The organism is Nevskia sp. (assembly GCF_051860985.1).
GTDB lineage: Bacteria > Pseudomonadota > Gammaproteobacteria > Nevskiales > Nevskiaceae > Nevskia.
The window spans coordinates 170,477-227,849 of the sequence record NZ_JBIMKV010000003.1 but is presented as its reverse complement, the minus strand read 5'-3'; the positions used below and the strand labels follow the sequence as shown (position 1 = coordinate 227,849).

Genomic DNA, 57,373 nt, shown 5'->3' with positions numbered 1-57,373 from the left:
CCAGCGTGTCGCGGCCGGGCAGCATAGACCTGCTGGCCCGCGACCAGGCCGGCACCCTGCGCTACGGCGCGGTCGGCATCGGCGCCGGCGCGCTGACGGCGATCCTGCCGGATGACGCCACCGCCGCTACCGACACCACCAACTCCACCGACAGCGCCGACGCGCTGTTCCGGCCGCTCGGCATCACCATCGGCGGCGCGGCGATCACGCTGGCTTCCGGCGCCTTGCTGGAAGCGCCGGGCCACAAGGTCAGCCTGACCGCCGTGGCCGAGAACGACGCGGCGGTATCGGCCGCCGGCCTGCGCGATGGCGAGATCGCCGGCCGCGTCTATCTGGACCGCGATGCGGTGATCGACGTCGCCGGCCTGTCCGACGTGCGGGTGCCGCTCGCCAACGTGCTGGTGCGCGTGCCGCGTCTGGGCCTCAACGAACTGGCCGATTCGCCGCTGCAGCGCAACGGCCTGCTGTTCGGCAGCGCCGTGGTCATCGACAGCCGGCTGTCCGGCGTCCGCGACGATGGCGTTGCCTGGGTCGGCACGCCGCTGGCGAACGTCGCCGGCTATGTCGAGCAGATCTCGCGCAGCGTTCGCGAGCTGCTCTCGGATGCCGGCGACATCAGCCTGATCGGCGGCGAAGTGATCGGCCGCGAGAACTCGGTGCTGAACCTCAGCGGCGGCTACATCCACTACCTCGGCGGCCGCCTCGACAGCACCCGGCTGGTCACCGCCAGCGGCTCGGTGGTCGACATCGGCAACGCCGATCCGAACGTTCGCTATGTCGGTTTCGCCGGCCAGACCGTCGAGGCGCATCCGCGCTGGAATCTCGACCGCCGCTTCGTCAATCCGCTGCTCAGCGCCGTGCTCGGCAGCCGCTACGAGGCCGACGACATCTGGGGCGGCGATGCCGGCGTGCTGACCATCGCCAGCCAGCGCGGCAGCCTGCTCGGCTCGACGGTCGAAGGTCGTGCGCTGGCCGGTCGCCAGCAGGTGCTGAGCCGGCAGCAGCCGCTCGGCGGCGGTGTGACCTTCGGCGGCAACATCGGCAGCCAGATCTATCCGGGCAGCAGCCCGGCGACGGCGGGGCTGAGCTACCGGCTGGCCGAGCGGCTGCCGGGCGATCCGTTTGGCGCCGGCTTCACCGCCGGCACTGCGCTGGCGCCGCGCGGCGCCGATGCCGGCAACCGCGACGACAGCGGCTGGTGGGTGACGGTGCCGGTCGCGACTTTGCGCGACGGCGGCATCAGCCGGCTCAAGGTGCTGGCCGACCTGCCGGAAGCCGTCGACCTCGGCGGCGAGATCGTCGTCGAAGCCGGCACCCGCGTCGCCGTGCCGGCCGGCGGCAGCATCGAGCTGAGCGGTTCGCGGCTGCGTGTGGAAGGCGAGCTGACTGCCCATGGCGGCAGCATCACCTTGCAGGCCACCGGCCGCAGCTACAACGCCGGCAGCACCACCGCCGCGCAGACCGCCGCCGACCAGGAATCGGCGCGCGGCGACATCGTGATCGCCGACGGCGCGACGCTCGACGTCTCCGGCCTCTACGTCAACGATGCCGGTGCGGCCGCCGACGCCGTGCACGGCGATGCCTGGATCAACGGCGGCAGCATCCGCCTGACCACCTTGCAAAGCTCGCAGCCGTCTCGGCTCGGCACCGACCGCAATGGCGACGAGCAGATCGATGTCATCGACCTGACCGGCAGCATCCGCCTCGCAGCCGGCTCGACGCTCGACGCCCGCTCCGGCGTCTGGCTGCGGCCGGACGGGCTGCTGCAGCGGGATGTCAACGAGGTCGCGCTCGGCAACGGCGGCAGCATCGCGTTGCGGACCTACGTGGCGCCGCAGGTGCCGTTCGGCCGCGATCCGCTGCTGGCGCTGCCGACCGTGCTGCCCTCGGCCGCCGGCGGCCTGCTGCTCGACGGCCGGCTGCTCGGCTTCGGCTTCAACCACGGCGCCAGCCTGCTGCTGCGTGCCGCCGAGTTCCAGATCGGCGGCACCTTGGCGGCCGATCGGACCTGGGCGACCGCGCTGGCGCCGTCGCTGTTCACCGACAACGGCTTCGGCCGCATCGAGCTGCAGGCGCTCTACGACGCCCGCGTCGCCGACAACACCGTGCTGCAGCTGCAGCAGCGCAACCTGCTGCCGGTGGCGGGCGGCGACGGCCGTCTGGCGCTGTTCAAGCTGCCGACCGGCACGGCGCTGGATGCGCTGCAGGCACGCGGCGCGATCTCCACCGGCCTGCTCGATGACTTCCGCCGGCGGCCGGTGGATCTGGTCATGAACGCGGGCGAGTACCTGAGCTGGGGTCAGCGTGATCCGCTGGACCCGAACCGCATCAGCGCGCCGGACCTGAGCGCGGCCGGCATCACCGGCACATTGAGCATCGGCCTCGGCGCCCGCGTGCTCGGCGATCCGGGTGCGAACATGAGCTTCGGCTCGCTGAACCAGCTGACCGTGCTCGGCAGCCTGGTCGCACACGGCGGCAAGATCAGCTTGAGCATCGACACCGCGCGCGGCGGCTATGCGCAGAACCCCGGCTTCGTCTCGGACGGCAACGCCTACAGCACCGCCGGCAAGTCGATCTGGCTCGGGCCGGACAGCCTGATCGATGTCTCCGGCATCGCCGTGATCGATCGCAGCAGCGCGGCTGCGCTGGCCGGCACCGATGTCGCCGGCCGCGTGCTCGGCGGCGGCGAGGTCACGCTGAGTGCCGACAGCGGCATGGTCATCGCGGTCAGCTGCACCGATCTGGCCGACTGCCCCGGCAGCGGGCCGGCGCTGGCCGGCGGATCGTCGAAGCCAACCGCCAGCGACCAGCCGACCGGGCCGATGCCGTCGTTCGGCGACAACAGTGGCGGCGGCACTGGCGGCGGCGGAGGCGGCTCCGGCGGCACCGACCCGCAGTTCCCGGTGGTCCGCCAGGCGACGATCAACCTGTCCGGCACCGAGGCCACGGTCGGCGTGCTGTTCCCGTGCACGCGATTGCCGCTCGGCACGGCGTTGTTCAGCGATGGCGGCAGCCTGCGCATCGGCGCCGGCACCGGCCTGTACTTCGATGCCCGGCTGCTGGCCGATGGCGGCAGCCCGCAGGCACGCGGCGGCACTCTGGCGGTGACGCCGCTGATCGGCCGGCTTGGCAGCAGCAACGGCTTCGATGGCGCCACGCGGCTGCAGTTGTCGGCGCGGCCGGCCGCACTGCCGGCGGCACTGAAGCTGCCCGGCCAGCCGCTGAACAGCGATCCGGCGGCGCAGCCGGAGGGCGTGATCCGCTTCGGCGTCTCGGTGCTCGATGGCGCCGGCTTCGACAACCTGATTCTCGGCAGCGATCCGCTGCTGATCGCCGACAACGATCCGGTGCCGATCGACATCATCGACAGCCTGAACATCACCGTCGGCCGCTCGATCAGCATCAACACCTTGCACCTGAACGCCCGGCCGCTGAACGCCGATGGCAGCGCCAGCGACGCCGGGCTGGAGATCGGCCTGAACGCGCCGTATGTGTCGCTGCACGGTTACCGGCAGGGCGGCATCTACGAGGAAACCGCGAACTGGCAGCCAGCCAAGGGCGATGCGCGGCTGAACATCAACGCCACGGCGATCGACATCGGCGGCCATCTGGCGCTGGACGGCTATCGCAAGGTCGACCTGTTCGCCCGCGAGGACATCCGCTTCGTCACGCCGCCGGCCTACAGCAACATCCTCGGCAACAGCCTGCGCTACGAAACGGTGCCGGCCGTGCTGCAGGTGTCGGCCGACATCGAGCTGTCCGCCGGCCGCCTGTATCCGGCCACCGGCAACAGCGCCTACATCATCGCCAACAACGCTTCGCTGTTCGGCACCGGCCGCTCCACCGCCAGCGTCAGCTTCAAGCTGGCGGCCGGCGCGCGGGCCACGCCGCTGTCGGTCGGCGGCCGGCTGGTGGTGATGGCCGACGAGATCCGCCAGGACGGCGCGCTGTACGCGCCGGGCGGACAGATCTACCTCGGCGTCGCCAAGGACGCCGACGACTTCAGCAACTTCGCGCTGCTGCAGTACCCGACCGGCGGTGGCGACACCGGCTTCCTGCTGCCGGTGCCGACCCGCAAGGTGACGCTGTCGGACGGCAGCATCACCTCGGTGTCGCTCGATCGCCTGACCGTGCCCTACGGCCGCACGCTGGACGGCCAGAACCTGTTCTTCAACGGCACCGGCAACCGCGATGCCCGCGTCGACGAGCTGCTGCAGTCGCCGGAAAAGGTCATCGGCATCACCGGTGCCGATGTCCGCGTCAACGATCTCGCCCAGATCAACCTGCGCGGCGGCGGCGATCTGATCGCCTCCGAATGGGTGGCCGGCACCGGCGGCTCCCGCGATCTGCTGTCGAGCGAGAACCTCCGCTTCGTCAACGGCGTTGCCACCCCGGTGCCGCTGTATGCCGACGGCCGCCCGGTCTACGCGATCGTGCCGGGTTACGCCGGCCTGGCGCCGTTCGATCCGCAGTTCCTGTCTGATCCGCTGATCGGCCAGTCGGTGCATCTCAATGGCGCGGCGGGCCTGCCGGCCGGCGACTACGTGCTGCTGCCGGCCGCCTACGCCCTGCTGCCGGGCGCCTATCGCGTGGTGCAGGACACCCGGATCGAGGCGCTGGATGCCTTGTCCGACTTCACGCCGGGCCGGCTTGCCGATGGCAGCCTGCAGGCCACGGGCTATTTCCGCGACACGCTGACCGGCGCCCGCGATGCCCGCAGCACCGTGTTCCAGGTGCAGGCCGCGCCGGTCTGGCAGCAGTACTCCGAGTACGCGCTGACCAGCCTGAACACCTATTTCAGCGACCGCGCTGCCGCCGACAACACGCTGCTGCGCGCGCCGGGCGACGCCGGCAAGCTGTCGCTGCTGGCCGGCCAGTCGCTGGCGCTGAATGGCCGCATCGTCGCTGGTGCGCCGACCGGGCTGGCCGGCGCCGAGCTGCAGATTGCCGCGCCGCGCCTGCAGGTGATCAGCGGCAGCGCCACCGCCACCGATGGCTATGTGAGCTTGAGCGCCGAGCGCCTGAACGCGATCGGCGCCTCGCGCATCGTGCTCGGCGCCACCAGCATCGATTTCGCCGGCGTCATCGAAAGCTTCAACGTGATCGCCAACGATCTCGACATCGCCACACTCGGCACTGCGCTGCAGGCGGGCGAGATCGTGCTGGCCGCCAACCAGCCGGCTGCCGGCAACGGCATCACCGTGCGCGCCGGGGCCGGGCTGCAGGCGGTCGGCAACGCCACCGGCCGCGATGGCCGGCTGATCACCATCGGCACGCTGCCGAGCAGCTTCGACGAGGAAACCGGCGCGCCGCTCGATGCCGTCAGCGGCGATGGCGCCTTCCTGCAGGTGTCGGTCAACAACGCCAATGTGCCGAGCCGCGATTACGTGCCGGGGCAGACCTATGTCGATGTCGACGGCCTGCCGCGCACGGTGCCGGGCACCGCGATCGGCACGCTGCGGATCGGCGATGGCGCGCGGCTGATCGCGCCCGGTTCGCTGACCCTGGAAGCTGCCGGCCTCATCAACCTGGCCTCGACCACGGTGCTCGACAGCCCGGCGCTGACCGTGGCGCTGCCGCGCATCGTCATCGGCAATGCCACCGGCGCTGGCGTGGTCAGCGACGGCGCGTCGCTGCGGCTGGGCGGCGCGATCCTCGACGAGATCGCCGGCATCGCCTCGGTGAGCCTGATCGGCAGCCAGTCGATCCGCTTCGACGGCGACAGCCGGCTGCGCGCCGGCCGCGAGCTGGTGCTCGACACCGGCCTGCTGATCGGCGGCAGCGGCAGCGCGCGGCTGGAGGCCGGTGCGATCCGTTTCGTCAACACGGAAGATTCCGAAGCGCTGGCGACGGCCGCCCTCGGCAGCGGCACGCTGCTGGCCGTGGCCGATCGCGTGCTGTTCTCCAGCAGCCGCGATTTCGCCAGCCTGCAGCTGACCAGCAACCAGGTGTTCTCCGGCTTCGCGCGCATCGATCTCGACGCCCGCCAGGCGGTGATCGCCGATGGCGACGGCCGCATCGATTTCGGCAGCGCCGCCATCGGGCTGGACATGCCGCGCTTCGCCAGCCGCAGCAATGCCGACCTGCGGCTGACCACGCTCGGCACGCTGACCGCCCGCGACAGCCATGCTGCGTCGATGGCTGCGCCGGACCTCGGCCTCGGCGCGCGAGTCGCGATCGACGCCGCTGCGATTGACTGGAACACCGGCCTCGACGTGCGCAGCGGCCAGATCCGCCTGAGCGCGACGGCCGGCGATCTGCTGCTTGGCAACGCGGCGCGGCTCGATGCCTCCGGCAGCGTCCGCAGCCTGTTCGATGCCACGGTCGCCACCGGTGGCGGCAGCCTGCGGCTGGAAGCGGCCAGCGGTGACATCGGCGTGGCCAGCGGCGCAGTCCTGGATGTTTCGGCGCCGGTGATCCCGGCGGGTGCGACTGGCGCGGTGAAGGTCGACGCCGGCCAGATCGAACTGCTGGCGACGCAGGGCGAGATCGCCGTCGACGGCCGCCTGATCGGCCGCCAGAGCGGCAGCGGTGCGCATGCCGCGCTCGGACTCGACAGCGGCGGCGCGATCGATCTCGACCGCCTGGCCGCGCAGATGGCCGACGGCGGCATCGACGGCGCGCTGGACGCGCGCAGCCGCAGCGGCAACCTGCAGCTGTCGGCAGGACAGCAGCTGCGCGCGCAGGCCGTGCATCTGGTGGCCGACAGCACCGCCGACGGCGAAGGCCGGATCCGCATCGACGGCAGCATCGACGCGCGCGGCAGCGCCGGTGGCGAGATCCTGCTCGACGGCCAGCAAGGGGTGGCGATCGCCGGCAGCCTGCTGGCCAGCGGCAGCGCCGCCGACCAGCGCGGCGGCCGCATCGAACTGGCCGTGGGCAGCCGCAGCGATGGCGGCTTCGACAGCCGCTACGGCTACCAGACCGTGCTGCGCGACGGCGCCGCGACGATCTCGCTGGACCGCGACGCCGTGATCGACGTGCGCGGCGGCAGCGCCGGCGGCCACAGCGGCGGAACGCTGCTGCTGCGCCTGCCGCTGCTCGCCGACGGCGGCATCGGCCTGGACATTGCGCCGGGCGCGCAGCTGCTGGGCGCGGCGCAGCCGACCATCGAGGCCTATGCCCGCTGGGATGCGGCCGATGCGATCGGCAGCACGCCGCATTTCGACGGCGTGCTCGACCCGGCCGGCAGCAGTGGCGTCGCCGGCCGCGCCAGCTTCGTCACTGACACCTTGACGGCCTTCATCCGCGACCCCGGCTTCAGCTTCGGCACCGCAGCCTTGCCGGGCGCCGGCTGGCGTAGCCGGGTCGGCATCGACCTGATCAACAGCAGCAGCACGATCAACGGCGGCGGCATCACCGTTGCCAGCGCCTGGAATCTGGCGGCCGGCAGCCTCGACGCCGATGGCCGGCCGCAGCTGCTGCTGCGCACCGATGGCGTGGCACCGGCGATCAGCCTGCGCGCGCTCGGCGACGTGCGCATGGACGCCAGCCTGAGCGACGGCTTCTTCCAGTTCGTCAATCCGTTCCGGCCAGCGGCGGGGCTCGACAACCGGGTGTCGCCGGGCGGGCTCGCCGGCAATCCGCTGCCGCTGCACACGGCCTCGCTGCTCGGCCTGGTGGCGGGCGCCGATGGCGTGCTGCAGCCCTACGATTCGAGCAGCTTCCGGCTGGTGGCCGGCGCTGATCTCGACAGCGCCGATCCGCTGGCGCGGCTGGACCGCTTCCACTCCTCGGCCGATGTGCTGATCGCCGGCAACACGCGGGCGGCCTCGCCGGTACAGCCGGAACTGAGCTTCGTGATGCCGACCCTGCTGCGTACCGGCGTCGGCCGTATCGACATCGCCGCCACCGGCGACCTGCAACTGCTGGATGCCGACGCGCCGGGCGCGATCTACACGGCCGGCTATGCCGGCGTGCCGGTGGGCGGCCTGCCGGGCGCGGCCAGGCTGTTGACGGTGGCGGCCGGGCAGGCACCGGTGATCGACAGCGGCGTCGCGCAGCCGACCGGCGCCGGCGATCTGCGCATCCGCACCGGCGGCGACATCGCCGGCATCACCCGGGTCGTCGACACCGATGGCAGCCGTACCGGCAGCGCCGGCACCGACCTGAGCCAGTACTGGTGGCCGTGGCTGCAGGGCAGCTGTCTGGTGACCACCGAGGGTTGCAACGCGGCGGCGCGTTCGTCGCTGAACTTCGGCATGTTCGCGCAGGGCGTGATGAGCGTCGGCGGCAATGTCGACATCGTCGCTGGCGGCAGCATCCGCGAGCTGTCGGTGTCGCTGCCGACCACCTATCGCCTCGACCCGGACGCGGCCGATGGCTTCCAGCGCTTCGGCGGCGGCAAGCTCCGCCTTGAAGCGGGTGATGACTGGCTGGGCGGCTCTGCCTTCGTCGCCGCCGGCAGCGCCCATCTGAAGGCCGGCGGCCGTATCGGCGCCGGTGGCTTCGATGCGCCGGTGATCGGCCTGCAGGACGCGCAGGTGGATGTCGTGGCCGGCCGCGCGCTGGTGCTTGGCGGCGCGTTCAACCCGTCCTACCTGTTCCAGAACTTCGATTCGCAGGCCTACAGCACCGATTCCGCGCTGAACGTGCAGGCGGTCAGTGGCAACCTGAGCTTCGGCAGCCTGCAGACGACGCCGGGTGCGGCTTACGGCAGCAACCTCGACGCCGGCATCGGCGCGGTGGTGCAGGACGGTCTGCCATACCTGCTGCCGTCGACCGTGCGGCTGACGGCCGGGCAGGGCAGCCTGCGCGTGCTGCGTTCGGGCGAGCTGTTCCCGTCGCCACTCGGCCAGCTGAGTCTGCTGGCGCAGGGCGATGTGGTGCTGTCGGCGCCGGTCAACAATGCCTTCCTCGGCCTGATCGATGCGCCGCTGGCGGTGCTGCCGTCGGTGCTGAATCCGCTGACGATCGCCAGCGTGCAGCCGAGCTTCATCCGCTTCGGCCTGCAGTCCGACCTGCGCCTGCACAGCCCGGACGCGCTGCACGCACGCGATGCCGAGCCGCTGCGCATCTACAGCGAGCAGGGCGATCTGATCGACGGCGATGCGCGGCGCAACTACGGCGGCGCGCTGCGCGTGGCCAGCACCAAGGCCGCGCAGCTGCGCGCCGGTCGCGACATCGTCAACCTGCATTTCAGCGGCCAGAACCTGTATCGCAGCGATGTCACGCTGATCGCCGCCGGCCGTGATCTCTACGAGCCGCGCCTCGAACAGGGCCAGTCGATCCCGACCTTGGAACTGGGCGGCCCCGGCACGCTGACCCTGACCGCCGGCCGCGACATCGGCCCGCTGACCTCGGCCAACGATGCGCGGGCGCTGGGCTATCTGACCATCAACGGCCCGCAGTACCCCGGCATCCGCACGATCGGCAATCTGGCCAACGCCTACCTGCCGCGTGAAGGCGCCAGCATCGACATCCGCTACGGCATTGCCGGCGGTGTGAAGGTCGATGCCTTCGCCGAGGCCTACATCAACCCGGCGGTGCTGCACGATCCGCTGAACCCGGCCGATCGGCTGGGCACGCCGGACTACAGCGCCAAGCTGGTGGCCTTCGTGCGCCAGCTGCTGATCGACGATGCCGCGCGCAGCGGCCAGCCGCAGCCGGCAACGCTCGATGCGCTGACGCCGGAAGCTGCGTGGACGGCGTTCCAGGGCCTGGCGGCGGTGCAGCGCGAGCGCTTCGTCAGCGCCGTGTTCCTGGACCTGCTCGATCAGGTCGGCCTCGATTACAACGGCATCGGCCGCACCGTGGTCGACCGCGCGCATCCGGACGGCGTGCGCTATTCGGTCGACAACATCCGCTTCCTCGGTCAGTACGGCCGCGGCTACGAAGCGATCGAAACGTTGTTTCCGGCGGCGGCCGGCTACACCGAGAACGACCTCGGCGGCAGCCGCAACGGCGCGCTCCGCCAGCGCCGCACCGGCGAGCTGGACGTGCGCGGCAGCACGGTGCAGACGCAGTTCGGCGGCGATCTGTCGATCCTCGGCCCCGGCGGACGCATTCTGGTTGGCAGCGCCTCGGCACCGCCGTTCGCACCAGCCACGGCGACGACCGCTGCGGTCGGCCCGAACGCGCAGGGCCTGCTGACCTTGCAGGGCGGTTCGATCCGCGTGTTCGCCGATGACAGCGTGCTGCTGGCGCAGAGCCGCATCTTCACGCAGCAGGGCGGCGACATCCTGATCTGGAGTTCCAACGGCGACATCAATGCCGGCAAGGGCGCCAAGACCAGCTCCGAAATTCCGCCGCTGCAGACGCGCTGCAATGACGATCTGTTCTGCCTGATCGACGCCGGCTCGCAGGTCAGCGGCGCCGGCATCGCCGCGCTGCAGAGCAAGCCGGACGCGCCCGCCGGCTCGGCGAACCTGATCGCCCCGGTCGGCACCGTCGATGCCGGCGATGCCGGCATCCGGGTCAGCGGCAATCTGAACGTCGCCGCGCTGCAGGTCGCCAACGCCGACAACATCCAGGTCAGCGGCAGCAGTGTCGGCGTGCCGACCGCGCTGGTCGATACCGGCACCGCAGCGGCCGCCGCCGCTGGCGCCGCAGCGGCCAGCGCCACGGCTGCGCAGGTGGCCGATGCGGCACGCGGCAACAACGCGCCGGAGTACGAGTTGTTCGTCGAGGTGCTGGTGTCCGACGGGCCGTGATGCAGGACACGGCGCGCCAGCGGATTGGCGCGCCGTTATTTCGTCAAATTGCCACGGTGGTGAAACAGAGCGCGTTTACATTTCCTTCAACAGATCGGGTGGAGTGAAGCGCGCAGTGGATCGGCTCCCGTCACCGAAATGCATCGAGTAGAGCCATGAAGTGGGGATGGGGAATCGGGTTGGTGCTGGGCCTGTCGATGTCGAGGCCGTTGCGGGCTGCGGATATCGACATTCCGGGCCTGCTGCTGAACGAGACAAGAACGTTCGCCGGCAATCAGTTCTTCACCGCGTTCGCATCGGCCTGGCAGGCCTATGACCCGAATGGTGTCTACACGCTGGTGATGCGCGAGCGCCCGACCGGGCGCACGGTCAGCCAGATCTCGGTGCTGCGGAACGGCGTGGTGATGTTCCAGCGCTACATCGGCATCAACGCGCGTGCGGCCGAGCGGGCGGGGCGGGATGCCTCGGCAGCGGTGTTCCAGTCGCTGATGTCGGCCGAACTCGACCGGCAGCTGGTCGACCCTGATCTGGGCGCGGACGAATTCCGCTAGCGCCGGCAACCAACGATTCTGGATTGACGTGGACCTTGCATGAAGAAGCTGAGTGTCGTCGTGGTCATCGCAGCAAGCCTGGTGGCGGCGGGTGCCGCACTGGCCGGGCCGCTGGTCTACCAGCCGGTCAACCCATCGTTCGGCGGCAATCCTTTGAACGGCACCGTGCTGCTCAACGAGGCGCAGTCACAGAACAACTACACGGCTCCGGTGCGCAAGCTGAGCCCTGCCGACCGGCTGGCCAATTTTCAACAGAATCTACAGAACGCGATCCTGAGCAGAGTCCAGTCGGCGGTGCTATCCAAGATCGTCGGCGTCGACGGTGGACTGATACCCGGCACCGTCGAAACCCAGGACTACATCATCACCGTGGTGGACAACGGCGGCACCGTGACCGTCACCACCACTGATCGCACCACAGGTCAAACGAGCACGTTTGAAATCGGCAGCACCACCGATCCGTAAGCGACAACGAGCAGCACGACGTCATTGATCAGGTTTCATTCCGGGAGAACTCCATGTTGAAGAAGAATGCAATTGCGGTGGTGCTGGGCGCGATGTTCGCGGTGCCCGCGATCGCCGATGACACCGCTTCCGAAGCGGTCATCTACCAGTACGACCAAGCCGGCGCCACGGCGTCGATCAACCAGGTGCTGAACGAAGGCCTGCCGCAGGCGGCTGCCATCATCCAGAGCGACAGCAAGGACGGCGTCGACGACGCCAGCGATTCGCTGAACTACGCGGCCGTGATCCAGGGCGTGATCGAGACCGGCGACGGCGGCGTATCCGTCGACTCCACCGGCCTGGCGGCAACCAACGCCGGAACCGACATCCTCAGTGGCATCACCGGCGCCAACGATTTCCTCGATCCGGTGCTGGTCCAGCCGGACGACAACTTCACCGGCGCCACGCCGTACACCTACGAGCTGCTCGGTCAGGCCTCGAACAACTACGGCATCATCCTGCAGGACAGCCAGTCGGAGTCGCAGGCGATCATCGTGCAGTCGACCAGCGATGTCGCCGACTCGATCATCCCGAACCAGAACTCGCTGCTCAGCGACTCGGGCATCCCGGCCAACGACAGCGCCACCTACGTGGCGCCGACCGCCGATGGCGTGGTCGCCTCGACGTTCTATGACGCGGTGCTCGACACCGAAGTGCTCGCCACCTTCAGCGGCGGCGAACTGCTGGTCAGCGGCCTGACCGACGTCACCGTCGGCGATGGCCTGTTCGCCGAGCCGAGCACCAGCGAAGGCAATCTGGCGTTCATCCGCCAGGGCGCCCATCTGGAGTTCAGCAACCTGAACGCCGGCACCGGCGACATCGACGTCGATGACGATTTCGATGGCAGCGACGTGGCGCTGAACCTGGCGGCGATCATCCAGTCGGCCACCAATTCGTACGCGCAGATCGGCCAGCAGGGCCAGCGCAACAGCTCGGCGATCCTGCAGAACGACGGCAGCAGCGCGGTCGGCAACAACGCCGCCGAATCGTTCCAGTACACCGGCGACGAAGGCGCGCCGAGCGACGAGTTCTCGCTGATCGCGCAGGTCGGCGGCTTCAACGTCGCGCAGACCTACCAGGCCGGCAGCTTCAATACCTCGTACGTCTATCAGAACGGTGACGGCAACGTGTCGGTGGTCGACCAGTCGGGTCTGCTGGATGGCGCGACGCAGGCGGTGGCCTTCGTCTACCAGTCGAATGCCGGCGAAGGTGCCGACATCAACACCGGCAACTACGCCAGCGTCTATCAGCACCTCGTGCCGTAAGGCATCGCGTCAAGCTGTTCCTTGCAGCGCTCCCCCGGCGATGGCCGGGGGAGCCGCTTGTCGTTTTTCAGGTCTCTGCCCAGAAGCTTTCCATGCGCAATTCGGTACTCGCCGCTGTCCTCGCCTGCGTCTTTGTCAGCGCCTGCGGCCCGCTCGGCACGCGACCGGAAACCACGCTCCGTCGCGCCTCGCTCGAACCGGCGACCAACCTGACCGATGATCTGATCAGCCTGCCGCGGCCGAAGGGACGCATTCCGGCGGCCGTGTATGCGTTCCGCGACCAGACCGGCCAGTACAAGCAGGCGCCCGACAGTTCGCTGTCGACCGCCGTCAGCCAGGGCGGGGCGTCGATGCTGGTCAAGGCGATGAACGATTCCGGCTGGTTCACTGCGGTGGAGCGCGAAGGCCTCCAGGATCTGTTGACCGAGCGCAAGATCCTGCGCGCGATCGACCAGCCGGACGACAAGTCCGGTGCCAAGGGCAGTGTCGGGCCGGGCACCGGCGCAGAATTGCCGTCGCTGATGCCGGCCCGGGTGCTGCTGCAGGGCGCCATCGTCGGCTACGACTTCAACGTCTCCACCGGCGGTCTCGGCGTGAAGTACCTGGGGATCGGTGCGTCCGAGCAGTACCGCAAGGATCAGGTCACCGTGAACCTGCGCGCCATCGACACCAGCAATGGCCGCGTGCTGCACTCCATTTCGACGACCAAGACGGTCTACTCCACCCAGATTCAGCCGGGGGTCTATCGCTTCATCGGTTTCCGCGAACTGCTGGAGGCGGAGGCCGGCTACACCTACAACGAGCCGATCCAGCTGGCGATCCAGGAAGCGATCCAGCAGGCGCTGCTGTCGGTGATCGTCGAAGGTGTGGTTCGCCGCAGCTGGGATCTGGCCGACAACCGCGACCTCGCCAACCCGGTGATCCAGCGGACGCTGGCCGAGTTGAACGGCCGGCGGATCGAAGTCGCCGAACGCGCTCGTGCCGACAACGAACGCAAGCTGGCCCAGGCCGATGCGCAGGACGCTGCCCAGCGTCGCGCCCGCCGCGCGCAGGCCGATCAGGCGGTGACCGGCACCCGCGTTCCGGCCGCCGATGACACCGACGATCGTCGTCCGGCCGCGCCATCAGCCCCTGCAGCTGCACCGGCTCCCGCCGCGTCTACGCCTGAGTCGGTCGACAAGCCGGCGGCAGAGGCGGCATCCCGGTCCCGGCCGACGGCGGCCCGGCGCAGCGCCACGCCGGCGACGCCGCAGGAATCCTTCCATTCGGTGGATCGGGAGGATCGATGAAACGCGCGTGCCGCCTGCTTGATCGGTTTGGGCTGCTGCTGATCGCCGGCAGTCTCAGTGCGCCTGTCGCTGCGCTGCAGCCGGGCAGCATCAGCGAGGCGCAGTCCGCCCAGCATGACTGGATCACGACCAACAACGGCCGCGACGACCAGCAGCGCGATCTGGAAGCGCAGCTGGCTTATGTCGACCAGAACGTGAACTTCGCGATGATCGACCAGCTGGAAGGCGTGCGGAACCGCGCCGAACTGGAGCAGCGCGGCAGCGGCAACCTGGGCCTGATCGCGCAGGGTTTCGGTGACGACAACAGCGCCCGGCTGACGCAGGACGGCGACGACAACCACGCGGTGATCACCCAGGCCGGCCAGCGCAATTTCGTGACCGTGCTGAACCAGACCGGCAGCAGCAACTACGTGAACCTGGTGCAGCAGGGCGACGACAACCGGGCGACGGTCGATCAGCAGGGCAATGGCAACCGGCTGGATCTGCGCCAGCGCGATGCGTTCAACGTCGCCGACATCAGCCAGCATGGCGGCACCGATCTGACCATCGTACAGAGCAATCCCGATGGCAACGTCGCGGCGGTCAACAGCCTGACGCTGCGCAGCTTTACCGAACCGGGCAGCGATCCGCTGATCCGCTCGATGAGCTTCGACGGCCCGCAGGCGCGCGAACTGTTCCTGTGCAACGGCAGCGCTGCCTACTGCGAATCGGTGCGCTGAACGGCGGACAGCTACCCGCCGCTGCAACCAGCCTGCGTCAGGATCTCAGTGTCCGCTCTGGGAAATGAAGGCGACATTGCCGCTGCCGATCTGCACGATGCTCGCGCTGTTGTCGTGCCCGGACTGCAGGATCGTCGCCTGATTGGCGAGCCCGACCTGATTGATCGACGCCGTGTTGTGATCGCCGGTCTGCTGGATGCTGGCGAACTGCAGCGCGCGGGCGATGCCGTCTTCAGCGGCCTGCGCCGAACCGCCGCCGGAAGCGACGGGCACGTCGGCGACGAAGGAAGTCGTTTCCGGAATCTCCGACGGTCCCAGGTCCGGATTCGCTGCCTGTGCAGGCGCGCCGAGCGACAGCCCGAGCATCAGCAGGGAAACAGCCGGCATGGCGATGGCAAGCGAGGTCGAACGAGGCATGGCAGCAATCCCTTGGAAGATGGATTCGCCATCGGCAGGTCAGCGCTGCGCTTGAATGAACAATTGCGAACGGTTGCCTGGAACCGATCGACGGCATCGTCTTCAGCCGATGATCCAGTCACTCGCAGGGCTCGACCGCTCTCCGGGGGGCAACTGCTTCCGCAGTTGCGCGCAATGCTCCCAATTGACGCTCCATCGCACGCACCTGCGGCGCGGCACGCGACGAGCGTTGCGGCTGGCGGCATGAAGAGACAGCCTGGAAGCAGGCCGTACACGCGTCCGAACCTGATTGCAGGGATGCAGGTTTGCCCCGGGCAGGAATCGAACCTGCGACCTACCGCTTAGGAGGCGGTCGCTCTATCCACTGAGCTACCGGGGCATGGCTTGGAAAGGTGCTGCAGTGCCTTAGCTGGTGCGCCCGGCCGGAATCGAACCGGCACGACCGAAGTCACAAGATTTTAAGTCTCGGGCGTCTACCGATTCCGCCACGGGCGCGCGGGCCGGATTGTATCGCCGAAGCGCCCAACAAAAACGCGGCGCCGGATCGGGCTTCGATCCGGCGCCGCGTGATCACCGAACTCGCGGTTACGAGCGATCGCGGAAGTGCGTTTCGACCTTCTCGTCCTGGCCCTTGACGTCCACGCAGACGCTGGCGGTCGGACGGGCGAGCAGGCGAGGGATGCCGATCGGCTCGCCGGTTTTCGTGCAGTAGCCGTACTCCTTGTCGCGGATGCGGCGCATCGATTCGTCGATCTTCCGCAGCAGCATCGATTCGCGCTCGCGCAGGCGCAGGTCGAGCCAGTGCTCTTCCTCGGCGGTGGCGCGATCAGCCGGGTCAGCGAACACTTCGCGCTGATGCAGGCGTTCCTTGACGTCGAGTTCGCGAGCGAGGACTTCCTCGCGCATCTTCAGCAGGCGCTGGCGGAAGAATTCGATCTGCACATCATTCATGTACTCATCGTCCGACATGTTGCGGATGTCGTCGTCGGTGAGGTTCACGACATTGTTCATCGTGGCAGCAGGGGCTTTCGGCGCGCGTGCAGGACGTGCGGGCTTGTCGGTGACCGTGGGGGTCGCCGGTTTGGCGGCTGAGTTTTTTACGGCGACGGCTCGGTTGATGGCGGGACGTCCGGCTGCGGGACTGTTGTCGACTGGCGGCTCGGGGCTGGTACCTGGCTTCTGACTACTTACGGCTTTTTTTTTTCCACGGAGGCCGCCTTGGCGGCCGGCTTCGCTGCCGCTTTCTTGGCGACGACCGGCTTGGCTGCCACCTTATTGGCAACCGCCTTCTTCGCGGCTGCTTTCTTGACGACGGCCTTCTTGACCGCAGCCTTCTTGGCGACCGCTTTCTTCACCGGAGCGGAGGCAGCGACCTTCTTGGCTGCAGGCGCCTTGGCGGCAGCTTTCTTGGCGGCCGGAGGCGACTTGGCCGTGATCTTCTCGATCAGCTTCTTGACCGCCTTGACCGCTTTGGAGCCGGAAGCCGGCTTGGATGCCGATTTTTCGGCAGGCTTGGCTTTCGTCGCAGTCTTTTTGATGGCCACCAGCTTCTCCTGCAATGCGCTCCGGGGACGTAAAATCGGTTCAATATCAGTGAATCCGATAGCGTCGGTTTATAACATTCACCCCATAGTGCGTCAATGAAACCAAGGCCTGCCGAACTGCAAGATTGGCGGCCATCGGCCAGCCTCGAAACCCTGCGCCAGCGTGCCGGCCTGCTGCGCCGGATCCGGGCATTTTTCGAGGCGCGCGAGGTGCTGGAAGTCGAGACTCCGGTGCTGTCGCGGGCCGCTACCGTCGATCCGCAGATCGACAGTTTCGTCACCCAGGACGGACGCTGGCTGCAGACCTCCCCGGAGTTCGCGATGAAGCGTCTGCTGGCCGCCGGCAGCGGGCCGATCTGGCAGCTGGCGCGCGTATTTCGGGTTGACGAACGCGGCCGCTATCACAACGCCGAGTTCACCTTGCTGGAATGGTATCGGCCTGGTTGGGACCACCAGCAGCTGATCGACGAATGCGATGCGCTTCTGCAGGCGCTCGGCGCAGCGTCGGCGGCTTGCATGCGTCTGAGCTACCGCGAGGCATTTCTGCAGCACGCCAAGGTTGATCCTTGGCAGGCGCCGCTCACGAGCCTGCGCGGGGCCTTGCCGGCATCGGTTCGGGAACTGGCGCTGCCGGTCGGCGATGAAGGACAGCAGCGCGATTTTCTGCTGGATCTGCTGATGAGCCATGTCGTCGGGCCGCAGCTCGGTCAGGACGCGCCACTGGTCCTGTACGACTTCCCGGCTTCGCAGGCCGCGCTGGCACGGATTCGTGCCGATGACCCTCCGGTTGCCGAGCGGTTCGAGATTTTCTGGCGCGGCATCGAGTTGGCGAACGGCTTCCACGAATTGACCGATGCCGGTGAGCAACGGCGTCGCTTCGAGGCCGATCAGGCGCGTCGGGCTGCCGATGGGCGAACCGTGCCGCCGTACGACAAGGCGTTGATCGCGGCACTCGCACACGGATTGCCGAACTGCGCCGGCGTCGCGATCGGGGTCGATCGTCTGCTGATGCTGCTGCTGCAGCGATCGACGATCGGCGAGGTGCTGGCGTTCGATGAGGTCTGCGCCTGAGGCGCGGTCAGCCGCCGATGATGTCGCGACCGAAGCGCAGCATCAGCGCGCTGACCACCACCACGAACAGTAGGCGGACAAAGCCGCTGCCACGCGCCATCGCCAGCCGCGCGCCGCACAGGGCGCCGGCGACGTTGAACACCGCCATCGGGATCGCGCAGCTGTAGAGCACGCTGCCGCTGGATACGAACCAGCCGAGAGCCGCGACATTGGTGATCGTGTTGACCGCCTTGGCCGACGCCGATGCCGCCAGAAAGCTGAAGCCGAACAGGCCGACGAAGGCGAAGATCAGGATGCTGCCGGTGCCAGGGCCGAAGAAGCCATCATAGAAACCAACTGCGCCGCCGATCACCACGCCGGCCAGGGCTTGCCGCGGCGGTGGCAGCGTCGGCGCATGCCGGGCGCCGAGGTCCTTCTTCCACAGCGTGTAGAGCAGCATCGCCGCCATCAGGACCAGCAGCAGCGGCTTCAGTGTGGCGTCGCCCATCGCGCTGACGGCACGGGCGCCGGCAAACGAGCAGGCCGCTGCCGCGAGGCCGGCGGGCAGCACCAGCGGGCGGTCGATCGCGACGCGCCGCGCATAGGTCAGCGTGGCGCTCGCAGTGCCCCAGATCGCCGCGAACTTGTTGGTGCCGAGCAGCACCGCCGGCGCGGTTTCGGGCATCAGCACGAACAGCGCAGGCAGCTGGATCAGGCCACCGCCGCCGACCACGGCATCGATGAAGCCAGCCAGAAACGCGAACCCGCACAGCGCCGCCAGCGTCGGCGTCAATACGTCCGCCAGTTCCGGCATGGAACGTGATCAGAGCAGCTTCGATACCGCCGTCGGGATCTTGTAGCGCTTGTCGGCCAGCAGCTTGTTCAGCAGCTGGGTCAGCCAGGAACGCGAGGAGGTGAAGGTCTTCAGCTTGATGAAGCGTTCCTCGCCTTCGGATTCGATCTCGTAGCGTTCGACGGTGACGGTCACCGGATCGCGCTCGCCCTTCAGCATCGCGCGCGCGGTCAGGCGGTTCACGGCGGTGTCGATGGTGACGTCGACGATCTCGCCATAGGCCGACAGCTTGTCGTTGACATAGGCCTTCAGCGACAGCGCGAGCGCGCCGTCTTTCACGCCGCGGGCAAGTCCCTTGAGCATGGTGGTGTTTCCTGATTCAGAGGATGTCGGACGCGAATGCTGCCAGACGCGAGCGTTCGCCACGCGCCAGGGTCACATGGCCGCCGTGCGGCCAGCCGCGGAAGCGGTCGACGACATAGGTCAGGCCGGACGTGGTTTCCGACAGGTACGGGGTGTCGATCTGGGTGAGGTTGCCGAGACAGACGATCTTCGAACCCGGCCCGCAGCGGGTGATCAGCGCCTTCATCTGCTTGGCGGTCAGGTTCTGCGCCTCGTCGATGATGATGAAGCGGTTCAGGAAGGTGCGGCCGCGCATGAAGTTGAGGCTGCGAATCTTGATCCGTTTCGACAGCAGGTCGTTGGTCGCTGCGCGTTCCCAGTCGCCGGCATTGCTGGTCTGGGTCAGCACTTCGAGGTTGTCCATCAGCGCACCCATCCACGGCGTCATCTTTTCCTCCTCGGTGCCGGGCAGGAAGCCGATGTCATCGCCGAGCGGCACGGTGACGCGGGTCATGATGATTTCGCGGTAGCGCGGTTCGTCGAGCGTCTGGGCCAGGCCGGCCGCCAGCGCCAGCAGCGTCTTGCCGGTGCCGGCGGCGCCGAGCAGCGAGACGAAATCGACGTCCGGATCGAGCAGCAGGTTGAGCGCGAAGTTCTGTTCGCGGTTCTTGGCGTGGATGCCCCAGACCGGCGTCTTCCCGGCGCGATAGTCGCGGATCACATGCAACTTGGCGCTGTCGCCGTCGAGCGCCTGGACGGTCAGTTCGAGCCCGCGTTCGACGTCGTCCGGCAGGTACAGGAATTCGTTGACGTGCCATTCCTTGACCTTCGGCCCACTGACCTTGTAGCAGGCGCGGCCGCGCTCGTCCTGCCAGCTGTCCATCTTCTCGCCGTGCGTGGTCCAGAAATCGTCCGGCAGCTTGGCGTAGCCCGAGTACAGCAGATCGAGGTCGTCGAGCACCTGATCGTTGTGGTAGTCCTCGGTATGGACCCCGACGATCGCCGCCTTGATCCGCAGGTTGATGTCCTTCGACACCAGCGTGATCGGCCGCGACGGGTGCTGCATCTGCAGCGCCAGCGCCGCCAGCAGGATGTTGTTGTCCGGCTTGTTGCCCGGCAGCATTTCCGGCAGCGCGGCGGCCGATGGCCGGGTCTGGAAGAACAGCCGGCCCGAGGCCGGTGCCGTCGGTGTGCCTCCACCGTGGCCATTACCGTTGCTGCCCTTGTTCAGCGTGCTCGGCAGCGGAATCCCTTTCTCGATCTGCGCGTGATCCTTGCCGTGCATCAGCCCGTCCAGGATGCGGCTGACCTGGCGCACGTTGCGGGAGGTTTCGCTGGTGCCCTTCTTGCCGTTGTCGAGTTCCTCAAGCACGACCATCGGGATGTAGATGTCGTGCTCCTCGAATCGGTACAGGCAGCTCGGATCGTGCATCAGCACGTTGGTGTCGAGCACGAAGATCTTCTTTTTCATCGGTTTCCGGGACATGAAACAGACGAGCCGACGCGCGATGGATCGCGCGTCGGCTCAGGGGATGCTTTGAGGGAGTCCGGCAAGAGCGTCAGAGGGCCTTCACCGCCTCCAGCACGTCGGCCGCGTGGCCTTTGGCGGAGACCTTGCGCCAGTCCTTGACGAGCTTGCCTGAAGCGTTGAACAGGAACGTGCAGCGGTCGATGCCCATGTATTTCTTGCCATACATGCTTTTCTCGACGATGGCGCCGAAGGCGTTGCACATGGCTTCGTCGCCGTCCGAAAGCAGCAGGAACGGGAAGCCGAACTTGGTGCAGAAATTGTCGTGCGACTTCACGCTGTCCTTCGACACGCCGACGATATCGGCACCGGCGCTGACAAAGTCCTGGTACAGCGCGGTGAATTCGTTGCCTTCGACGGTGCAGCCGGGCGTGTTGTCCTTCGGATAGAAGTAGACGACCAGCTTCTTGCCCTTGTAATCCTTCGCCAGTTTCACCGTCTTGCCGCCGCTGGCGGGCAGGGTGAGATCGGGAATCGTGTCGCCAGTGCTCAGACTCATGCAGCGGGTCCTCGTGGGTTTCGATGTGAAAAGGTGGGTCTGCTGGCGATCAGACTACACCCGACTTGCCGGTTTCAAGACCGCAAGAATCACGCCTTGTTCGGCCCCCGGTCAGCTCTTGATCGGGTCGAGCATGCCGTCGGCATTAAGGTCGTCGCAGAGGTCCATGAACGACTCGCGAAGCGCTTGCGGATGCTGGTTGACTGGCACGTGCAGCACCATCTGCACGCTGACCATGCCGGCGCCGGTGTGCGTGGACTGGTACTTCTGGGTCGACATCTCGGCCACCTGCACGTCCTGGCTGTGGAAGAACTCCAGCAGGTGCACCAGCAGGTCCGGCTGCTGCGGGGCGATCACGTCGGCGGCGTAGGGACGGAACTCCGGGTTTTGCTCGCGCATGTTGCAGCGCTGAAAGCGCACCTGCAGTTCAAGCTTTTCGGCGATCCCCGGCAGTGCGGTTTCCAGCCGGCCGAGCGCGCTCCAGTTGCCGGACACCACCAGGTTGGCCGTCAGGCGGTCGCCGATCGGGGCGATCCGGCAATCCTCGACTTCACCGCCGCGCTCGCGGATCGCCTTGAACAATTCCAGCGCCAGTTGCGGACGTGGCTGGCCCAGGACGGAGATCGACAGCAGGTTTTCGGGAACGGCCATTGCGCGGGAACGTATGCGGGGGTGCAGGAGTCAGGAGATGGAGCGGTCGGTCCGTCAGGCCCGGCGGGCCGCTGACCTTGTTCCGTTATAATCGCAGTTTAGCCACCCGCACCCAACTCCGCATGATCAAGGGCAGCATAGTCGCGATCGTCACGCCGATGACGCCTGCTGGCGAGGTCGATTTCGACGCGCTCGCCGCGCTCGTCGAATGGCACGTCGCCGAAGGTACTGACGCCATCGTGGCAGTCGGCACCACCGGCGAGTCGGCCACGCTCAGCGTCGACGAACACATCGCCGTCGTCCGCAAGGTCGTCGAGGTGGTTGCCAAGCGGGTACCGGTGCTGGCCGGCACCGGTGCCAATTCGACCGCCGAGGCCATCGAACTGACTCGGCTGGCCAAGGATGCCGGCGCCGATGCCGCCCTGATCGTCACGCCCTACTACAACAAGCCGCCGCAGGAAGGCCTGTATCGCCACTTCAAGGCGATCGCCGAAGCGGTGGCGATGCCGATCGTGATGTACAACGTGCCAGGCCGCACCGGCTGCGACATGCTGCCGGCCACCGTCGCGCGGCTGGCGCAGCTCCCGAACATCGTCGGCATCAAGGAAGCGAAGGGCGAGCTGTCCCGCGTTCGTGAACTGCTGGCGCTGGGCCTGCCGAAGGATTTCGCGCTGTACACGGGCGATGACGCCACGGCCCGGGAATCGATGCTGCTGGGCTTTCACGGCGATATCTCGGTGACCGCGAACGTCGCGCCGAAGTTGATGCACGAGATGTGCGTGGCCGCCATCGCCGGTGATGCCGCGACTGCCGGCATGATCGACAGCCGGCTGACGCTGCTGCACAAGAATCTGTTCCTCGATCCCAATCCGATTCCCGCCAAGTGGGCGCTGGAGGCAATGGGCCGGATTCGCGGTGGCATCCGCCTGCCGCTGGTGCCGATGAACCCCGATCACGTCAACCTCGTGCGCGACAGCCTGCGCGCGGCAGGAGCGCTCTGATGTCGACCCGCGAACGAATGAAGCAGACAGCCGGCCTGCGCCGTGGCATCGCCGCCGGCCTGCTGCTGGCGGCTGTGCTCGCCAGCGGCTGCACCACCAATGCCTACTGCAAGGCGCCGCAGGCCTACGAAAACGCGCCGTCGATCACGCCGATCAAGGCGCCGGAAGGCCTGACCGTCGCGACCCCGAGCACAGCCCTGAAGGTGCCCGACGTCAAGGTCGACTCCGTGACCTTCGGTTATTACGTGCCGGATCCGGCGAATCCGGCCAAGTCCCAGCTGCGCTGCCTGGACCAGCCTCCGGTGCTGGTCCTGGCACCGGATCCGACGCCGCCGACGCCCTGAGTCCGCACCTTTCCGATAGAATGCGTGCGCCGCGACGCGGCAAGGTTTGTAGAAAACGGAGAGATGTCCGAGTGGTTGAAGGAGCACGCCTGGAAAGCGTGTATACGGGTCAAACCGTATCGCGGGTTCGAATCCCGCTCTCTCCGCCAAATTAAAGACCGGCCTTGGTTCGCCGGCAACGACAAGGCCCCTGTCTACAGGGGCTTTTTCGTTTGCGGCGGGGCATGCGGCCCGGCTCAGCCGGAGCGATAGCGGACGGCTTCGACGCCGTGATCGTCGCGCAGCCGGATCACCACGTCGGCGCGATCCGGCAGCACATCGAGCGCGTGCTGGCTCAGGCGCTGGTAGTGCTGGATGAAGCGGGCGAGCTGCTCCGGCGTCTGCAGCCCGGCTGCCTTCTTGCCGGCTGATCGCGCGGTGTCCTGCTCCTGCTGCCAGCGCCATCGATGGACGGCGTCGAAGTTCGGCACCTGCAGGTAGATCAGTGCATCGAGACCGGCAAACCACTCGGCATAGGGGCCGGCCAGCTGGGCGTTGACCCGCCGGCGCCAGCGGCCGTCTCGGTCTTCGTCCGCTTCCAGTGCGTTGACAGGCGTGTCGAGCGCTGCGCCGTCCTGCGCCGGCGTACCGACGCACCAGCCCTCGAACAGGATCAGGTCGACCGGGCCCTCCAGGCCCGGCCAGCGGGTTTCCGGCAACCGATCGTCGTCGGCCTTGGAGTAGCGGGGCAGGGCCAGCGGGTGCCCGGCGCCCAGTGCTCGAACGGCTTGCAGCGTGGCCATTCCCAGCGCCACGTCGTGGCTGCCCGGCACGCCGCGGGTGATGAACAGCGGATGCACCTGCGTAGCCAGGCGTTGGCGATCAGCGCGCGGCAGGTAGAAGTCATCGATCGACAGCACGGCAGCTGTCAGGCCGTGGCGACTGGCCAGTTCGGCGGCCAGGAACGCGGCGGCCGTGCTCTTGCCAGAACCCTGCGCGCCGTTGAGACCGATCAGCGGGCAGCGCGTGGTTCGGCAGTGCAGCGCCAGCCGCGCGGCAAGTTCGCGGTAGTGCGCTTGGGTGTCGGCATCCAGCATCTCGTCGGTCTCGCTGCGGTGGAATCGCGCTTGTGGCAGTTTGCCCGCGCCAACCCGGATTCCGCGACGCATGCCGCTGCTGATCGATGCCCTGAACGTGGCCTACTGGTGCGGAGCGCCGCCCGGCCTGCGCCTGCCGCTGGCCGTGCTGGCGGGTGCGCTGGCGGCGGGGCATGGGGCAGAACTGGTGTTCGATGCCAGCGCGCCGTACCAATTGCGTGACGACGCCGAGGTCTGGTCGCAGCTGCTCGCCGGCGGCTGGCCGGTGACCGTGGTGCCGTCCGGACGCAGTGCCGATGCTGTGCTGCTGCGCATGGCGCGCGACCGCAGCGGCTGCATCGTCAGCAACGATCGCTTCCGGGATCACCGACGCCGCTTCCGCCGGCTGATCGACGACCCGGTGCGCCTGCAGCGTGGCGCGGTCCGCAATGACTGCATCGAGCTGCCTGGACTGGGCCTAAACTGGCCGCTGCCGGCATCGGCGCCGCTGGCGCTCGCGGCCCTCGATCGGCAGCGGCTGCCGCCGTGAAAGCGGCCGGCGGCGCCTGCGGGTGATCATCCGTCTGCGCTTGGCCCGCTGCTTGCGGCATCATTCGCGTCCGGATTCCGCGCCATTCCCCCCGCTCCAGGAACGATTGTGATGATCAAGCCTCACGGCTCCGCTGTGCTCAACCCCCTGTATGTCGCCGATGAGGCCCGCCGCGCTGCCGTCGCCGCCGAAGCGGCCCGCTTGCCGTCGCTGCTGCTGAACTCCGCCGCTGCGGCGAATGCCGTGATGCTCGGCGCCGGCTACTTCAATCCGCTGACCGGCTACATGAACCTGGCCGACGCGCTCAGCGTCGCCGAGCACATGAAGACGACGGCCGGCCTGTTCTGGCCGGTGCCGATCGTCAACCTGACGCTGGACAGCTCGATCAAGGCCGGCAGCCGCATCGCGCTGCGCGATCCGAACGTCGAAGGCCACCCGGTGCTGGCGGTGATGGACGTCGCGGCGGTCGAAGCGGTCAGCGCCGAGCAGATCAGCCTGATGGCGGAGAAGATCTTCGGCACGCTCGATCCGAAGCATCCGGGTGTCGCCACCTTCACCACGCTGGGCAACACGCTGCTTTCCGGCAACATCGAAGTGCTCAACTACAGCTACTTCCCTGCCGAATTTCCGGACACCTTCCGCACGGCGGTCGAGATCCGCGACGAAATCGCCAAGCGCGGCTGGAACAAGGTGGTGGCCTTCCAGACCCGCAACCCGATGCACCGCGCTCATGAAGAGCTGTGCCGGATGGCCAAGGAGCGCCTGAACGCCGACGGCATCGTCATCCACATGCTGCTCGGCAAGCTGAAGGCCGGCGACATTCCGGCCGACGTCCGCGATGCCGCGATCCGCAAGATGGTCGAGCTGTACTTCGAACCGAACACCGTGATGGTCTGCGGCTACGGCTTCGACATGCTCTACGCCGGCCCGCGCGAAGCGGTGCTGCACGCGATCTTCCGTCAGAACATGGGCACCAACTACCTGATCGTCGGCCGCGATCATGCCGGCGTGGGCAGCTACTACGGCCCGTTCGATGCACAGACGATCTTCGATTCGGTGCCCGCCGGTGCGCTGGAAATCCAGATCTTCGGCGCCGACAACACGGCGTGGAGCAAGAAGCTGAACAAGGTGGTGATGATGCGCGAAGCGCCGGAGCACACTCCGGACGACTTCATCAATCTGTCCGGCACCAAGGTGCGCGAAATGCTCGGCAAGGGCATCGCGCCGCCGCCGGAGTTCTCGCGTCCGGAAGTGGCCAAGATCCTCTCCGACTACTATCAGGACCTCGATCGCGCGGCAGCAGCGGCAGGCAACTAGAACGTGGTGGCAGACCGGCCGGCTGCGCGCCTGGGGCGCACGGCGCGGCCGGCTGACCGTCGCGGTGGTGCAGGGGAGACGCGATGAAGCACGTATCAAGCATCGATCCGGAATGCCTCGCCGAAAGCTTCCGGCGCCGTGCCTTCCGTGCCGAACAGCGGCCGGCGCTGAGCTTCGAGGGCCGGACCTGGTCCTACGCGCAGATGCAGGCCGAGATCGAGCGGCGGGCCAACGTGTTTGCCGCACTCGGCATCGGCCGCGGCGACCGCATCGGCTACCTCGGCTTCAATCACCCGGGCATCCTGTTCGCGCTGTACGCTGCGGCGCGGATCGGCGCGATCCTGGTGCCGCTGAATTTCCGACTCGCCAGCCGCGAACTGCAGCAGATCATCGAGGATGCCGAGCCGGCGCTGCTGATCGTCGATGCGCCGCATCGGCCGCTGATCGACGCGGTGCGCGAGCGTCTGGCCTGCCGGCATTTCCTGGCTGCCGATGACGATGCCGCCACCGCGGACTGGCAGTCGCTGCCGGCGCTGCTGGCGGCTGGGGCGACACCCGTGGCGGCGGTCGATGGCCAGCCCGACGACGTGGTGCTGCTGATCTACACGTCGGGGACCACCGGGCGTCCCAAGGGCGCGATGCTCAGCAATCGCAACCTGTGGACCAACAACCTGAACTGGCTGCTGGCCAACGATTTCACCTCGCGCGACGTGACCCTGGCCAACGCGCCGCTGTTCCATGTCGGCGGTCTCTGCGTGGTGCTGACGCCGACCCTGCTGGCCGGCGGCCATGTGGTGCTGCAGAAGGGCTTCGATGCGCTGGAATTCATCCGCAGCGTCGAGCGCGAGCGGGTTACCGTGTGCTTTGCCGTGCCGGCAATGATGCTGTTCACCAGCCAGCATCCGGCGTTCGCCGATGCCGACCTTTCGAGCCTGCGGCTGATCGTGGCCGGTGGCGCGCCGGTGCCGGAGCCGCTGCTGCGGCTGTATGCGACGCGGAACATCCCGGTCAGCCAGTGCTATGGCATGACCGAGGCGACCTCCGGCGTCACCTTCCTGGAAACCGACCGGGCGCTGGCCAAGCTCGGCTCCTGCGGCCGCGCCGGCATGCTCAGCGAAGTGCGGCTGATCGACTTCGATGGCCGGCCGATCACCGAGCCCGACGTGCCCGGCGAGATCTGCATGCGCGGCGGCAACGTGATCCAGGGTTACTGGCGGCTGCCGGAAGTGTCCGCCGCCTGCGTCGACGCCAATGGCTGGTTTCGCAGTGGCGATGTCGCCAGCTGCGACGCGGAGGGGTTCTACACGATCCGCGACCGGGTCAAGGACATGATAATTTCGGGCGGCGAGAACATCTATCCGGCGGAGATCGAAAGCCTGCTCTACGAACATCCGGCGATCGCCGAGGTTGCGGTGATCGGCGCGCCGGATGTCCGCTGGGGCGAGCGGGTGCTGGTGATCGCGGTGCTGAAGCCGGCGCAGACGCTGACGCTCGACGACGTGCTGGCCTTCGTCGACGGCCGGCTGGCGCGCTACAAGCTGCCGCGCGAACTGCATCTGATCGACCTCATGCCGCGCAATCCGAACGGCAAGGTGATCAAGACCGAGCTGCGCCAGCGCTTTGCTGCCAGCACCCGATAGGAGCAGGACCCGATGAGCGAGCGCGCAGTGCGGCTGGAGATTGGCGACGGCATCGGCCGGATCACCCTGTGCCAGCCGGCACGCGGCAATCCCTTCGATCAGCGCTTCTGCGCCGAGCTTTGCGAAGCCGCGATCGACTGTGACGAGAACCCGGCGGTGCGCGCGGTTCTGATCCGCGCCGAAGGCAAGTACTTCAGCGTTGGTGCCGATCTGAAATGGCTGGGTCGCGAGCGCGAGCTTCTGCCGCGCCATCTGAAGGCGGCGACCGCCGACCTGCACATGGCGGTGTCGCGGCTGGCGCGCGCCGATGCGCCGGTGGTGATCGCCGTGCACGCGCTGGCCACCGGCGGTTCGGTATCGCTGACCGCGATGGCCGATTTCGCCATTGCCGCGCGTTCGGCCAGCTTCTATGCGGCGTTCAACGCGATCGGCTTCGTCAGCGATTCCGGCGGCACCTGGTACTTGCCGCGCCGGGTCGGTAGCCGCAAGGCGGCGGACTTCGTGATGCTCAACGAGCACTGGACCGCCGAGCAGGCGCTCGGCCACGGGCTGCTGTCGCGGGTTGTCAACGATGCCGACCTCGAAGCGGAGGCCGAGTCGCTGGCCCGCAAGCTGGCGGATGGTCCGACCCGCACCTATGGCGAGATGAAGCGGCTGTTCCTGTCGAGCAGCGAGCAGCCGCTGGAAGCGCAGCTGGAGCTGGAAGCGCGGGCGATTGCCCGTTGTGCGCGCACCGAGGATTCCTGGGCTGCGATCCAGTCGGTACTGGCGCGCGAAAAGCCCGGCTTCCGGGGCCAGTGAGCCCCGGCCGGCCGGCGATGACGGCGCCGGCGGCTGGCAGATTTGTCGATCTGGGCCGTGCTGACGCCACCCTTTCCCCCTGACGGGAAACCACCTCACGCGCCGCAGGGCGCAAATGCGGGCCTTGCAGGCGCTTAGCTGCTAAAATCGCGACGTGAACTGCCCGTCTGCTGGCAGGTAAGCAGGCTTGTCGATCCGGACGCCGCTGGGCCTCCGCTTCCGGCCGCGAACCCGCCACCGGCGCCTCGACTCAAGCTGCCCGAACACGCCTTTTCGAATGTCCGAATTCGCCAAAGAAATCCTGTCCGTCAATCTCGAAGACGAGATGCGGCGCTCCTACCTCGATTACGCGATGAGCGTGATCGTCGGCCGTGCGCTGCCCGACGCCCGTGATGGCCTGAAGCCCGTGCATCGCCGCTCGCTGTACGCGATGAACGACCAGGGCAACCACTACAACAAGCCGTTCCGCAAATCGGCGCGCATCGTCGGCGACGTCATGGGTAAGTACCACCCGCACGGCGACTCGGCGATCTACGACACCATCGTCCGCATGGCGCAGCCGTTTTCCCTGCGCTACACGCTGGTCGACGGTCAGGGCAACTTCGGTTCGGTAGACGGCGACCGCGCGGCGGCGATGCGTTACACCGAAGTGCGGATGTCGAAGATCGCGATGGAACTGCTCGCCGATATCGACAAGGACACCGTCGATTTCGTGCCGAACTACGACGGTTCCGAGCAGGAGCCGGCGGTGCTGCCGACCCGCATTCCGAACCTGCTGGTCAACGGCTCCAGCGGCATCGCGGTGGGCATGGCGACCAACATTCCGCCGCACAACCTGTCCGAAGTGATCGATGCCTGCGTGGCGCTGATCGACAACCCGGACATGGATCTCGACGCGCTGATGAAGCTGGTGCCGGCGCCGGATTTCCCGACCGCCGGCCTGATCCTCGACGCCGCGGGTCTCAAGGAAGCCTACGAGACCGGCCGCGGCCGCATCGTGTTGCGCGCGCGCACTCATTTCGAGGACTTCGAGCGCGGCGGTGATCGCCAGGCGATCGTCACCACCGAACTGCCGTACCAGGTCAACAAGGCACGGCTGATCGAGAAGATCGCCGAGCTGGTCAAGGAAAAGAAGATCGAGGGCATCACCGACCTGCGCGACGAGTCCGACAAGGACGGCATGCGCATGGTCATCGAGCTGCGTCGCGGCGAAAACGCCGAGGTGGTGCTCAACAACCTGTATCAGCAGACCCAGCTGCAGACCGTGTTCGGCATCAACATGGTCGCGCTCGACGACGGCCAGCCGAAGACGCTGGGCCTGAAGGCGCTGCTGGAAATCTTCCTGCGCCACCGCCGCGAAGTGGTGACCCGCCGCACCCAGTACCTGCTCAACAAGGCGCGCGATCGTGCCCACATCCTCGAAGGTCTGGCCGTGGCGCTGGCCAACATCGACGAAGTGATCGAGCTGATCCGCCGCAGCCCGAACGCCGCCGAAGCCAAGGCCGGCCTGATGGGCCGTCTGTGGAAGGCCGGGCAGGTCGCCGACATGCTGTCGCGCGCCGGCGCTGATGCTTCGCGGCCGCTGGGTCTGGATCGCGAGTTCGGCATGGTCGACGGCGGCTACCGGCTGTCCGACGCCCAGGCCCAGGCCATTCTCGACCTGCGCCTGCAGCGCCTTACGGGTCTTGAGCAGGACAAGATCCACGACGAGTACCGCGCCATTCTCGAGGCGATCCTCGACTACATGGACATCCTCGGCAGCGAGGCGCGCCTGCTCGGCGTGATCCGGGCTGAGCTGCTGGAAGTGAAGGACAACTTCGGCGACGAGCGCCGCACCGAGATCACCGACTTCGCGCTGAACCTGAACCGCGAAGACCTGATCACGCCGATGGACATGGTGGTGACCCTGTCCAAGGCCGGCTACGTCAAGGCGCAGCCGCTGGCCGAGTACCAGGTGCAGAAGCGTGGCGGCCGCGGCCGCACGGCGGCGGCGACCAAGGAAGACGATTACGTCAACGGCCTGTGGGTCGCGCACTCGCACGACTGGCTGCTGTGCTTCAGCTCGCGTGGCCGCATGTACTGGCTGCGCGTGTTCGAGCTGCCGACCGGCGGCTCGGGCGCCAAGGGCAAGCCGTTCAACAACCTGCTGCCGCTGGAAGACGGCGAGCGGATCAGTGTCGTGCTGCCGATCAAGCGCTTCGACACCGGCCAGTACGTGTTCATGGCCACCCGTGGCGGCACGGTCAAGAAGACGCCGCTGGAAGATTTCTCGCGGCCGCGCACCGCCGGCATCATCGCTGTCGACCTCAGAGTCGACGACGAGCTGATCGGCGTGGTGCTGACCTCCGGTGACAGTGACGTGCTGCTGTTCTCCGACGCCGGCCGGGTGATCCGCTTCAACGAGCGCGATGTGCGCCCGATGGGCCGTGGCGCCACCGGCGTGCGCGGTATGCGGCTGGTGGTCAAGGGCGGTGCCGGCGATGACGACGATGCAGCCGTGGTCGAGACCGAGGGCGATGTCGACACTGCCGAGCCGGTCAGCAACGGCGCGCGGCTGATCGCGCTGCTGGTAGCCCAGGACGGCGACATCCTGACCGTTTCCGAATACGGCTATGGCAAGCGCACGGCGATCAGCGGCTTCCCGCTCAGAGGCCGAGGCGGCCAGGGCGTGATCGCCCAGGCGCTGTCGGACAAGAGCGGCAAGCTGCTCGGCGCGCTCGACGTCAACGACCGTCACGAGCTGATGCTGATCTCCGACGCCGGCCACCTGATCCGGGTCAAGGCCAGCGAGATCAAGCAGCTCGGCCGCAACACCCAGGGCGTGCGCATCGCCCGGCCCAGCGAGGGCGACCGGCTGGTCGGCCTCGACCGCATCGAGCCGGAGCCGGAGGCAGCGGCAGGCTCGGAGATTGGCGGTGAAATCGACGACAATGCCGCGCCCATGCCGCCCGAGACGGATGGTGGCAGCCCCGAATCGGCTGCCTGACCCACATTAGAAATCAAACACAGGTCATTGAAATGACGAGAGTATTCAACTTCAGCGCTGGCCCTGCGACGCTTCCGGTCCCGGTCCTCGAACAGGTGCGTGACGAACTGCTCGACTGGCGCGGCACCGGCATGTCGGTCATGGAGATGTCGCATCGCGACAAGCCTTTCATGTCGATCGCCGCCGAGGCCGAGGCCGACCTGCGCGAAGTGCTCGGTGTGCCGTCGAACTACAAGGTGCTGTTCATGCAGGGTGGGGCCACCGGCCAGTTCGCCGCCGTGCCGCTGAACCTGCTGAACGGCAAGAGCGCGGACTACATCGTCAACGGCGCCTGGGGCGCCAAGGCGGTCAAGGAATGCGCGCGCTGGGGCAAGGCCAACACCGCCGCCAAGCCCGAGAAGTTCAACCAGGTGCCGGCGCGCGAAACCTGGAAACTTGATCCGAATGCGGCCTACGTGCATTACACGCCGAACGAGACGATCGAGGGCGTGGAATTCCAGTGGACCCCGGACGTCGGCAACGTGCCGCTGGTTGCCGATTTCTCGTCGAGCTTCCTGTCGCGTCCGCTCGACGTGTCGAAGTTCGGCTTGATCTACGCTGGTGCGCAGAAGAACGCGGGCCCGGCCGGCATCACCTTCGTGATCGTCCGCGACGACTTGCTCGGTACCTGCAACCCGGTGGCGCCATCGATTTTCGACTACAAGTCGGTCGCCGAAAACGACTCGATGCTGAACACGCCGGCGACCTTCAGCTGGTACGTGTCGGGGCTGGTCACCAAGTGGGTGAAGTCCGAAGGCGGTCTGGCCGTGATCGGCGAGCGCAACCGCCGCAAGTCGGCGCTGATCTACGACTACATCGACAGCCAGTCGTTCTACGCCAACCCGGTCGCCAAGGCCGACCGCTCGTGGATGAACGTGGTCTGGACCCTGGCCGACGACAAGCTCGACGCCGACTTCCTGAAGGGTGCGGTCGCCGCCGGCCTGCCGGGCCTCAAAGGTCACCGCGCCGTCGGCGGCATGCGCGCCTCGATCTACAACGCGATGCCGGAAGCCGGCTGCGTGGCGCTGGTCGACTACATGAAGGAATTCGCCCGCACCCGGGGCTGATAGACGCGATCTCGCACCAGGATGCGGAGGCGCGGAGAAACGCCGGAGATCTGAAAAGACCTTGCTGCTCTGCCGCGACTTCGCATTCCTGCGTGAGTTGCCTTTCCTGGGTGGTCCCGCGACAAAAAGAACGACGCCATGTTCAAGATCAAGACGCTGAACAACATTTCCGTGCTGGGGCTGGAGCGCCTGCCGCGTGCCCGTTACGAGGTGTCGTCGGACATCGCCCATCCGGACGCGCTGCTGCTGCGCTCGGCGGACCTGCACAAGGTCGAGATTCCGGCCACGGTGCGGGCGATCGGCCGGGCCGGCGCCGGCACCAACAACATCCCGGTAGCCCTGATGAGCCAGCGCGGTGTGCCGGTGTTCAACGCGCCGGGCGCCAATGCCAATGCCGTCAAGGAACTGGTGCTGGCCTCGATGCTGCTGGCCGCCCGCAATATCGCGCCGTCGCTGGCTTTCGTCGCCGGTCTCAAGGGCACTGACGCCGAACTGCACAAGCTGGTCGAGGACGGCAAGAAGAACTTCGTCGGCATGGAACTGCCGGGCCGGACGCTGGGCGTGATCGGTCTCGGTGCGATCGGCGTCAAGGTTGCCAATGCCGCGCTCGATCTGGGCATGAAGGTCTACGGCTTCGATCCGGCGATGACCGTGCAGAACGCCTGGCAGCTGAATTCCGGCGTGATCCAGGCGCTGTCGGTCGATGATCTGGTGTCGAAGTCGCAGTTCATTTCGGTGCACGTGCCGCTGCTTGATGCCACGCGCGGCCTGATCAATGCCGAGCGCATCGCGCTGATGCAGAAGCCGGGCGTGCTGCTGAACTTCGCGCGCGCCGAAATCATGGACGAGGACGCGGTGCTGGCCGGGCTCAAGTCCGGTGCGCTGCAGGCTTATGCCTGCGACTTCCCCAGCGTCAAGCTGGCCGGAAATCCGAAGGTGATCGCGACGCCGCATCTCGGTGCTTCGACAGCGGAAGCCGAGGACAATTGCGCGATCATGGTCGCCGACCAGCTGCGCGAATTCCTGGAAACCGGCAACGTCCGCAACTCGGTCAACTTCCCGGAAGCCGTGATGCCGCTGCTGCCGGGCAAGCAGCGGCTGACCATCGTCAACGCCAACGTGCCGAACATGGTCGGCCAGATCACCACGGCGCTGGCCAAGCACCAGATCAACATCAACGATCTGCTCAACAAGTCGCGCGGCGACATTGCCTACACGCTGGTCGATGTCGACCAGGAGCTGCCGGCCGAGATGGTCGATGAACTGGCCGCGATTCCCGGCGTGCTCGCCACCCGGGTGATCGAGGGCTGCCGCTGATGGCGTCGTTCGCATCCCTGCCCGAAGCGCGCGCCGAGATTGATGCGATCGACGCCGAGCTGCAGCGGCTGATCGCCCGCCGGGCGCGCGTTGCCGAGGAAGTGCGCGAGATCAAGGTGGCCAGTGGTGCGACCGGCGACCATTACCGGCCGGCCCGCGAAGCCGAAGTGCTGAAGAAGGCGATGGAGCACAACCGCGCGCTCGGCGGGCCGCTGCCTGACGAGGTCATGGCCAAGCTGATGCGCGAGATCATGTCGGCCTGTCTGGCGCTGGAATCGCCGCTCGCGGTCGCCTATCTCGGCCCGGAAGGCACCTACACGCAGGCCGCCGTCTACAAGCAGTTCGGCCTGCAGGTCGCAGCGCGGGCGGTGGCGACCATCGACGACATCTTCCGCGACGTTGAAGCCGGTTCGGCCTCCTACGGCGTGGTGCCGATCGAGAACTCCACCGAAGGGGTCGTGAACTCGACGCTCGACCTGCTGGCGACGACACCATTGAGCATCTGCGGCGAAGTCTGGCTGCCGATCCACCATCAGCTGCTGTCGCTGCACGAGCAGCTCTCCGACGTGAAGGTGGTCTACGCCCACCCGCAGTCGCTGGCCCAGTGCCGGCGCTGGCTGGACAGCAAACTGCCCGGCGTGCCGCGCGAGACGATGGTCAGCAATGCCGCGGCTGCCAAGCAGGTGTCGGAAACCGGGCAGGGTGCGGCGATCGCCAGCGCCGCTGCCGGCGAGCGCTACAAGCTGCACGCGCTGGCCGCCAACATCGAGGACGACCCGAACAACACCACGCGCTTCCTGGTGATCGGCCGTCAGCAGCCGGAAGTGACCGGCGCCGACCGCACCTCGCTGGTCTGCTCGGCACCGAGCGGTGGCGAGGCCGGTGCGCTGTTCCGCCTGCTGGAGCCGTTCGCGAAGGCCGGGCTGAATCTGTCGAAGATCGAGTCGCGGCCGAGCCGGCGCGGCATCTGGGACTACAACTTTTTCCTCGATGTCGAAGGCCATCGCCTGGAACCGGCGGTCGCCGCCGCGCTGGAAGAAGTGCGCAAGCGCGCCTCGTTCTACCGCGTGCTCGGCTCCTATCCGCGTGCCGTGGTCTGAAGCCCTCCGCATCCGTCACTTGAAGGTCATCCGGCGTCGTCCGGCTGACGCTCACGATCGAGTCCTCCGATGTCCCTGAACGAACCCGCTTTCCTGAAGAATGCCCTGGCCGGCGTGCTGGCCCTGGAGCCGTACTCGCCCGGCATGCCGATCGACGAACTGCAGCGCCGCCTGGGCCTGACCGACGTCATCAAGCTGGCCTCCAACGAGAACCCGCTGGGCCCGAGCCCGAAGGTCAAGACGGCACTGGCCGAACACGCGGCCAACGGCAATGTGTCGCTGTACCCGGATGGCGGTGGCTTCCGCCTGAAGGCGAAGATCGCCGAGTTCCACGGCATCGACGCCAGCCGGATCACGCTCGGTAACGGCTCCAATGACCTGCTGGAATTCATCGCCCGCGTGTTCCTCGGCCCGGGTCGCAAGGCGCTGTTCTCGGAATACTGCTTCGCGGTCTATCCGCTGGCCACGCTGGCACAGAACGCCGAGGCGATCGTCGCCAAGGCGCTGCCGGCCGATCATCCGGTGATGCCGTTCGGTCACGACCTCGATGCGCTGGCGGCCGCGCTGACGCCAGAGGTCAGCGTGGTGATGATCGCCAACCCGAACAACCCGACCGGCACCTGGGTCGAGCCGGCCGCGCTCGAAGCCTTCATCGCCAAGGTTCCGGCGCAGACCATCGTCGTGCTCGACGAGGCCTACATCGAATACTTCGATCCGGCCCTGAAGCCCGATAGCCGTGCCTGGCTCGATCGCTATCCGAACCTGGTCGTCACCCGCACGTTCTCGAAGACCTATGGCCTGGCCGGCCTGCGCGCCGGCTATGCGCTGTCTCACGCCAGCGTGGCCGATCTGCTGAACCGCGTTCGCCAGCCGTTCAACCTGAACATGCTGGCGCTGCTGGCGGCGGAGGTGGCGCTTGGCGATCAGGCCCACGTGGCGCAAGCCGTCGAGCTGAACCGCAGCGAGATGGCACGGCTGAAGGCCGAATTCTCCGCGCTGGGGCTCAAGGTGCTGCCGTCGCAGGCGAATTTTCTGACCTTCAACGTCGGCCGTGATGCCGCGCCGGTGCACAAGGGCCTGCTGGAGCGCGGCGTGATCGTGCGGCCGATGGCCTCCTACGGCATGCCGACCTGGCTGAGAGTCAGCATCGGCACGGCTGCCGAAAACACGCGCTTCCTCGAGGCGCTGAAGGCAGCACTCGCCGCGTGAGCGAGCCGGCGCCGATCCGTCTTGCCGTCGTCGGCCTCGGGCTGATCGGCGGCTCGCTGGCGCGTGCGCTGCGCGAGGCTGGCGTGGTGGCGACGATCAGCGGCTACGACCGCGATCCGGCGCAGGTGCAGGCGGCGCTGGCGCTGGGCGTCATCGACCGCGCGGGTGTCGACGCCGCCGATGCCGTGCGCGACGCCGACGTCGCGGTGATCGCGGTGCCGGTGCTGGCCACGGCGTCGGCGCTGGCCGCCTGCAAGCCGGGCTTGTCGGCGCGCACTATCGTCACCGATGTCGGCAGCACCAAGCAGTCGGTGCTGGCGGCAGTGCGCAGCGTGTTCGGCGAGGTGCCGGCTCGTTTCGTCGCGGCGCATCCGATCGCCGGCACCGAGAAATCTGGTGTCGCCAACGCGCTGCCGGGCCTGTTCCGCAACCACCGGCTGATCCTGACGCCGCATGCCACGCAGGATGCCGAGGCGCTGGCGACCGTCGAACGGCTGTGGGCGGCGACCGGCGCCCGCGTCGTCAAGATGGAGGCGGCCCGTCATGACGCGATCTTCGCGGCGACCTCGCACCTGCCGCATCTGCTGGCCTATAGCTTCGTCGACATGCTCGACCAGCTTGAAGGCGCGGATGCCGACATCTTCCCGAATGCCGGCGGCGGCTTCCGCGATTTCACCCGCATCGCCTCGTCGAGCCCGCGCATGTGGCACGACATCCTGCGCGCCAACGCCGAGCCGGTAGCGGCACTCCTCAAGAAACAGATCGACGAGCTGAGCCGCCTGCACGGCATGATCGAGCGCGGCGACTGGGAGGCGATGCACGCGGTTTTCGAGCGCGCCCGCGCGGCGCGCGAGCGGCACCTGACCCGAATCGAATAGAGCCAAGATTTGAACCATGAGCACTGAAGGACCCGGTTTGACCTTTGTCGTGCAGCCCGGCGGCCAGCTGGCCGGCCGCTTGCGCGTGCCCGGCGACAAGTCGATCTCGCACCGGGCGGTGATGCTCGGGTCGCTGGCCGAAGGCATCTCGGAAGTCACCGGCTTCCTGACCGGCGAGGACTGCCTGTGCACGATGAAGGCCTTCCAGGCGATGGGCGTGCGCATCGAGCAGCTTGGGCCGACGCACCTGCGCGTGCACGGCGTCGGCCTGCATGGCCTCAAGGCGCCGGCCGGGCCGCTGGATCTCGGCAACTCGGGCACCTCGATGCGTCTGATGTCCGGCCTGATGGCCGCGCAAGCCTTTGAAACCACCTTGATCGGCGACAGCTCGCTGTCGAAGCGGCCGATGCGGCGCATTGTCGATCCGCTGCGCTCGATGGGGGCTGTGATCGCCACCACCGACAAGGGCACGTCGCCGCTGCAGTTCTCGCCGGCTGCATCGCTGAAGGCGATTGCCTACGACTCGCCGGTCGCCAGCGCGCAGGTCAAGAGCGGCATCCTGCTGGCCGGTCTTTATGCCGAGGGCAAGACCGAGGTGTGCGAGCCGGAACCGTCGCGCGACCACACCGAGCGGATGCTGCGCGGCTTCGGCGTCAGCGTCGACGCCCGGCCGGGCTATGCGGCGGTGCAGGGCAGCCAGCGGCTCAAGGCCACCCATATCGAAGTGCCGGCGGACATTTCGTCGGCGACCTTCCCGATGGTCGCTGCGGCAATCGTGCCGGGTTCCGACGTGCTGCTCGAAGCGGTCGGCATCAATCCGACCCGCACCGGCATCATCGACATCCTGCGCAGCATGGGCGCGACGATCACGCTGACCCATGAACGGATGCTCGGCGGCGAGCCGGTCGCCGATATCCGCGTGCAGGGCGCCGCCTTGAAGGGCATCACCATCGGCGGCGATGTTGTGGCCAGCGCCATCGATGAGTTCCCCGCCGTGTTCATCGCCGCCGCCTGCGCCGACGGCGTGACCACGGTCAACGACGCGGAAGAACTCCGCGTCAAGGAATCCGACCGCATTGCCGCGATGTGCGATGGCCTGACCGCGCTCGGCGTGTCGGCGATCGCGAAGCCCGATGGCGCGATCATCACCGGGCGAGGCAATGCCTCGCCCATCGGCAGCGGTACCGTCGATTCGAAGGGCGATCACCGCATCGCAATGAGCTTTGCGATCTCTGCATTGCGCGCGACCGGACCGATCACGATTCTCGACTGCGCCAACGTCAACACCTCGTTCCCTGGCTTCGTCGCGCTGATGGGCGGCGCTGGCTTGCGGATCAGCGAGCGGGTCGCCTCGTGATCGCCGATCCGGTCCCGGTCATTGCCGTCGACGGCCCGGCCGGCGTCGGCAAGGGCGTGGTCACCCGCTGGCTGATGACGCATACCGGCTGGCACCGGCTGGACAGCGGCGCGCTGTACCGGATTCTTGCGCTGGCCGCCCATCGGGCCGGGATTCCGTTGGAAGACTCGGCGCGGGTCGCTGCACTGGCGCCGACGCTCGACATCCGCTTCACCGGCGAAACCGAGGCCGACGAGGCGATCCTGGTCAATGGCGACAACTGGACCTCCGCGTTGCGAGAGGAAACCACCGGCGATCTGGCGTCGAGGATCGCCACGGCCACCGTCGTCCGCGATGCGCTGCTGCAGCGGCAGCGCGACTTCCGCACCGCGCCGGGCCTGATCGCCGATGGCCGCGACATGGGCACGGTGGTGTTCCCGGATGCCGTGCTGAAGCTGTTTCTCGACGCCAGCCCGGAGGCACGCGCCGAGCGGCGTCATCGTCAGTTGAGCCGAAAAGGCCTCGATGTTAATCTCGCCGACCTGTTTGCCGAGGTTTGCGCTCGGGACGAGCGCGATCGGAAGCGAACCGTCGCTCCGCTGGTTGCCGCCGCAGATGCAGTGACCATCGATACGACGGCGCTGGACGTGACCGAGGTCCTGCAGGTGGTGGCAGCGCTGCTGAAGCGCCGAAACCTCGTTTTCTGACAGCAAGTTGTTGATTCAAAGCGGATTGCCAGGATGGTGATCCTGAACCTCAGACCCCTTTGCCAGGCAGGCATCGCGGATGTTTCACCTACCTCAAGAGCTTCCTGAATGACTCAATCTGTTGCTGAAATCAGTTTTGCCGAGATGTTCGAGCAGAGCCTGGCCGGTGGCCAGTCGATGCAGCCGGGCACCATCGTTTCCGCGCTGGTGCTTGAAGTGAAGGCCGATGTCGTCATCGTTGACGCCGGCCTGAAGTCCGAAGGCGTGATTCCGATTTCGGAATTCATGGTCGACGGCGCACCGGCCACCGTGATGGTCGGTGACCGCATCGAAGTCGCGCTCGAAACCGTCGAAGACGGCTTCGGCGAAACCCGCTTCAGCAAGGAAAAGGCCGAGCGCATCCGGACCTGGGACCGCCTCACGAAGGCGTTCGAGGGCAAGGAAACCGTCATCGGCATCATCACCGGCAAGGTCAAGGGCGGTTTCACCGTCGATATCGGCAACGTCCGCGCGTTCCTGCCGGGCTCGCTGGTCGACGTCCGTCCGGTCCGCGACACCGCCTACCTCGAAGGCAAGCCGCTGGAATTCAAGGTGATCAAGCTCGATCGCCTGCGCAACAACGTCGTCGTGTCTCGCCGTGAAGTGCTCGAAGCCGAGTACTCGGCCGAGCGCGACATGCTGCTCGAGAAGCTCCAGGAAGGCGCGATCCTGCGCGGCGTGGTCAAGAACCTCGTCGAGTACGGCGCGTTCGTCGACCTCGGCGGCATCGACGGCCTGCTGCACATCACCGACATGACCTGGAAGCGCATCAAGGATCCGGCGGAAGTCGTGACCGTGGGCGTGGAAATCGAAGTCAAGGTGCTGAAGTACGACCGCGAGCGTCGCCGCGTGTCGCTCGGCCTGAAGCAGCTGGGTGCGGATCCGTGGGTCGACATCGAACGTCGCTACCCGGAAAAGACCCGCCTGTTCGGCAAGATCACCAACATCACCGATTACGGCGCGTTCGTCGAAATCGAGCCGGGCGTCGAAGGCCTGGTCCACGTGTCCGAAATGGACTGGACCAACAAGAACGTCAACCCGGGCAAGCTGGTGCACCTGGGCGACGAAGTCGAAGTCATGATTCTCGACATCGACGAAGAGCGCCGCCGCATCTCGCTCGGCATGAAGCAGTGCGTGCCGAACCCGTGGGAAGAGTTCTCGCAGAACTTCCAGAAGGGCGACAAGGTCAAGGGCCAGATCAAGTCGATCACCGACTTCGGCATCTTCATCGGTCTGGATGGTGGCATCGATGGCCTTGTCCACCTGTCGGATCTGGACTGGAACGAGCCGGGTGAAACCGCCGTCCGCCGCTACTCGAAGGGTCAGGAACTGGAAGCGACCGTGCTGGCCATCGACGGCAGCCGCGAGCGCATCAGCCTGGGCATCAAGCAGCTGGGTCAGGACCCGCTGACGATGTTCCTTGCCGACAACCAGAAGGGCCAGATGGTCAAGGGCACCGTCAAGGAAGTCGACGCCAAGGGCGCCGTCATCACCCTCGCGGGTGGTGTCGAGGGCTACATCAAGGCCGGCGACCTGTCGCGCGACCGCGTGGACGACGCCACCAAGGTGCTGTCGGTCGGCCAGGAGCTGGAATCGCGCTTCATCGGTGTCGATCGCAAGAACCGCATCGTGACGCTGTCGGTCCGCGCCAAGGAAATCCAGGAAGAAGAAGAGGCCGTGGCCGAGTACAGCCGCAACGCTTCGACTGGCAAGACCAGCCTGGGTGACCTGCTCAAGGAACAGATCGGCGGCAACGACTGAACCTGAGGCAGCCTGCTGCATGAAAGAGCCGCGCAGCCGCGCGGCTCTTTTTTTGTCTCGCCAGTACCGACGCGGATCGTTCGCGAGGTTGCGCGGCGAGGCGTTTTTCACTATCGTCGAGCATCCCAAAGGTTTGATCGCGAAAGCATTTATGACCAAATCCGAGTTGATCGAAGCGCTCTCGCTGAAGCAGACCCACCTGATGCAGAAGGACGTCGAACTGGCGGTCAAGCTGGTGCTCGACCAGATCAGCAATGCGCTGGCCAAGCAGGAGCGGGTCGAGATCCGCGGCTTCGGCAGTTTTGCGTTGCACAGCCGTCCGTCCCGGGTCGGCCGCAATCCGAAGACCGGCGAAGCGGTGCGCATTCCGTCCAAGCATGTGCCGCATTTCAAGCCGGGCAAGGAGATGCGCGAGCGGGTCAATGCCAGCATCGAGACCACGCCGCTGAAGAATTCCTGAGCCGTCGGCTTCCTGGCCGCCGGTCCGCCGTCATCCGTCCCGGAGACCGTTCCGCCATGCTTCGTCTCCTGACCGTTCTGCTGCTGACGCTGGTCTTCGCCATCGGCGCCAGCCTCGGCTACTTCAATGCCGAGCGCGTCACCTTCCATTACCTGTTCGGCTCGGTGGATGTCCGTGTCGCCGTGCTGGTGGCGGTCAGCTTCGTCATCGCAGCAGTGCTCACGCTGGCGCTCTGCGGCGTCCGGATCCTGCGCCTGCACCGGGATATCCGCCGCCTGCGCAAGCAGTTGCGCGATAGCGAGACCGAGCTCAAGAACCTGCGCAACCTGCCGCTCGCCGGCGGGCGCTGAGCCATTGGCTGCGCCGCGCGATGCTTGAAACCCTGATTTCCTGGAGTCTGCTGCCGCTCGGCGTGGTGCTGGGCCTGGCGCTGGCCAAGCGTGGCGCCGTCGATCTTGGCGACGGCCCTGCGGCCGGCCCGCCGTCCACCGATCTGCCGCTTCGGCGAGACGAAGACACTGTCGAACTGCAGCTCACCCTCGGCAGCCTGTTCCGCAAGCGCGGCGAACTCGATCGTGCGATCCAGCTGCATGAAGCGGTGATCGCCCGGCCGGGCCTGAATGTCGAGGAAGCGGCAGCTGCCCGGCTGGAGCTGGCGCAGGACTTCCTGAAGGGCGGCGTCATGGATCGCGCCGAGCAGCTGCTCAACGAGCTGATCGGCCGGGGCCTGCATCTCGAAGCCGCGCTGGAGCTGCTGCTGGACCTGCACGAACAGGGGCGCGACTGGCCTCAGGCGATGTCAACGGCTGGACGGCTGCAGTCGGTGCAGGGGCGCAGCCAGGCGCGGCGCATCGCCCATCATCACTGCGAACTGGCGGAGAACGCTCGCCATGAAGGCCAGCTCGGGGTCGCGCGCGAGCGGGCCGAAAAAGCCCTGGCGTCGGACCGCGATTGCGCGCGCGCCAGCCTGCTGCTGGCGGCGCTGGCCGAGGCCGACCAAGACTGGCCCACGGCGATCCGTTGCGCGAGCCGCGCCATCGAGCAGGATCGCCGCTACCTGCCGGATGTGCTGCCGGTGCTGCGCCGTTGCTTCGATCAGCTCGATGACGACGCCGGCTATGCCCAGTTCCTCGACGATGCCGAGGCCGATCATCCGGACTCGATGGCGGTGGCGCTGGCCAAGGCCGAACGGCTGGCCGCCCGGGCCGAAGATGCCCAGGCCTATCTGGCGGCGCGGCTGCTGAAGACCCCGGGCTGGCGCGGCCTGCTGTTCTGGATCGATGCCGCGATGCCGGGCTACGACACGGCCGGGGCGCTGACTACCGCGTTCCGCAAGCGCCTCGATGCCCAGCCGCGCTACAGCTGTTCCAGCTGCGGCCTCAAGCCCGGGGTGCTGTTCTGGCAATGCCCGGGCTGCAAGCAGTGGGCGACCATCGCGCCTGTTCGGGACGATCTCTGACCGCCATGGCACGCACGGCCTTCGTCACCGGCGCCAGCGGCTTCGTCGGTTCCAACCTGTGCGAGGAATTGCTGGCGCAGGGCTGGCGCGTGACGGCCATGCACCGCGCCGATCGTGATCCCGGGCTGCTGCTGCGCCTGCCGGTCGAACGCGTCATCGGCGATGTCACCGACTACCGGGCGCTGCGGGCAGCGATGCCGGAGCGGGTCGACGCCGTGTTCCATGTCGCGGGCAATACCTCGCTGTGGGCGCGGCATCGGGTCGAGCAGCTGCGTGTCAACGTCAAGGGCACGCGCAATGTCGTGCGGGCGGCGCTGGAATCCGGCGCGGGACGGCTGATCCACACGTCCAGCCTGGTCGCCTACGGCATGAATGGCGGCACAGTGACCGAGGAGACGCCATCGTCCGGGCTCGGTTCGCCGATCGCCTACGTGCGTTCGAAGGCGCTGGCCGAGCGCGAGATCCGCCGGGGCCTCAGCAAGGGACTCAACGCGGTGATCCTCAACCCGGGCCATGTGATCGGCCGTTACGACCTGCGCAACTGGTCGCGCGTGTTCCGCATGGTCGACGCCGGTCAGCTGCCGACGGTGCCGGCCGGCGGCGGCAGCTTCTGCCATGTGCGTTCGGTGGTGCGCGCCCATGTCGCCGCCGTCGACCGTGGCCGCTGCGGTAGTCACTACGTGCTCGGCGGCGCCGATTCGAGCTATGGCGGCGTCGTGCGCCAGGTTGCCCGGATGCGCGGCCAGCGGCCCCGTGTCTTGCCGTTGCCGCTGCTGGCCCTGCAGACGCTGGCGCGGGTCGACGAATGGGTGTCGCCACTGCTGCGCCGCGAGCCGGATCTGACGCGCGACGCACTGGCGCTGCTGTCGAGCAACCTGTACTGCCGCAACACCCGCGCTGTCGCCGAGCTGGGCTACGAGCCGAAGCCGCTGGCGGAAATCCTCGACGACTGCCACCGCTGGCTGATCGACAGCGGCCATCTGAAGCCGCCGCCGACGCGGCGCTGATTGCTGGTCGGCGCTACTCGCGCTGCAGGCGACGCAGTTCGTCCTTCGGGATCTGCTCGAGAATTTCCTGGCGCTTGGCGCTGAGCCGGGCGCGGTCGGAAGGACTGATGCCAGCCACCCGCAGGCCGGCGTTGAGCTGCTGCAAGGCCGAGCGGACGTCGCCGCGCGCGTAGTGATAAACGCCTTGCTGGTACTGCGCCTCGGCGATGTTGCCCTGCGCCTTGGCCGCCGCCGACAGCAGGCGGTAGGTTTCGATCCGGGTGCCCAGCGCCTGTTCGTGCGACAGCAGCACGCGGCGCGCCTCGGCCGGTTCACCGGCGTTGATCAGCGCTTCGGCGTAGGCCAGGATCACCGGCGGGAAGCGCGGCAGGCCGTCGAGCGTCTTCTTCAGCAGCGCCAGCCCGTCGCCGGTTCGGTCGCGGCCGATCAGGATGCGGGCCTGCAGGATCGGCACGCTGGCCGACTTGATGTTCTGCTTGACCAGCGGTTCGATTGCCTGCTCCGCCTCCTCGTACAGGCTCTGCGCGGCCAGGGCCATCGCCAGTCCGTACTGGTTTTCCGGCGTTGCCTTGCCGCCCTCGATCTCGCCCCGGAAATACGAGCCGACCTCGCTCGGCGATTCCGACATCAGCACCCGGACGCGCGCCCGCATCAGCTCGAAATCGACCGAGTTCTTGACCTCGCGCTTCTGGTACTGCGCGGCGCGGGCGGAGGCCTCGGCGATACGCGTGGTGTTGACCGGGTGGGTCAGCAGGATTTCCGGCAGGCGGTTGCCGTACAGCCGGGTCTGCTGTTCCAGCTTGGCGAAGAAGCTGGCCATGCCGTTGGGATCGAAGCCGGCAGCCGCCAGCGTGCGGATGCCGACGCGGTCAGCCTCGTACTCGTTGGCACGGGTATAGCTGACCTGACGGTTGTAGTTGATGCCCTGGCCGAGCGACAGCGCGCCGATTACCACGTTCGGATTGGCCGAGCCGGCGATGATCGCCGCCAGCACCGCCAGCCAGGTGGCGATGGTCTCGACTTCGCCCTGGTCCTGGCCACGGGCGGCGTGTCGCTGGGTGACGTGGGCCTGCTCGTGCGCCATCACGCCGGCCACTTCGCTTTCATTGCTCGCGGCCAGGATCAGGCCGGCATTCATGCCGACATAGCCACCCGGCAGCGCGAAGGCGTTGATGCGCGGGTCGGCGATCATGAAGAAGCGGAATTCCGGCGGCTTCTCGGTGCCGAAAGCGGCCAGCCGCCAGCCGAGCGTGTTCAGGTACTCGCCGACTTCGACGTCTTCCAGCACGTAGTTGAAGTAGTACAGCTCGGCTGCGACCTGCCGGCTGATCTCCTCTTCCTGGCGCGGCGAGATCGCCAGATCCGCCGGATTGCCGAGGTCGGGGAGGTCGATCGGCGCCTGCTGCGCCTGGCTGACGGCGGTTGCGAAAGCCAGCGTGGCGACGCCCAGCGAAAGAAGGGTTTTGCGCATGAAGGAACCGGGTGGGGGCGACGCGAAGTGTACGCTTGGACGCGCCGCCGCTCGTTAAGTTTCGGCGCCCGCAGCGAAAAGCGGCCGCCTGAAACGAGGCTGCAATGCTAGACTCCGCGCCGTCGAAAACCCCGCTGGGACAGCATGAACTGGGTGGATTACGCCTTCATCGGTACCGTCGTGTTCTCCATGCTGCTGGGCATCTGGCGCGGCCTCGTCCGCGAAGCGATCAGCCTTGCTGCGCTGATCGCCGCCTTCCTCGTCACCGGCCTGCACGCGCCCGACGTCGCCCATTGGCTCGACTCGGCCATCGACTCGCCGCTGGTGCGCGGCGTCACTGCCCACATCCTCGTCTTCGTCGCCGTGCTGCTGGCCGGCGCGCTCGTCAACTGGTTGGCCTCGCACGTCGTCAAGGCGACCGGCCTGTCCGGATTCAACCGCATGCTGGGCGGCGGTTTCGGCTTTGCACGCGGCCTGCTGATCGTCACCGCCGTCGTGCTGCTGACCCAGGTCAGCGCGCTCGGCCGCGAGCCGGCCTTCCAGGCATCGCAGCTGCGGCCGAATCTGCTGCCGCTGGCCGATACCTTGCACGACGCGATTCCGCCGGCCTGGCTCGCCTGGCTGGCGGATGACGACACCCTGCATCACGAATCACACCCGGGCGCAGCCCCGGAAACCTGACTGGAGTCTTCTCATGTGCGGCATTGTCGGAATCGTTGCGAAAAGTCAGGTCAATCAGGAGATCTATGACGCCCTGACCATGCTCCAGCATCGCGGTCAGGATGCGGCGGGCATCATCACCAGCCATGGCGATCGCCTGTACCTGCACAAGGAGAACGGCCTGGTGCGGGATGTCTTCAACAAGGACGAATACATGATCCGGCTGCGCGGGCCGATGGGCATCGGCCACGTGCGCTATCCGACCGCCGGCACCTCGACCTCGGCCGAAGCGCAGCCGTTCTACACCAACACGCCGTTCGGCGTGTCGCTGGCCCACAACGGCAACCTGACCAATGCCGACCAGCTCAAGCAGGAGCTGTTCGCCGAAGACCGCCGGCACTTGAATACCGATTCCGACTCGGAAGTGCTGCTCAACGTCTTCGCGCACGAGCTGATGATGATCGGCTCGCCCCGGGTCACCGCCGAGGATGTGTTCGACGCCGTCTCCCGCGTCCATGTGCGCGCCAAGGGCGCCTATGCGGTGGTGGCGATGATCAGCGGCTACGGCATCGTCGGCTTCCGCGATCCCTACGGTATCCGCCCGGCGGTCTACGGCCGGCGCGAAGGGCCGCATGGCTACGACTACATGATCGCCTCGGAATCGGTCGCGCTCGACGCCGCCGGTTTCGAGATGATCGCCGACATCGCGCCTGGCGAAGCAGTGTGGATCACCCTCGACGGCGAGATCCATGTCCGCCAGTGCGCGGTCAACCCGGTCTACACGCCGTGCATCTTCGAGCACGTCTATCTGGCCCGTCCCGACTCGGTGATGGACAAGATCTACGTCTACAAGGCGCGGCTGCGGATGGGCATCAAGCTCGCCGAGAAGATCCTGCGTGAGTGGCCGGATCACGATATCGACGTGGTGATCCCGATCCCGGATACCTCGCGGGTCGCCGGTGCCGAACTGGCGGCGCGGCTCAACGTCAACTACCGCGAAGGCTTCATCAAGAACCGCTACATCGGCCGCACCTTCATCATGCCGGGGCAGGCGCAGCGCAAGAAGAGCGTTCGCCAGAAGCTGAACCCGATCAATGTCGAGTTCCGCGGCAAGAACGTGCTGCTGGTCGACGACTCGATCGTGCGCGGCACCACCAGCCAGGAAATCATCCAGATGGCGCGCGACGCCGGTGCCCGCAAGGTGTACTTCGCGTCCGCCGCGCCGCCGGTGCGCTACCCGAACGTCTACGGCATCGACATGCCCAGCGTCTCGGAACTGGTCGCCCACGGCCGTACCCATGCGGAGCTGGAAACGCTGCTCGGTGCCGACAGGCTGATTTACCAGGATCTGGCCGACCTGATCGAAGCGGTCCGCCACAAGCACTCGAAGATCGAGAGCTTCGACTGCTCGGTGTTCACCGGCCAGTACGTGACCCAGGACATCGACGACAACTACCTGAACCAGCTGGAGCTGTTCCGTTCGGATTCCGCCAAGGAAGCGCGCCGCGTGCGGGCCGGCAACGTGGTGATCGAGCTGCACAACGCCCGCTGAACCGACTCAGCGCTCGGACGTCGGCCCGTCCGCACGCGCGGCACGGCGCCGGTACTCGCCGGGTGACTGGTCGAACCATCGCCGGAACGCCCGGTTGAAGCTGGCGGTGTCCCCGTAGCCGAGTTGCAGCGCCAGTTCGTCGATCTTCATCTCGGTGCCGTCGAGCAGCCGTGTGGCCAGCTGCCGGCGTTCGGCGTCGACCAGTTGCCGGAAGCTCGTGCCTTCCTCTTCCAGCCGCCGTCGCAGGCTGCGCGGCGCCATCGCCAGCTGGGGGGCGATGTCCTCGATCGACGCGGTCAGCCCGGCCGGTCCCAGCAGCAGCTGGCGCACCTGGCCGCTCAGGCCCAGCACCTGCCGCCGTTCCAGCTGCGCGCGACACTGGTCCTCCAGCAGGCGGACCAGATGGGCGTCGTACATCGGCAACGGCGTCTCGGCATCGACGCGCCGCAGCACCACGGCGTTGCGGCTGCTGCCGTACTGCGGCGCGCAGCCGATCAGGCTGGCGATCCGTCCTGCGTGCTCGGGCGGGCGGCCCTGGTACTCCAGCCGCAGCAGGCGCACGCCGGACAGCCCCAGTTCGCGCAGCAGGTTGATGGCCGTGGCGGTGTCGCGTTCGAGCAGGAACTGGCGCAGGTGCTGGGGAATGCCGCCGGGATCGAGATGGACGCCGAACTCCGCATCGTCGGAAAACGCCGACAGCTGACAGTACGCGGTGCTCAGCGGCAGGTAGCGCAGCGCGCTGCGCACGGCTTCGCGCAGGTTCCGGCTGATGCGCATCACGAAGCCCCAGATGCCGAAGGTCGCCACGTTGTACTGCAACCCCAGTTCGAAGCCGAGCGCCGGCACCGCCGGCAGCGCCAGCATCAGGTTCTCGATCAGCCGCATTTCCTGCTCGCGGGCGATCAGCACGTCCGGATCGTGCAGCTGGGCCTCGCTGATACCGGTGCCGAGCAGGCAGGTACCGGCGTCGACGCCATGGCCAGCGGCGAAGTTGACCATCACCTGGGCGATCGCGATCGGGTGCTGCACCGCGAGCCCCGCCGGGGCCGCCACGAGGTCCGGCGCGAGGCTCATGCGCGGCCACCCGGTGCCGGCCGGAAATGCGCTGCCGCAGGCCGGCAATGCGCTGTCGGCGGGAGGGGGCGGTCGCTAGGCTGTGCCACGTCGTTCATCTGCCGGAGCATCTCATGTCGCACGATCTTGCCGCGCTCAATCAGCAGGCCATCGCCACCGCCCGCACGTACACCGGTGAATTCGCCTGGCCAACCGTGGCGCTGGTGCTGCTGGTGATCACCGCGTTCATCGCCAATCTCGTCCTGTTCGCCACCGGGGTCATGCCGTTCTGGGCTGCGACCCTGAGCTATGCCGTGCTGACCTATCTGTCGTACACGCCGCTGCACGAGGCGGCGCACGGCAACATCCACGGCGGCAATGATCGCCTGAAGTGGGTCAACGATCTCTGCGGCTATCTGGTCGCGCCGCTGATCACGGTGCCGTACTCCACGCACACGGTCGAGCACTTCACGCACCACCGCTATACCAACCAGCCGGACAAGGACCCGGACTACGTGGTCAGCGGCATGCGCGACGGCCTGATCGCCTTCATCGTCTGCGGTCTGCGCTTCCTGTGGGTGCAGAACTCCTTCCTGTTCCGCGACTACTGGCAGACCGCGGCACGGCGCGAAAAGCTGGGCTTCATCGCCGAAGTGACGCTGGCGATCGGCTGGCGCGTGCTCTACCTGATGCTGGTGCCGACCTGGACGGCCGGCGCGATGCTGTTGGTCGGCTACCTGTGCGGCGCCTTCTTCACCGCCTACTGGTTCGCCTACCGGCCGCACCTGCCGTACCAGGAGCCGGCGCGCTACCGCAACACCAGCAGCCTGATCATGCCGACCTGGCTCAAGCCGCTGGAGTGGTTCTGGCTGGGGCAGAACCTGCACTCCGTGCACCACCTGTTCCCGCGCGTGCCGTTCTACCGCTACCACGCGCTGCACCGGCAGATCGAGCCGGCGATGCGCGCCCACGGCACGCCGATCCTCGGCCTGCTGAGCCGGCAGCCGGTGCCGTCTCGGATGCCGGCCGACGGGCACCGCTGACGAAGCAGGAATAAGCGCCGCAATCAGCCGGCGGCCGGCTCGCCGCCGCGCTTCTTCAGCCGGTATTCCATCTGCCCGCGCCGCAGGCCGAGCTGTCGCGCCGCAGCCGACAGATTGCCGCCGGACCGCTCCAGCGCCCGCTGCACCAGCAGCGCTTCGAGGTCGGCGAAGCTCTGCTGCGCATCCAGCCATTGATCGGCAAGCTGCCGGTGGCGGCTGTCGGGTTCGCTGGAAGGTGCGGCCTGTGCGGCGGCGCTCGGCACCAGCGTGCCGTTGACGTTCAGGTTGAACGAGGCGGCACGCAGCTTCTCGCCGCCGGAAAACAGGTGCTGCACGTCGATGCCGCCACCGTCCTCGGCCAGGATCACCGCGCGCTGCACCATGTTTTCCAGCTCCCGCACGTTGCCGGGCCAGTGGTAGTCCCACAGCGCATCGAAGGCCCGCGGTGTCAGTCCGCCGACGGTCTTGCCGAAGCGGCTGGCATAGCGTTCGATGAACAGCGACACCAGCAGCGGAATGTCCTCGCGCCGCTCGCGCAGCGGCGGAATCTCGATCGGGAAGACGTTCAGCCGGTAGAACAGGTCGGCCCGGAAGCGGCCGGCCTCGACCTCCGCACGCAGGTCGCAGTTGGCGGCCGCCACCAGGCGGACATCGACCTTCTGCACGCGGGTGGCGCCGACCCTTTCGATCTCGTGCTCCTGGATCGCCCGCAGCAGCTTGCCCTGCGCCTGCAGCGACAGGCTGGAAATCTCGTCGAGGAACAGCGTGCCGCCGTCGGCGCGCTCGAAGCGGCCGGGGCGGGCGGCGTCGGCGCCGGTGTAAGCGCCTTTCTCGACGCCGAACAGCTCGGCTTCGACCAGCTCCGGCGGGATCGCCGCGCAGTTGATCGACACCATCGGCCGCTCGGCCCTCGGGCTGATCGAATGCAGCGCCTTGGCGAAGCGTTCCTTGCCGACGCCGCTCTCGCCGCGGAACAGCACGGTGGAATCGGTCGGCGCGACGCGCCGCACCAGGTGTGCTGCGGCATTGAACGCCGGCGAGGCGCCGACGAAGCCTTCGAAGCCCTGTCCGAAGCCGGCCGCCGGCGTCGGCCGTTCCGGCGCCGTTGCCGGCTTCACCGGTGCGCCGACGAAGCTGTGGATCTGCAGGAAGCCGGTATCGCGGGCATCCAGGTCTTCCCAGGCGGACAGCGGCTTGCCGATCACCCGGCAATGGCTGTGGCCCATCGCCACGCATTCGGTTTCCCGCCACAGGATCGGCACGCCGGTCACCGCCGTGCAGTAGCCGTTGGCGTAGCCGCACATGATCCAGCAGGCCGGTTCGCCGCTCAGGCCGATCAGCGCCAGATGGGCTTCGCCTTCCCACGGCGAGGCCCAGAGGAAATCGCCGGAGAACGCGCCCTGCGCCGGATCGAAGCGCATCGCGTCGATCGGCCGGGTGCTGACGAAGCCCTCGGTCTCGCGCAGCCTCGGGCCCAGCGCCAGCGCGTAGGCGATGTCGTCCGGGTCCAGCGCGCGGACCCGCTGGCCATCCTCGAAGCCCTGCCGGTAGCCGAGCCGGGTCAGCATTTCCCGGGTCCGGGCCAGGCCGAGCTGTTCGATCAGCTCGCGCCGCATCTCGGCGAAGGAGTTGGCGTGCATCAGCAGCATCCGCTGCGCGAACAGCTGGATGTGGCCGGCTTCCGGCGAGAAGCGCAGGTGCTCGGCCACCGTGCGGGTCAGGCGGTCGCTGTCGGCAGTGGCGGCGGCACGGTTGCGGGCACGCGGGCTGGGGCGGTCGTGGGGGGTGGGCATCGTCGTGGCCGGCAAGAAGGTCGACCGAGGCTATTTCCGGATTTGCCGAATCACAAGGCGGGCGAATTGCCGCAAATGAAGAAGATCGCTTTAACTGAAGCGCTGGCAGTCTGCTGGAATTATTGAAAATCACTACGAATCAGAGTGTTGAAAGGCTGTTCGGAAGTTGGCAAAGCGCTTGCAACCTCAGGCTTGAGACGTGCAATGACGCGTCATTTCAATAAACCGAGGAGATCCTGATCATGACAACCCCGTCCGCTGGCGCGCACGCCACCTCCGCCAACCGTGGCCTGACCGCTTACGACGCCGTCGTCGTCGGCGCCGGTTTCGCCGGCATCTACGCGATGTACCGCCTGCGGAAGGAGGGCCTGAAGGCGATCTGCTACGAGGCGGGCGAGGGCGTCGGAGGCACCTGGTACTGGAACCGTTACCCGGGTGCGGCCTGCGACTTCGAGAGCGTCGAGTACTCGTACTCCTTCGACGAGCAGCTGCAGCAGGAATGGAAGTGGTCGACGCGGATGGCGCGCCAGCCGGAGATCAAGGCCTACCTCGATCACGTCACCGACCGCTACGACCTGCGCCGCGACATGCGCTTCTCGACACGCGTGACGGCAGCGCATTTCGACGATGCGACGAGCCTGTGGACGGTCAGCACGGACCGTGGCGACCGGGTGACCGCACGCCACGTGGTGATGGCCACCGGCTGCCTGTCGACGCCGAAGCCGATCGAGTATCCCGGCGCCGACAGCTTCAAGGGCGAGATCCTGCGCACTGCCTTCTGGCCGAAGGAGCCGGTCGATTTCGCCGGCAAGCGCGTCGGCGTCATCGGCACCGGCTCGTCGGCGATCCAGGCGATCCCGATCATCGCCGAGCAGGCCCGGCACCTGACGGTGTTCCAGCGCACGCCGAACTTCAGCATCCCGGCCGGCAACGGCCCGCTGACCGAGGAGCAGGACCGCCTGCAGAAGCAGGCCTATGCCGACCTGCGTCGCCGCGAGTGGGATTCCGATGTCGGCATCTGCGCCAAGCTGGCGCCGGACACGCGCAAGGCGCTGGACTGCACACCCGAGGAGCGCGAGGCCGAGTACGAGAAGCGCTGGGCGGCCGGCGGCCTGTACTTCTACTGCAGCTTCGTCGACCTGCTGGTCGACAAGGAGGCCAACCGGACCATCACCGAGTTCGCGCAGCGCAAGATCCGCGCGAAGGTGAAGGACCCGAAGGTGGCCGAGCTGCTGGTGCCGAAGGACTATCCGTTCGGGGCCAAACGCATCTGCGCGGATACCGGCTACTACGAAACCTTCAACCGCGACAACGTGACCCTGGTTGACGTGAAGTCGACGCCGATCCGCGAGATCGTGCCGGAGGGGCTCAAGGTCGGCGACCAGGTCCACGAACTGGACATGCTGGTCTTCGCCACCGGCTTCGATGCGATGACCGGCACGCTGCTGAACATCGACATCGTCGGTCGCGGCGGCAAGCGCTTCAAGGACCACTGGGGGGATGGCCCGCGCAGCCTCTACGGCATCATGCCGTCGGGCTTCCCGAACCTGTACATCACCACCGGGCCGGGCAGCCCGTCGGTGCTCTACAACATGGTGCTCGGCAACGAGTACCACGTGGACTGGATCATGGGCTGCATCCGCCATCTGGAGCGCCACGGCAGCACGACCATCGAAGCCAAGCCCGAGCCCGAAATGCAGTGGCGCGAGACGGTCAACGCGATCGGCAAGATGACGCTGTTCGGCGAGGCCAGCTCCTGGTACATGGGCGACAACGTGCCGGGCAAGCCGCGCGTGATCCTGCCGTACCTCGGCGGCTTCCGGTCGTACAAGAAGATCTGCGACGACGAGGCGGCCAGCGGCTATCCGAACTGCGTGGTCGCCTGATCCGGCGCGGCCACGGGGCGGGCCTGATCCGTCCCGTGGCGGCTGGCGCTGCCAGCGTCAGCCAGGCCGGACCAGGTCGACCAGCTGCTCGGCGGCGCCATCGCAGGCGGCCGACTGGGTGCGGGCGATCAGCGGTATCGGCACGATGAACGCCGGCATGTAGGACGTGCCGATGGCACGGGTCGAGACCTTACCGACGCTGGATCGCTGGTTCAGATCCCAGACTTCCGCGCGATAGGCCGATTCCTTGTCCCACATGCCGAAGCCGAAGCAACCGGCGAAGCCGGGGCCGACGGCGCAGGACAGGCCGCCGCTGGAATCGGTGGTTTCGCTCTGGCCGTCGATCCAGATCATGTAGCGGACGCCGGCCGCGCGGATCTTCGCTTCGACGCCGGGCTGGTCGAGCAGCTTCGGCAGCGCGTCGGCATTCAGCGGCGCGGTGCGCGGTTCCAGCCACGGGTACAGCGCATCGACCAGCGCCTGTTCGTCCATCACCGGCAGGCCTTCGCGCTTCAGCGCGCTGGCCAGGCAGCCGTTGAAATCGGCCTCGGTCTCGCGGTCGCCATGCTGGCCGCGCGACAGGATCACCACCTGCTCGCCTTTGGCGATCTTGGCGACGCGCGTCGGCGCCTGCCGGTACTGCTCGACCTTGGCGCTGACGCAGCCGCCCAGCAGCAGGGCAGCGAACAGCACGCCGAACCGGTGATCACGGTGCACGGTTGCCTCCTGCCGCCGGCGGCGGCTTGCTGGAACTGGCGGGTGCCGCGCCCGGGCCGCGCAGCAGGGCGGCGATCCGGGCCGGATCGCGCAGCTCCAGCGCCAGCCCGGCGGCGCCGTCGCGCATCGCCTTGTTCAGCGCTTCGCCCATGCCTTCCTCGGCCGAGGCCAGACTCTTGTCGCGGCGCTTGCCATAGGCGGCGATCGGCCAGTCGGCGAGCTTGCGGCCGCCGCGATCGAATACCGCGACCGTGTACTTGATCCAGGCCTCGTAGAACTCGGTGCGCGACTGCGCCGGTGTCGAGAACTGCACGCTGTCGATCGATGGCCGGAACACCAGATCGGCGGTGCCGCCGCTGCTGCCGAAGCTGGCGAAGGCTGCCGCCAGCAGGTTCTTCATCCAGTCCACCGAGGCCGGGCCGATGGACAGCGTCCAGGCCTTGCCGGGTGGCGGCAGCTTTTCCTGGTGCACGTAGCGGCTGAACGCGCTGTCGGCATCCAGCGCGGCGCTGTAGGCCATCGGCTGCATTACCGGCTTCGGGAAGCGCGACGGCGTCTCGACCCGGTTCGGGCCGCAGCCGGCCAGCAGCAGCGCCGCCAGGCCGCTCAGCAGCCGCTTCGGGATCGGGTTCATTGCGAGGTCTGCAGGCCGACAAAGGTGCCGCCGTTTTCTTCCGCGAGAATACGCATCAGCGTGGCGAAACGGACGCCACCGGCGGTGGCGCCATTGCTGCCGTACTGGGTCGGAAAGCCGATGCCATGGATACGCACCTGCGGCCGGCCTTTCGCATCGCGTGGGTTGATGCGTCGCACGGTGCGCACCACTTCGTCGATCGAGCTGCCGGTGAAGTCGTCGCCGAAGACATAAATGCTGACTTTCTTGTCCGGCGCCGCGAACGCGCGGATCGCCGCCTCGATGCCTTCCACCGGGCTTGAATTGGAGAACGGCTGCCAGTTACGCAGGCGTTCCAGCACGGTCTTGCGCAGCCCCGGCGTGTCCGGAATCCACTGGCGCGCATAGGTGGAATACATGTACTCGCCTTCGTCGCTCATCACCTGCATGCCCTTCACCTTCGGGTAGGCGTTCAGCGCCTCGTTCATCTTTTCGACCACGGTGCGCCAGGCGAATTGCTGCATCGAGCCGGAGGTGTCGATGACGAAGATGATGTATTCGCTGTCCACCGGGATGCCGGCGACGGCATCGCTGGCCACCCGACGCGGCTGCGCCGCCTGCAGCCGGCGCATTTCCTCGGTCAGCGTCTGGCGGGCAGTGGCCAGCCGTTCCTCGAGGGTCGTCGCCACAGTCTTGTCCTCCCGGACCTCGGTGGTCTTGTCTTGCATCGTGTCGGCGGTCAGCTTGAGGCTGGCCAGTTCGCGGCCGGCAGCGGCCTTGCCTTCCTGCGCGGCCGCCAGGCGGGCTTCGAGCGCATCCAGTTCGGCCGCGTTTTCCTCGGCGATCCGGTCCAGCTGTTCCTGCTTCGCCGCCAGCGTGACCGGCGTCTGTTCGGCGATCACCGGCTCCGCCGACTTGGTCAGCACCAGCAGGATGATCACCGCGCCGAAGCCGCAGCAGATGCAGTCCAGGAACGACATCCCCGATACCTCGACCTCGCGGCGGCGGCTCATGGCCAGTCCTTCGATGGCGCGAGATACGAACCGTCCGTGGCGCGGGCCAGCTGCCAGTACGCACCGGCAGCCTGCGGATCGCCTTCCATCGGCAGGAGGATGACGTTGACCGCCGAGCCCTTCGGCAGGCGCCGTACCGCATCGTTGAAGTGTTCGAGCCGCTTGCGCGCGCTGACGGCGCCGGGTTTCACCGTTGCGCCCTGGGTCGGCAAGCCGTCCGTCAGCAGGAAGATCTGGTCGGCCGGCGCGCCCAGCGCTGCCACGGCGCCGAACGCGGCGTGCAGGCTGGTTCCGCCGGAAGGGACGATCGCGCGCAGCGACCGGGCGGCGTCATCAAGCTTGTCGCGGCTGACCGGCAGCCAGCCGCTGCCGGTGACCGGCTTCGCGGTCTCGTTGAAGGCGATCAGCTGAAACTGGCCGCCGCTGGGCAGCTGCGCGCTCAGCCAGTCGATCGCCGACAGCGCGCGCTTCCACTTCGCTGCGTTGCGCTGCGTTGCGTCGTCGAGGTTGCGAGTCCGAATGACGTCCAGAATCGTGTAGCCAAGCATGCTCGCCGAGGTGTCGACGACGATCGCGATCCGCCGGCCATGGACGGACAGGCCGCTGAGGTACTGGCGTGTGCCGTCTCCAGCAATCTCGCGCGAGGCATTGCCGGCAGCGGGCGGTGGCGTTTCGGCGGCCTGTGCGCGCAGCGCCTGCACCTTGGCATCAAGCGCAATCAGCTCCGCCTGCATCTGCTGTAGCCGCGTACGGCTCGCGGTCTGCTTGCCTTCGAGATCGGGCAAGGCGGCGGTTGCGGCCCGAATCTGCTCGCGCAGCCGCTCGGCTTCGCGACTGGCCGTCTTGGTGGCATTGATCACCGATTCGAGCGCGGCCCTCATGTTCAGCAGCTTCTGCCTGCCGTCGAGCACCTCCGCCTCGCGCGCGTCGATCTTCGCGATGAACGCCTCGTTGCCCCGCTGCGCCGTCTGCTTGCTGGCGTGGTTGACGATCATGAACATCAGGATCACGGCACCGAAACCGCAGCAGATGCAGTCGAGGAACGACAGGCCCTGCTCGGCCGGCATGCGCCGCTTGCGGCTCACGCAGAACGGTCTCGCACGTGGATCACCCGCAGCGCGCCGAGGGCCGTTTCGATCAGCTGGCCGGTGGCCAACAGCGGCGCATCGGCGGGCAGTTGCCCATCGATGCGCAGTGCGCCGCCGACCAGCCGATGGCGGCCGTTGTCGACCCGCAGCCGCAGGCCGAGCAGCCCGGTTTCGCCGTTGATCGCGCGCGACGGCAACGGGCTGGCGATGTCTCCGCTCAGCAGATGCGTGGGCTCCGGCGCACTGGCCAGGGCTGCGGCAGGGATCGCTTCGACGAGCGCCAGCCCTTGCGCCGGCAGCCGCGTCACGAAAGGCAGCGCCTCGCCGTCGGCGCGGATGCGCTCGGCATGGCGCAGCGCGCCGCGGGCCGGCGCCAGCGCATCGAGCGGCTGGGGACGCACGCCGCAGGCGGCTGCGATCGCCTCGGCGAGGCCGGGCACCGCCGCCGCGCGGGCACTGAGCAGCACGGTGGTCCGGGCCGCGTCGGTCATGGCCGCCGCAACGCCGGATGCAAGCAGGCCTGACAGCGCCGCCAACGCGCCGTTCAGCGCGTCGGCCGGCAGGCTGGCGCGATGGCTGCGCAGCCCGGCCGGCAGCTCCAGCGTGA

At 67.5% G+C, this 57,373-nt stretch carries 47 protein-coding genes and 3 tRNA genes (2 of these 50 cut by a window edge); 31 read left to right on the top strand and 19 right to left on the bottom strand.

Annotation, left to right across the window (positions count from 1 at the left end):
* From ACTIGJ_RS04645 to ACTIGJ_RS04620, 6 genes are all read left to right on the top strand, one after another.
* Nucleotides 1–10,652, top strand: partial view of a filamentous haemagglutinin family protein gene (locus ACTIGJ_RS04645; RefSeq protein WP_439639113.1) — the 3' portion only. 1,348 nt of this gene lie to the left of the window's left edge; the window shows 10,652 of its 12,000 coding nt (coding positions 1,349–12,000); its start codon lies off the left edge, out of view; its stop codon occupies nt 10,650–10,652.
* Between the two features lie 155 nt (nt 10,653–10,807).
* Nucleotides 10,808–11,203, top strand: coding sequence for a CsgE family curli-type amyloid fiber assembly protein (locus ACTIGJ_RS04640; protein WP_439639112.1), 396 nt, complete (start codon nt 10,808–10,810; stop codon nt 11,201–11,203).
* A gap of 39 nt (nt 11,204–11,242) precedes the next feature.
* Nucleotides 11,243–11,668 (top strand): curli assembly protein CsgF, encoded by a 426-nt coding sequence (locus tag ACTIGJ_RS04635; RefSeq protein WP_439639111.1) that lies wholly within the window; start codon nt 11,243–11,245, stop codon nt 11,666–11,668.
* A gap of 53 nt (nt 11,669–11,721) precedes the next feature.
* Nucleotides 11,722–12,972: a hypothetical protein gene (locus ACTIGJ_RS04630; RefSeq protein WP_439639110.1), complete on the top strand. Its 1,251-nt coding sequence runs from the start codon at nt 11,722–11,724 to the stop codon at nt 12,970–12,972.
* A gap of 92 nt (nt 12,973–13,064) precedes the next feature.
* A complete protein-coding gene (locus ACTIGJ_RS04625; RefSeq protein ID WP_439639109.1) occupies nt 13,065–14,261 on the top strand; it encodes a CsgG/HfaB family protein in 1,197 nt (398 codons plus the stop codon).
* Nucleotides 14,258–14,980 (top strand): hypothetical protein, encoded by a 723-nt coding sequence (locus tag ACTIGJ_RS04620; RefSeq protein ID WP_439639108.1) that lies wholly within the window; start codon nt 14,258–14,260, stop codon nt 14,978–14,980. The genes ACTIGJ_RS04625 and ACTIGJ_RS04620 overlap by 4 nt, the downstream gene beginning before the upstream one ends.
* 45 nt (nt 14,981–15,025) lie before the next feature.
* Here ACTIGJ_RS04620 and ACTIGJ_RS04615 read toward each other — a convergent pair whose 3' ends face one another.
* The 5 genes from ACTIGJ_RS04615 to ACTIGJ_RS04595 form a co-directional block, all read right to left on the bottom strand.
* Entirely contained in the window at nt 15,026–15,397 is a 372-nt protein-coding gene (locus ACTIGJ_RS04615; RefSeq protein ID WP_439639107.1) for a hypothetical protein, read from the bottom strand.
* A gap of 306 nt (nt 15,398–15,703) precedes the next feature.
* Nucleotides 15,704–15,776 (bottom strand) — tRNA-Arg (locus ACTIGJ_RS04610).
* Nucleotides 15,777–15,807: 31 nt separating this feature from the next.
* Nucleotides 15,808–15,892: transfer RNA gene (locus ACTIGJ_RS04605), tRNA-Leu, on the bottom strand.
* A gap of 90 nt (nt 15,893–15,982) precedes the next feature.
* On the bottom strand, nt 15,983–16,408 hold the full coding sequence (gene dksA, locus ACTIGJ_RS04600; protein WP_439639106.1) for an RNA polymerase-binding protein DksA: 426 nt from the start codon (nt 16,406–16,408) through the stop codon (nt 15,983–15,985).
* A gap of 176 nt (nt 16,409–16,584) precedes the next feature.
* Nucleotides 16,585–16,956 carry a histone-like protein 2 gene (locus ACTIGJ_RS04595; RefSeq protein WP_439639105.1) on the bottom strand — a complete coding sequence of 124 codons (372 nt, stop codon included), beginning with the start codon at nt 16,954–16,956 and terminating at the stop codon, nt 16,585–16,587.
* 81 nt (nt 16,957–17,037) lie between these two features.
* Between ACTIGJ_RS04595 and epmA the strand changes: the two genes are divergently transcribed.
* The gene (gene epmA / locus ACTIGJ_RS04590; protein ID WP_439639104.1) at nt 17,038–18,012 is read left to right on the top strand and encodes an EF-P lysine aminoacylase EpmA; all 975 of its coding nucleotides are present in this window, start codon (nt 17,038–17,040) and stop codon (nt 18,010–18,012) included.
* Between the two features lie 7 nt (nt 18,013–18,019).
* Here the strand turns inward: epmA and ACTIGJ_RS04585 are convergent, their stop codons facing one another.
* From ACTIGJ_RS04585 to ACTIGJ_RS04565, 5 genes are all read right to left on the bottom strand, one after another.
* On the bottom strand, nt 18,020–18,805 hold the full coding sequence (locus tag ACTIGJ_RS04585) for a sulfite exporter TauE/SafE family protein (RefSeq protein WP_439639103.1): 786 nt from the start codon (nt 18,803–18,805) through the stop codon (nt 18,020–18,022).
* A 9-nt stretch (nt 18,806–18,814) separates the two neighbouring features.
* Nucleotides 18,815–19,147 carry a hypothetical protein gene (locus tag ACTIGJ_RS04580; protein WP_439639102.1) on the bottom strand — a complete coding sequence of 111 codons (333 nt, stop codon included), beginning with the start codon at nt 19,145–19,147 and terminating at the stop codon, nt 18,815–18,817.
* A 16-nt stretch (nt 19,148–19,163) separates the two neighbouring features.
* Nucleotides 19,164–20,597 carry a PhoH family protein gene (locus ACTIGJ_RS04575; RefSeq protein WP_439639101.1) on the bottom strand — a complete coding sequence of 478 codons (1,434 nt, stop codon included), beginning with the start codon at nt 20,595–20,597 and terminating at the stop codon, nt 19,164–19,166.
* Between the two features lie 88 nt (nt 20,598–20,685).
* On the bottom strand, nt 20,686–21,153 hold the full coding sequence (locus ACTIGJ_RS04570; RefSeq protein ID WP_439639100.1) for a peroxiredoxin: 468 nt from the start codon (nt 21,151–21,153) through the stop codon (nt 20,686–20,688).
* 111 nt (nt 21,154–21,264) lie between these two features.
* Complete coding sequence (locus tag ACTIGJ_RS04565) at nt 21,265–21,804, bottom strand: glycine cleavage system protein R (protein ID WP_293002163.1); 540 nt, start codon at nt 21,802–21,804, stop codon at nt 21,265–21,267.
* A 122-nt stretch (nt 21,805–21,926) separates the two neighbouring features.
* Between ACTIGJ_RS04565 and dapA the strand changes: the two genes are divergently transcribed.
* From dapA to ACTIGJ_RS04550, 3 genes are all read left to right on the top strand, one after another.
* Nucleotides 21,927–22,805, top strand: coding sequence for a 4-hydroxy-tetrahydrodipicolinate synthase (dapA, locus tag ACTIGJ_RS04560; protein ID WP_439639099.1), 879 nt, complete (start codon nt 21,927–21,929; stop codon nt 22,803–22,805).
* A complete protein-coding gene (locus ACTIGJ_RS04555) occupies nt 22,805–23,149 on the top strand; it encodes a hypothetical protein (RefSeq protein WP_439639098.1) in 345 nt (114 codons plus the stop codon). The genes dapA and ACTIGJ_RS04555 overlap by 1 nt, the downstream gene beginning before the upstream one ends.
* A 57-nt stretch (nt 23,150–23,206) precedes the next feature.
* Nucleotides 23,207–23,298: transfer RNA gene (locus ACTIGJ_RS04550), tRNA-Ser, on the top strand.
* Between the two features lie 87 nt (nt 23,299–23,385).
* On the opposite strand, the gene ACTIGJ_RS04545 is transcribed toward ACTIGJ_RS04550, so the two are convergent.
* On the bottom strand, nt 23,386–24,225 hold the full coding sequence (locus ACTIGJ_RS04545; RefSeq protein WP_439639097.1) for a kinase: 840 nt from the start codon (nt 24,223–24,225) through the stop codon (nt 23,386–23,388).
* A gap of 70 nt (nt 24,226–24,295) precedes the next feature.
* Between ACTIGJ_RS04545 and ACTIGJ_RS04540 the strand changes: the two genes are divergently transcribed.
* The 17 genes from ACTIGJ_RS04540 (at nt 24,296) to ACTIGJ_RS04460 (ending at nt 43,877) form a co-directional block, all read left to right on the top strand.
* Nucleotides 24,296–24,754, top strand: coding sequence for an NYN domain-containing protein (locus ACTIGJ_RS04540; protein ID WP_439639096.1), 459 nt, complete (start codon nt 24,296–24,298; stop codon nt 24,752–24,754).
* A 111-nt stretch (nt 24,755–24,865) separates the two neighbouring features.
* Entirely contained in the window at nt 24,866–26,071 is a 1,206-nt protein-coding gene (gene sat, locus ACTIGJ_RS04535; protein ID WP_439639095.1) for a sulfate adenylyltransferase, read from the top strand.
* Between the two features lie 83 nt (nt 26,072–26,154).
* Nucleotides 26,155–27,711 (top strand): acyl-CoA synthetase, encoded by a 1,557-nt coding sequence (locus ACTIGJ_RS04530; protein WP_439639094.1) that lies wholly within the window; start codon nt 26,155–26,157, stop codon nt 27,709–27,711.
* A 12-nt stretch (nt 27,712–27,723) separates the two neighbouring features.
* Nucleotides 27,724–28,512 (top strand): enoyl-CoA hydratase/isomerase family protein, encoded by a 789-nt coding sequence (locus tag ACTIGJ_RS04525; RefSeq protein WP_439639093.1) that lies wholly within the window; start codon nt 27,724–27,726, stop codon nt 28,510–28,512.
* 277 nt (nt 28,513–28,789) lie between these two features.
* Nucleotides 28,790–31,498, top strand: a complete 2,709-nt coding sequence (gyrA, locus tag ACTIGJ_RS04520) for a DNA gyrase subunit A (RefSeq protein WP_439639092.1) — start codon at nt 28,790–28,792, stop codon at nt 31,496–31,498.
* A gap of 32 nt (nt 31,499–31,530) precedes the next feature.
* Nucleotides 31,531–32,604 carry a 3-phosphoserine/phosphohydroxythreonine transaminase gene (gene serC, locus ACTIGJ_RS04515; protein WP_439639091.1) on the top strand — a complete coding sequence of 358 codons (1,074 nt, stop codon included), beginning with the start codon at nt 31,531–31,533 and terminating at the stop codon, nt 32,602–32,604.
* Nucleotides 32,605–32,742: 138 nt separating this feature from the next.
* Nucleotides 32,743–33,921 carry a phosphoglycerate dehydrogenase gene (locus tag ACTIGJ_RS04510; protein WP_439639090.1) on the top strand — a complete coding sequence of 393 codons (1,179 nt, stop codon included), beginning with the start codon at nt 32,743–32,745 and terminating at the stop codon, nt 33,919–33,921.
* Entirely contained in the window at nt 33,921–35,021 is a 1,101-nt protein-coding gene (gene pheA, locus ACTIGJ_RS04505; RefSeq protein WP_439639089.1) for a prephenate dehydratase, read from the top strand. The genes ACTIGJ_RS04510 and pheA overlap by 1 nt, the downstream gene beginning before the upstream one ends.
* A gap of 69 nt (nt 35,022–35,090) precedes the next feature.
* Nucleotides 35,091–36,230: a histidinol-phosphate transaminase gene (gene hisC / locus ACTIGJ_RS04500; RefSeq protein WP_439639088.1), complete on the top strand. Its 1,140-nt coding sequence runs from the start codon at nt 35,091–35,093 to the stop codon at nt 36,228–36,230.
* A complete protein-coding gene (locus ACTIGJ_RS04495; RefSeq protein WP_439639087.1) occupies nt 36,227–37,108 on the top strand; it encodes a prephenate dehydrogenase in 882 nt (293 codons plus the stop codon). The genes hisC and ACTIGJ_RS04495 overlap by 4 nt, the downstream gene beginning before the upstream one ends.
* Before the next feature lie 16 nt (nt 37,109–37,124).
* Nucleotides 37,125–38,465: a 3-phosphoshikimate 1-carboxyvinyltransferase gene (aroA, locus tag ACTIGJ_RS04490; protein WP_439639086.1), complete on the top strand. Its 1,341-nt coding sequence runs from the start codon at nt 37,125–37,127 to the stop codon at nt 38,463–38,465.
* Nucleotides 38,462–39,151, top strand: a complete 690-nt coding sequence (cmk, locus tag ACTIGJ_RS04485) for a (d)CMP kinase (RefSeq protein WP_439639085.1) — start codon at nt 38,462–38,464, stop codon at nt 39,149–39,151. Before aroA ends, cmk begins: the two co-directional genes overlap by 4 nt.
* A 108-nt stretch (nt 39,152–39,259) precedes the next feature.
* Nucleotides 39,260–40,951, top strand: a complete 1,692-nt coding sequence (rpsA, locus tag ACTIGJ_RS04480; protein ID WP_439639084.1) for a 30S ribosomal protein S1 — start codon at nt 39,260–39,262, stop codon at nt 40,949–40,951.
* Nucleotides 40,952–41,102: 151 nt separating this feature from the next.
* Entirely contained in the window at nt 41,103–41,411 is a 309-nt protein-coding gene (locus ACTIGJ_RS04475; RefSeq protein WP_293371962.1) for an integration host factor subunit beta, read from the top strand.
* A gap of 56 nt (nt 41,412–41,467) precedes the next feature.
* Nucleotides 41,468–41,761, top strand: a complete 294-nt coding sequence (locus ACTIGJ_RS04470) for a LapA family protein (RefSeq protein ID WP_439639083.1) — start codon at nt 41,468–41,470, stop codon at nt 41,759–41,761.
* Between the two features lie 20 nt (nt 41,762–41,781).
* Nucleotides 41,782–42,870: a lipopolysaccharide assembly protein LapB gene (locus ACTIGJ_RS04465; RefSeq protein WP_439639082.1), complete on the top strand. Its 1,089-nt coding sequence runs from the start codon at nt 41,782–41,784 to the stop codon at nt 42,868–42,870.
* Between the two features lie 5 nt (nt 42,871–42,875).
* Nucleotides 42,876–43,877 (top strand): SDR family oxidoreductase, encoded by a 1,002-nt coding sequence (locus tag ACTIGJ_RS04460; RefSeq protein ID WP_439639081.1) that lies wholly within the window; start codon nt 42,876–42,878, stop codon nt 43,875–43,877.
* Nucleotides 43,878–43,890: 13 nt separating this feature from the next.
* Here ACTIGJ_RS04460 and ACTIGJ_RS04455 read toward each other — a convergent pair whose 3' ends face one another.
* A complete protein-coding gene (locus tag ACTIGJ_RS04455; RefSeq protein ID WP_439639080.1) occupies nt 43,891–45,348 on the bottom strand; it encodes a M48 family metalloprotease in 1,458 nt (485 codons plus the stop codon).
* A gap of 144 nt (nt 45,349–45,492) precedes the next feature.
* On the opposite strand from ACTIGJ_RS04455, the gene ACTIGJ_RS04450 reads away from it, so the two are divergent.
* Together ACTIGJ_RS04450 and purF are read left to right on the top strand one after the other, a co-directional pair.
* A complete protein-coding gene (locus tag ACTIGJ_RS04450; RefSeq protein ID WP_439639079.1) occupies nt 45,493–46,029 on the top strand; it encodes a CvpA family protein in 537 nt (178 codons plus the stop codon).
* A 13-nt stretch (nt 46,030–46,042) separates the two neighbouring features.
* The gene (purF, locus tag ACTIGJ_RS04445) at nt 46,043–47,560 is read left to right on the top strand and encodes an amidophosphoribosyltransferase (protein WP_439639078.1); all 1,518 of its coding nucleotides are present in this window, start codon (nt 46,043–46,045) and stop codon (nt 47,558–47,560) included.
* A gap of 6 nt (nt 47,561–47,566) precedes the next feature.
* Here purF and ACTIGJ_RS04440 read toward each other — a convergent pair whose 3' ends face one another.
* On the bottom strand, nt 47,567–48,634 hold the full coding sequence (locus ACTIGJ_RS04440) for an AraC family transcriptional regulator (protein ID WP_439639077.1): 1,068 nt from the start codon (nt 48,632–48,634) through the stop codon (nt 47,567–47,569).
* A 113-nt stretch (nt 48,635–48,747) separates the two neighbouring features.
* Between ACTIGJ_RS04440 and ACTIGJ_RS04435 the strand changes: the two genes are divergently transcribed.
* On the top strand, nt 48,748–49,656 hold the full coding sequence (locus ACTIGJ_RS04435) for a fatty acid desaturase family protein (RefSeq protein WP_439639076.1): 909 nt from the start codon (nt 48,748–48,750) through the stop codon (nt 49,654–49,656).
* Between the two features lie 23 nt (nt 49,657–49,679).
* On the opposite strand, the gene ACTIGJ_RS04430 is transcribed toward ACTIGJ_RS04435, so the two are convergent.
* Entirely contained in the window at nt 49,680–51,449 is a 1,770-nt protein-coding gene (locus ACTIGJ_RS04430) for a sigma 54-interacting transcriptional regulator (protein ID WP_439639075.1), read from the bottom strand.
* Nucleotides 51,450–51,691: 242 nt separating this feature from the next.
* Between ACTIGJ_RS04430 and ACTIGJ_RS04425 the strand changes: the two genes are divergently transcribed.
* Complete coding sequence (locus ACTIGJ_RS04425) at nt 51,692–53,335, top strand: flavin-containing monooxygenase (RefSeq protein ID WP_439639074.1); 1,644 nt, start codon at nt 51,692–51,694, stop codon at nt 53,333–53,335.
* 57 nt (nt 53,336–53,392) lie between these two features.
* Here ACTIGJ_RS04425 and ACTIGJ_RS04420 read toward each other — a convergent pair whose 3' ends face one another.
* The 5 genes in view from ACTIGJ_RS04420 to ACTIGJ_RS04400 are tightly spaced (each overlapping or abutting the next) and all read right to left on the bottom strand, a layout consistent with a single transcriptional unit that may run on beyond the window.
* Nucleotides 53,393–54,052 carry a hypothetical protein gene (locus ACTIGJ_RS04420; RefSeq protein ID WP_439639073.1) on the bottom strand — a complete coding sequence of 220 codons (660 nt, stop codon included), beginning with the start codon at nt 54,050–54,052 and terminating at the stop codon, nt 53,393–53,395.
* Nucleotides 54,042–54,686 (bottom strand): hypothetical protein, encoded by a 645-nt coding sequence (locus ACTIGJ_RS04415; protein ID WP_439639072.1) that lies wholly within the window; start codon nt 54,684–54,686, stop codon nt 54,042–54,044. The genes ACTIGJ_RS04420 and ACTIGJ_RS04415 overlap by 11 nt, the downstream gene beginning before the upstream one ends.
* On the bottom strand, nt 54,683–55,678 hold the full coding sequence (locus tag ACTIGJ_RS04410) for a vWA domain-containing protein (protein ID WP_439639071.1): 996 nt from the start codon (nt 55,676–55,678) through the stop codon (nt 54,683–54,685). Before ACTIGJ_RS04410 ends, ACTIGJ_RS04415 begins: the two co-directional genes overlap by 4 nt.
* Complete coding sequence (locus tag ACTIGJ_RS04405; protein ID WP_439639070.1) at nt 55,675–56,763, bottom strand: VWA domain-containing protein; 1,089 nt, start codon at nt 56,761–56,763, stop codon at nt 55,675–55,677. The genes ACTIGJ_RS04410 and ACTIGJ_RS04405 overlap by 4 nt, the downstream gene beginning before the upstream one ends.
* Nucleotides 56,760–57,373, bottom strand: partial view of a hypothetical protein gene (locus ACTIGJ_RS04400; RefSeq protein ID WP_439639069.1) — the final stretch only. The gene runs 673 nt beyond the window's last position; 614 of the gene's 1,287 nt are visible here — the last part of the coding sequence; its start codon lies beyond the right edge, outside the window; the stop codon is at nt 56,760–56,762. Before ACTIGJ_RS04400 ends, ACTIGJ_RS04405 begins: the two co-directional genes overlap by 4 nt.

Excerpts from the sequence above, each read along its gene's own strand:
- ACTIGJ_RS04640 (WP_439639112.1), top strand. The coding sequence starts at position 10,808 with ATGAAGTGGGGATGGGGAATCGGGTTGGTGCTGGGCCTGTCGATGTCG.
- ACTIGJ_RS04635 (WP_439639111.1), top strand. The coding sequence starts at position 11,243 with ATGAAGAAGCTGAGTGTCGTCGTGGTCATCGCAGCAAGCCTGGTGGCG.
- ACTIGJ_RS04630 (WP_439639110.1), top strand. The coding sequence starts at position 11,722 with ATGTTGAAGAAGAATGCAATTGCGGTGGTGCTGGGCGCGATGTTCGCG.
- ACTIGJ_RS04625 (WP_439639109.1), top strand. The coding sequence starts at position 13,065 with ATGCGCAATTCGGTACTCGCCGCTGTCCTCGCCTGCGTCTTTGTCAGC.
- ACTIGJ_RS04620 (WP_439639108.1), top strand. The coding sequence starts at position 14,258 with ATGAAACGCGCGTGCCGCCTGCTTGATCGGTTTGGGCTGCTGCTGATC.
- ACTIGJ_RS04615 (WP_439639107.1), bottom strand. The coding sequence starts at position 15,397 with ATGCCTCGTTCGACCTCGCTTGCCATCGCCATGCCGGCTGTTTCCCTG.
- dksA (WP_439639106.1), bottom strand. The coding sequence starts at position 16,408 with ATGAACAATGTCGTGAACCTCACCGACGACGACATCCGCAACATGTCG.
- epmA (WP_439639104.1), top strand. The coding sequence starts at position 17,038 with ATGAAACCAAGGCCTGCCGAACTGCAAGATTGGCGGCCATCGGCCAGC.
- ACTIGJ_RS04585 (WP_439639103.1), bottom strand. The coding sequence starts at position 18,805 with ATGCCGGAACTGGCGGACGTATTGACGCCGACGCTGGCGGCGCTGTGC.
- ACTIGJ_RS04580 (WP_439639102.1), bottom strand. The coding sequence starts at position 19,147 with ATGCTCAAGGGACTTGCCCGCGGCGTGAAAGACGGCGCGCTCGCGCTG.
- ACTIGJ_RS04575 (WP_439639101.1), bottom strand. The coding sequence starts at position 20,597 with ATGAAAAAGAAGATCTTCGTGCTCGACACCAACGTGCTGATGCACGAT.
- ACTIGJ_RS04570 (WP_439639100.1), bottom strand. The coding sequence starts at position 21,153 with ATGAGTCTGAGCACTGGCGACACGATTCCCGATCTCACCCTGCCCGCC.
- ACTIGJ_RS04565 (WP_293002163.1), bottom strand. The coding sequence starts at position 21,804 with ATGGCCGTTCCCGAAAACCTGCTGTCGATCTCCGTCCTGGGCCAGCCA.
- dapA (WP_439639099.1), top strand. The coding sequence starts at position 21,927 with ATGATCAAGGGCAGCATAGTCGCGATCGTCACGCCGATGACGCCTGCT.
- ACTIGJ_RS04555 (WP_439639098.1), top strand. The coding sequence starts at position 22,805 with ATGTCGACCCGCGAACGAATGAAGCAGACAGCCGGCCTGCGCCGTGGC.
- ACTIGJ_RS04545 (WP_439639097.1), bottom strand. The coding sequence starts at position 24,225 with ATGCTGGATGCCGACACCCAAGCGCACTACCGCGAACTTGCCGCGCGG.
- ACTIGJ_RS04540 (WP_439639096.1), top strand. The coding sequence starts at position 24,296 with ATGCCGCTGCTGATCGATGCCCTGAACGTGGCCTACTGGTGCGGAGCG.
- sat (WP_439639095.1), top strand. The coding sequence starts at position 24,866 with ATGATCAAGCCTCACGGCTCCGCTGTGCTCAACCCCCTGTATGTCGCC.
- ACTIGJ_RS04530 (WP_439639094.1), top strand. The coding sequence starts at position 26,155 with ATGAAGCACGTATCAAGCATCGATCCGGAATGCCTCGCCGAAAGCTTC.
- ACTIGJ_RS04525 (WP_439639093.1), top strand. The coding sequence starts at position 27,724 with ATGAGCGAGCGCGCAGTGCGGCTGGAGATTGGCGACGGCATCGGCCGG.
- gyrA (WP_439639092.1), top strand. The coding sequence starts at position 28,790 with ATGTCCGAATTCGCCAAAGAAATCCTGTCCGTCAATCTCGAAGACGAG.
- serC (WP_439639091.1), top strand. The coding sequence starts at position 31,531 with ATGACGAGAGTATTCAACTTCAGCGCTGGCCCTGCGACGCTTCCGGTC.
- ACTIGJ_RS04510 (WP_439639090.1), top strand. The coding sequence starts at position 32,743 with ATGTTCAAGATCAAGACGCTGAACAACATTTCCGTGCTGGGGCTGGAG.
- pheA (WP_439639089.1), top strand. The coding sequence starts at position 33,921 with ATGGCGTCGTTCGCATCCCTGCCCGAAGCGCGCGCCGAGATTGATGCG.
- hisC (WP_439639088.1), top strand. The coding sequence starts at position 35,091 with ATGTCCCTGAACGAACCCGCTTTCCTGAAGAATGCCCTGGCCGGCGTG.
- aroA (WP_439639086.1), top strand. The coding sequence starts at position 37,125 with ATGAGCACTGAAGGACCCGGTTTGACCTTTGTCGTGCAGCCCGGCGGC.
- rpsA (WP_439639084.1), top strand. The coding sequence starts at position 39,260 with ATGACTCAATCTGTTGCTGAAATCAGTTTTGCCGAGATGTTCGAGCAG.
- ACTIGJ_RS04475 (WP_293371962.1), top strand. The coding sequence starts at position 41,103 with ATGACCAAATCCGAGTTGATCGAAGCGCTCTCGCTGAAGCAGACCCAC.
- ACTIGJ_RS04470 (WP_439639083.1), top strand. The coding sequence starts at position 41,468 with ATGCTTCGTCTCCTGACCGTTCTGCTGCTGACGCTGGTCTTCGCCATC.
- ACTIGJ_RS04465 (WP_439639082.1), top strand. The coding sequence starts at position 41,782 with ATGCTTGAAACCCTGATTTCCTGGAGTCTGCTGCCGCTCGGCGTGGTG.
- ACTIGJ_RS04460 (WP_439639081.1), top strand. The coding sequence starts at position 42,876 with ATGGCACGCACGGCCTTCGTCACCGGCGCCAGCGGCTTCGTCGGTTCC.
- ACTIGJ_RS04455 (WP_439639080.1), bottom strand. The coding sequence starts at position 45,348 with ATGCGCAAAACCCTTCTTTCGCTGGGCGTCGCCACGCTGGCTTTCGCA.
- ACTIGJ_RS04450 (WP_439639079.1), top strand. The coding sequence starts at position 45,493 with ATGAACTGGGTGGATTACGCCTTCATCGGTACCGTCGTGTTCTCCATG.
- purF (WP_439639078.1), top strand. The coding sequence starts at position 46,043 with ATGTGCGGCATTGTCGGAATCGTTGCGAAAAGTCAGGTCAATCAGGAG.
- ACTIGJ_RS04440 (WP_439639077.1), bottom strand. The coding sequence starts at position 48,634 with ATGAGCCTCGCGCCGGACCTCGTGGCGGCCCCGGCGGGGCTCGCGGTG.
- ACTIGJ_RS04435 (WP_439639076.1), top strand. The coding sequence starts at position 48,748 with ATGTCGCACGATCTTGCCGCGCTCAATCAGCAGGCCATCGCCACCGCC.
- ACTIGJ_RS04430 (WP_439639075.1), bottom strand. The coding sequence starts at position 51,449 with ATGCCCACCCCCCACGACCGCCCCAGCCCGCGTGCCCGCAACCGTGCC.
- ACTIGJ_RS04425 (WP_439639074.1), top strand. The coding sequence starts at position 51,692 with ATGACAACCCCGTCCGCTGGCGCGCACGCCACCTCCGCCAACCGTGGC.
- ACTIGJ_RS04415 (WP_439639072.1), bottom strand. The coding sequence starts at position 54,686 with ATGAACCCGATCCCGAAGCGGCTGCTGAGCGGCCTGGCGGCGCTGCTG.
- ACTIGJ_RS04410 (WP_439639071.1), bottom strand. The coding sequence starts at position 55,678 with ATGAGCCGCCGCCGCGAGGTCGAGGTATCGGGGATGTCGTTCCTGGAC.